The sequence below is a fragment of the Halohasta salina genome, from assembly GCF_024178165.1.
GTDB classification, from domain to species: domain Archaea; phylum Halobacteriota; class Halobacteria; order Halobacteriales; family Haloferacaceae; genus Halohasta; species Halohasta salina.
On the sequence record NZ_JAMZIE010000002.1, the window covers coordinates 279642 to 334102 of the forward strand.

Genomic DNA, 54461 nt, shown 5'->3' on the forward strand with positions numbered 1-54461 from the left:
TCGCCGTGGTTCACCAACACCGTCGACCCCTCGTACGCACCCAAAAACTCACGCAGCCCGTCGTGATCGGCGTGCGCCGAGAAGTCGAACAGATCGGCCTTCGCCGACACCGGATAGATGCCGCCGTTGAGTTCGCAGCGTCCCGTCTCCAGTAGCTCCCTGCCGGGCGTCCCCTCGACCTGATACCCCGTCAACGAGATCCGGTTGATGGGATCGGTCCGGATCTCGGGGATGTAGGTCATCGCCGGCCCACCGGAGAGCATCCCGCTGGTCGTAACGATCACCGTGTTCTGGTCGGCGATCCGCTTGCGCTGGCCGTCCCGGCCCGTCACCTCCCGCGCGTGCCGGGCGGCCCGACCCAGTGCGTCGCCGTCCCGCAGGAACTCGGGGTACTGCCGGCACATCGACAGCACTTCGGTCCCCATTCCGTCGACGTAACACTCCAGATCGTGGGCCTCACACACCAGCAGCAACTCCTGTGTCCGCCCGATGGCAAAAGCCGGGACGACGACCGTGCCGCCCTCCCACATCGTCGTGCGGGCGGTCTCCGCGAACCGCGATTCGACCGCGTCGCGGTCGTCGTGACGCACGTCGGCGTACGTCGACTCACAGATCACCACATCGGCGTCGGGTCGCGCAGTAGTACCATTTAAAAGGCGCGTGTCGTCGGTGTGGAAGTCAGCGGTGTAGAGCAGCCGCGTCTCGCCGTCGTCGACCAACACGTGCGCCGAGCCGGGGATGTGGCCCGCGTTGTAGAAGGTGATCTCGTGGCCCGCCGCCTCGAAGGACTCGCGGTAGCCGTGGCGGTGGTCGACCTCGCCCATGCGGGCGACGTGCGTTTCAGTAAACGGACACTGCATCGTCCCGCCATGGAGTTTGAGCGTATCTCGCGCCAGAATCCGGGCGAGTTCGGCCGTGGGTGGGGTCCAGTGGATCTCGGGTCGACTCGATCCGGAAAGGAGGGCGGGAACCGCGCCGACGTGGTCGAGGTGGCCGTGGGAGACGACGACCGCCTCGGGGTCGGGGTCGCCGACGGGGTACTGTGGCGGGGTCGCAGTGAGGATCCCGTAATCGAGCAGGAGGCGGTCGTTGACGAGGATCGCACTCCGACCGACTTCGCCTGCGCCGCCGAGAAACTGCACGTCCATTACCGGATGGTAGCCGCCGTGGACGTTTTCATCCATCGGTTCGGCACAGTGGCGTGGTCGACAGCATGTGCTCCCGCGACGGATCGCGGAACGGGGCGGTCGCCGCTACGTGTTCACACCCGGATCGTCGTTTCTGAGGAAGCGCACTGAGAACCGTTCGTAGCCGCCGTAGGCGACGTCGAGTGCGCCCATCCACCAGTTCCACCGCTCGATGAGTTCGGCGTCATCGGGGGCGTCCTGTAGATGGCCGACGACCTCGTCGACCGTGAGTTCGTGGCCGCGATCCGTAACGGCCTGCCCGGAGTCGACGAGGTCCCGGGCCTGTCTGGCGACGACGCGGAGTTCGGCCTCGCTGCCACCGAACTCCTGCTTGAGGGCGTGTTTGAGGCGAGTCGTGTCCACACCTACGGGTCAGTGTTCAGCGGATAAGACGCTCACGGATTCGTGGTACGGTATCACAACACAATTCAGTCGGTACCGCGACACCAGCGGGCGGGCATCCAGCAGCTACGTCTCGGGTTCGGTCGGTTCGACACCGGCCAGCCGCATCGCGTTGCCGGTGACGCCGAGGCTCATCCCCATGTCACCGACGACGATCGCCATCAGCACCGAGACGTAGCCCAGCGGCGCACCCACCGCCAGCAGGAGTTTCACGCCGAGACTCGACCAGATGTTCTGCCGGATGACGCCGCTGGCCGTGGTCGACAACTCGTAGAGATACGGCAGCCGCGTGAGGTCGTCGGCCATCAGCGCGATGTCCGCGGTCTCGAGGGCGGCGTCGGTCCCCGCGGCACCCATGGCGATGCCGACCGAAGCGGTCGCCAGCGCCGGGGCGTCGTTGATCCCGTCGCCGACCATCGCCACGCCGCCGTCGTGTGCTTCCCGGAGTTCCTGAACTGCGTCGACTTTTTGTTCGGGGAGGAGGTCGGCCCGCACCTCGTCGACGCCGACCTGCTCGCCGATCGCCCGTGCGGTCCGCTCGTTGTCGCCGGTCAGCATGACGACGCGCTCGATACCCGCGGATTTGAGACGGTCGACGGCCCACGCCGCCTCGGGTCGGACGGTGTCGGCGATGGCGATCACGCCCTCCAGTTCGTCTTCGGTGCCGACGAGGACGACCGTCTTCCCCTCCTGCTGGAGTCGAGGGATGGTGTTCGAGACGAGGTCGACGTAGCTGCCGTGTTCGCAATCGGCCACCTCGTCTTGTAGGCGTGTTTCGTCCGCGAGGCCGGCCGCAGTGCCGCCGTCGGTCTCCAGATGCGCGTGTTCGAGGTCGAAGCCGAGATCCGCGAACAGCCCGGGCTTGCCGGCGTAGTGGGTGACGCCGTCGAGTTCGGCGCGAACGCCTTCGCCCGTGATCGCCTCGAAGTTCGTGATCTCCCGCTGGTTGCTGTCGGCGTCCTGCTCGTCGGCGTAGCCGACGATCGCATTCGCAATCGGGTGTTCGCTCCTCCGTTCGAGGGCTCCGGCACAACCCAGCACGTCGGCCTCGCTGTTGCCGTTGAGCGCGATCACGTCGGTCACGCCGAGATCGCCCGTGGTGAGCGTCCCCGTCTTGTCGACCGCGACGGCATCGATCTCGCCCATCGCTTCGAGATGGGTCCCGCCCTTGATCAGCACGCCGTTGCGCGCCGCACTCGTCAGCCCGGAGACGACCGAGACCGGCGTCGAGATGACGAACGCACAGGGACAGGCGACCACGAGCAGCGTCAGCCCGCGGACGAACCACTGGGTGAACGGGCCGCCGAACACCAGCGGCGGGATCGCCATCGTCGACAGCGCGGCGACGACGACGATCGGCGTGTAGACCGCCGCGAAGCGGTCGACGAACTGTTCGGTGTCGGTCTGCTTGCCCTCGGCGGCCTCGACGAGTTCGATCACCCGCGCGATGGTCGACTCGTCGGCCGCGGCGGTCGTCTCGATCTCCAGATAGCCGGCCTCGGTCAGACTGCCCGCGTACACCTCGTCGCCCGGTCCCTTGTCGGCGGGGACGCTCTCGCCAGTGATCGGGGACTCGTCGAGGGCGCTGTCGCCCTCACGAATGATCCCGTCGACCGGAACTTTCTCGCCCGGCCGGACGACGACCCGGTCGCCGACCGCGACCTCCTCGGCGGGAACGACACGTTCCTCGCCGTCGTCGAGGACGGTCGCAGTTTCGGGCGACAGTTCCATCAGTTCCCGCAGCGAGCCGCGGGCTCGGTCCATCGAGTAGCGTTCGAGCAGCTCGGCGATGCTGAACAGCACCGCGAGCGTCGCCGCCTCGAACGGGAGGTCGACCGCCAGCGCGCCGAGGATGCCGCCGGTCATCAGCAGATCGATATCGAGGCTCCAGTTCCGGATCGAGTAGTAGCCGTTCCGGACGATCTCGGTGCCAGCGACGACCGCCGCCGCGACGTAGGCCAACCAGTCGACCGTGAATTCGATTCCGAGAGCGGTCCCGAACGTCGTGTTGGCTCCGGGGACGACCCACTCGAAGCCGACGCCGACCAGCATCAGGACTGCGCCGAGGCCGGTTCGGATCGCCCGGCTGCTCGTCCAGACCGCCGCAGGGTCGTGTGGCGTCTCGTCGTCCTCGATATCGTAGCCCGCAGCCTCGACCCGGTCGCGGATCGACTCGGGGGTCGTCGCGTCGGGATCGTAGCCGACAATGAGGGTTCCGGAGGTCGGTCGCGGATCGATCTCCGCGACGTCGAGTTTCGAGACGCTGGATTCGACCTTGTTGGCACACGACGAACAATCCATCGACGGCACCGACAGCGAGAGCGTTTCGGCCGCGTCGCTCGCTGCCGACACGCCGCCGGAACCGTGGTTCTCATCGGTCGGTGTCGACGCCTCACAACAGTCGTCCCCACAGCAGGCGTCGGTGTCGTCCGCAGTCATTAGGCGGACCTAACTGCCGGACAGTTATTAATCCAACTGCTAAATAGCGGGTTGAGTTAATAGAAAAGTTGGCTATGCTCGCCACGGGGTTAATAAAAACACGGCTGATCGGCCGACCGCATGCTTTTGGCCGGTCGTATCCTATGGTTGGTATGACAAACTGGCGAGCGGTCGGTATCGGCTTCCTCGTGATCGTGATCGCGGGCATCTTGGCGACCGGTCTGCCCGTCGTCGGCCACATCGGCGCGGGCATCATCGGGGGACTGGCGGCGGGCTATCTCGCGGGCGGCGGTCTGCTGAACGGGGCGTGGCACGGCCTGCTGGCGGGGTCGGTCGCTGGTATCGTGCTCACGGTCGGCTTTGCGGTCGTCGCTGGACTTCTCGGACTGGTGGGTGGACCCCTCGGCAGCGCGCTCGGCTTTGGTGGCGTACTCGTCGGTGGAGTGGTCGTGACGTTCATTTTCGCCGTCGACAGCGCGCTGGCCGGAGCACTCGGCGCAGTCTTCTCGTAGCTACAGCCCGAGCCCGCAGGCGTACTCCAAGGTCCCGAATCCCTGCCCCATCGTTTCGCTGTTTATCGGCTTCCCCTCGACAACGCCGGTTAAATCGTCTATCCGGAACAGGTACTCGTTGTAGCTCCAGTGGCTCTCGGTGAGCCCGCCCAGTATTGAGCGGTCGATGTAGTTGCGAGCGTGGCCGTAGCTGGTCGCCGTGAACGCGACGTGGTTCCCGTTGCCATCGCTCACTTCGACCTCGAAGTGTGGGTGTGGGCCGCCGTCGAACACCGGTTCGATGGTCGCCGAGTCGAACTCGACGATCCGGTCGCCCGTCGACGACTCCCACAAGGCCGACTGCCGAATCGGTATCGTCGACCGCTCTACTCGCTTCGAGTCGAAAAAGCGATAGCCACGGCGCAGCACCTGCGGCCCCAAGAATGGAATAAAAGCCGAAAAGGCAGTACCGTCGGGAAAAAAGGCCCAGATCCACTTCCACGGGAACAGCGGAAGGTTGAGACAGACGCGCTGGAAGTAGCAGATCCCCGAAAGCTGCTCGGGGCCGTCGGGGAGGTCGAACTCGCCCTCGAACCACATTCGCCGCCACGCGACCAGATCCATGCCGCCGACCGGGGTGTGGGTATCCATCGCCTGCACCGGCGAGTCGACGCGGTTCTCCAGATCGCCCCATGCCTCGAACTTCGCCTCGCCTTTTTCGCCGGCGAAGTGGGCCTCCAATCCGAGCGGTCGGTCGGTCGACGCCCTGATCTCCCCGCCCCGCTCGCCGTTCTCACCATCGGTCCATGCCGAAATCTCCCCGTCTGAGAGCCGCGCGGTAGCCGGTTGATTAACCAGCCGGTCGTGGACCGCCTCGTCGTCGCCGTACCAGCCGACCGAGATCGCACTGAACTCGTCGACGCTCCCCTCGACCGGGCGGTCGAGATCGAGCCCCTGCATCGGAATGTCGTTGACGCGAATGTCGTCGCCTGCCCGCGAGGCGATCGAAAACATCAGCTGTTCGGGGCCGTACCCCGCCTCACTCTCGGGGAACAGGATGAACCACCACCACGAGGAGGAGGTTCGGTTCTGTCGGTCGGGATACTGCGTCCAGATGCGGTCGACCACGCGTCGGTGGTCGGCCAGCGAGCGCTCCGCGACGTCCTCGCTCATTACCTGCCACTCAAAGCGGGCGGTGATAGCTCTGTTCGTTCCCGGCGACAGTCTGTGAGAAAACAATCAGCGGTCGAGGTACTCCTGCTGGATGTCGACGATCTCCGCGGAGTCCTCGCAGTCGGCATAGCGCCGGAGCGGTTCGTCGTTGAGTTCGAGGAACGTCTCGCCCCACGTGAATTTCGAGAGGATGTCTTCGGCCTGCTCGCGCTCGCCGAAGATACAGCAGGCGGCGGCGAGGGCTTCGACCGTCGTGAGTTCCATCGGTCGACCGAAGTTGACGGGATTGGCGGCGACGAGGTACGGCAGCGCGCGGTGCTCGCCAGCCATCGAGAACCGGGCCTCGCCCGCCGACTCCCACGAGCAGTCGAGGGCGACGAGCGCGCCGTCGCTGGCAACCGAACGGTCGGCCGGGGAGAGGGCCTGCTCGGCGTGAGGGTTGAGGACGACGCCGTAGGGTGTGCCGCGGTGGCTGCGGTGGAGTTCGGCACGGTCGAACTTGGCGAGCTTTCGGGCCGTACACTTCTGGGGGTCGTCGTCGCCCTCGTACCGGATGTGCAGGTCCACAGTAGCCAGATGTCCGTCTGCAATCGCTAAAAACGGCGCGTTTGGGATCGGTCCGTCCGTGTCGGGTCGGGAGAAGCCTCTTTGTCGACCCACCCCACCCACCGGTATGGATCAGTCGACGCTCGTCTCGGAGTACTACCGGTGTCTCGACGACGAGTACGAAACCCTGCGGTCGATCCTCCACCCCGAGTTCGTCCAACAACGCCCCGACCGCAGCTTCGAGGGCCGCGCGGCGTTCGTCGAGTTCATGCGAACCGGTCGGCCCCAGACCGACACCACCCATCGCGTCGACACGCTCCTCGAATCGGCCGACGGCCTCGCGGCCTACGGTCGACTGTTCGATGCCGAGGGTGACGAACTGTTCGAGTTTATCGACGTGTTCCGGTTCGACGGCGGGGAGATCCGCGCGGTCGACACGTTCTCGTGACCGGATTGTTCTTGTCTCGTGACGGACCATTCTTGGGACGCGTCCGCCCGGAACGTTATACTGTCGCAGCATAACAACTCGACAATGGACGGCCATCCGGCGCTGTACAGTCCGACGGGTTATGGGATCCACGACGGCGAGGCCGTCGTTCGGACGCCGCACGCGGTGAAGACGCTTCAGGGCGACCACGTCGAACCCGTCATCGAGTTGCTGGCGGCGATGGATGGCGAGACGGCGGCGAGCGATCTGATCGAACGGGTCCCAGCGGCGACTGCGGCGGACGTCGACCTGCTGTACGAACACGGACTCGCGTACAACGCCGACGCGATTCCCACCGGACTGGACGACGCCTGTACCGGATTACTTGAACCGGCTCTGACCGCCATCCCACCCGAAAACCACCACGCAGTCCCGGACCGGCTCGGTTCCAAATCCGTGGCCATCTACGGGCATCGGGACTCGGTTTTGCCGGTCGTCGACCGACTCCGGACGGCCGGCGTCTCGGTGACCACAGACTCGACGGACGAGCCGGACGTGGTTCTTTTGTCCGAACGACTCGAACGTAGCGAAGCGTGGGCTGAGGCCAACGAGCAGTGGGCGGCCTCGGAGTCGACACTGGTCAAGACGCGGCTGACGGCGACGGGCTGGCGGCTCGGACCGGTACTCACGCCGACCGCACCGGCCTGTCTGAACTGCGTCTACAGCCGGGTCGACGCCAACAAAGCCGGCGGACAACTCTTCACCGAGGCTGTCGCCGGCGACCCACCGTATGCGCGGGCCTACGCCGACACCGTCACCGAACTGTTGTTCCGGACGCTGCTGGGCCAAGTGCCGCGATACCTCGACGAACAGTTCGTCGTCTACGACCACGACGACCAGACGACGAAAACACCGCGGGTGTTCGCGCTCCCGCACTGTGAGGTGTGCAATGTCTGAGGTCGACGGGATCACCATCACGGACACGAGCGGCCATGCCGAGGGCGACAGGGCAGAGACGGAGACGGACCTCGCACGGCTCCGGCGGATTGCGGACCCGACGACGGGGATCATTACGGGCGTCCGACGAGTGCCGGTGCCGCCGGACGAGCCGACAATCGAGAGCTACGTCGTCGAGCGGGCGGATTTCGAACCGCTCACTGACGGGACGGCGATGCCACACGAGGAGGGTGGCTGTGGCTTCAGCCGCGAGGTGGCGCTGGTCGCCACCTACGGAGAGGCCATCGAACGCTACTGTGGCTGTCTCTACCGCCAAGACGCGTTCCGGACAGCCTCGTATGTCGACCTCTCGAAGGCGGTCAGGGAGTCAGCTCCCAAGTCGGCTGTCGACCCGACGGATATCGTGAGCTTCTCGGCACAGCAGCGGGCATCGATGGCCGGGAGCGCCAGCCTTTGTGGGACCGACGACGAACTGTCTTGGACCGTCGGTGAGGACCTCGATTCGGGAGCCGACACCTACGTCCCGGCCCAGTTGGTCTATCTCTCGTATCCGACGAGCGCGGAGCCGTTCGTTCGGAACCCGATCTCGACCGGCTTGGCGGCGGGTCCCTCGCGGCCGATGGCGATCCGCAACGGGCTCTGTGAACTGGTCGAACGCGACGCGTTCATGATCTGGTATCTGAACGAAACCGAACTCCCGATCGTCGACCTCGATACGGCTCCGCCGCGGCTCCGGCGGCTGGCCAACCGCGTGACGGCACAGGGACTCGAACTTACCGTCCTCGACGCCACCACGGATCTCGGGGTGCCGGTCGCCATTGCCATCCTGGTCGACCGATCGGGCGGGCCAGCAGTTACCGTGGCTGCCGCGGCCGATCCGGCTGCAGCCGCCGCAATAGAGGGTGCTCTCGAAGAGGCGATCCAGACCCGGCTGTGGGGGATCCACAACATCGATAGCATGGGCCGGTCTCCCGAGGAGCTCACACCCGACGAGATCACCTCCTTCGAGGACCGGGGACTGTTCTGGTCGGTCCAAGAGCGGATCGCTGACCTCGACTTTTGGATCGAGAGCAGCCGGTCGACGACGGTCGGCGAGTTCGAGGCTGCCGATCTGGGGGCGACGGACCTCGTCGAGCAGGTCATCGCAGCGGGCTACGACTGCTACGCGGTCGACGTAACGACCCGTGATATCGCGGCTCTCGGGTTCACGGTCCAGCGGGTGATCGCCCTGCGGCTCCAGCCGCTGTATCTTCTGGAACGGCTGCGCTACTTCGGCGGCGAGCGACTCTATCGGACGCCGGTCGAAATGGGGTATCGGGACACGCAACCGACCGCGGAATCACTCAACACGGTTCCACACCCCTTCCCATGACGATGCCGGAAAACATACCGCTCGACAGTGACGATCTGGACTACCTCTACGAACTCTACCACAAGAACCTCGCGCCACTGGTCGCCGAGTCCGCCCTCGAACCGACGGCGTCGACGCCCCATCACGCATCCGAGCCGGTGTCGAAAACGTACCAGCGAGCCGAGACCGTTCCGCTCGCCGAGACCGCCGAGTCGACGTTCCTGTCGCGGCTCCGGCAACGGGCGTCGTACACCGACGCCACCGAGCGGCGGCCGATTACCGACACGGAGTTGGCGACGCTGCTGGCGTATTCGTACGGCGAGATCCGCGAGACAGAGGGTGGCGAGCCGCGGCGGCCGGTGGCCTCAGGGGGTGCGTGCTACCCGCTCGAGCTGTATCCCGTCGTGGTCGATTCCCTCGACGTCGAGGCTGGTATGTATCATTTCAACGCTCAGGATGGCACCCTCGAACGGCTCGCAGCCGGCGACTATTCCGAGTGGCTAGGTACGTCCTGGACGTGGCTCACCGACACCGACGCCGTCTCGGCGGTGGTTGTCATCACCGCGGCCCCGGAGCGGGCCGCCGCCAAGTACGACGAACTGGGGTACCTGTTCGCCGGGATCGAGACCGGGGCCGTGATCCAAAACCTACAACTCGTGGCGACGGAGTTGGGGATCGGGAGCCGCCCGCACAACGGTCTGGACTACCGGGCGGTCCGCCGGAAACTGCGGCTGCGAAGCGACGAATACCTCATGTCGTCGGTCGTATTCGCTGGGTCGACTCCGGGCGGACGTGAGTGATTCCGGCGGAACTGAGAAGGTGGTATCGGGCCGTACTGGGGTCGAGCGCGCCGGGGATGTCTGGTTTATTATATCCGTACCAGCAACACGAACGACAGCACCGTGACTCACGAACAATGATATCACGCCACAACCGTTTTAGCTGCACGTGACGAAAGTTCAGAACACAAACAATGTCACGGGGTATCAAGATTCTGGACGGGATCTCGAAATGGATCCGTGAGTCGATCGGCCCGGAAGCCGAAAACCGGGGGCAAGGCGAGGCCAGCGAGGACGACCAGACGAACGACGAGGAAGCCGAAGACGACGGATACGACTCGCCAGTCTGCTGTTCGGCCGCGAGCAACACCGACCTCACAGTGCTCAGCGAGTGAGTACTAGCTGTTCCGACTGATCCGGTCGTAGCGTCACCCGTCGCGAGCAGTACGTTTGATCAGGTCCGCGAGCCGGTCGTAGAAGCCCTCTTCGTACTTCGTTGCGGCATCCACTGTCGGCCGGGCGTTGGTCTCGTTGACCACGAGTCGGTCGTCCGTTTCGAGCAGGTCGACACCCAAATACGAAATCCCAAGTACATCTGCCACCCGCTCGGCAAGCCGTCGATGTTCGGCCGGGAGGTCCACCCCCGTGGCTTCCGCGCCGCGGTGGACGTTGTGTTTCCACCGGCCTTCACCCAGTGATTCGGGCAGTCGACGCTCGACCGCGCCGACGTACTCGCCGTCGACGACCATCACCCGGTAGTCACGGGCGTCGGGCAGGTACTCCTGAATCAGATAGGATTTGTCGCCGGTCGCCCGGTAGTCGTGGACGAGGTTCAGGTAGTCGACGATCCCAAGCAAGCTGTCTACGTCGCCGGCTTTCGCCACGCCGACCCCGCGGGTCGCGGAGTTCGGTTTGACGACCACCGGAAACGAGAGGTCGGCGACGGCGTCGGTGACGACCGACTCGTCGACCGGGTTCGAGAGCATGACCGTCTCGGGAACCGGTAGATCGGCCTCGCTGAGGGCGGCGATCACCCCACCCTTGTTGCGGGAGGTCAGCACCGCCTCGCGGTCGTTGACCCACGGGAGGTCGTGGATGGCGTCGACCGCAGTGCCCTCCATGAGTCGACCTGGAAAGACGAACCCCACATCGAAGGCGGCGGTGGGGTCGACGGGGTCGCGGTCGGTCAGTCGAATGGATCGCTCTTTGGCTTGCAGGTGGTCGACGTCGATCCCGCGGTCGGCAAGTGGCTCGCGGAGTCGGTCGAAGGTTTCTGCAGTCGTCGACAATGCGAGCCGGAGCATACGCTCTCGGTTGGGGGGAGACAGCAAAAGCGGTGATGGTTCAGTCTACGAGACGAGCAGCTTCTCGCCGCGCTCGACGACGATGCGGCACGGCGGCGAGATCTTGTTGTAGGCCCGTCGGAAGGCTTCCTTGACGACGGGAGCCTGCTCAGCGGTACAGTAGGCGGTGAAGATCGGCTCGTTCGCGCCGACTCGGGCGGCGGTGCCGACGATCTTCCCGAAGGACTGCCGCATCCCGTCTGAGACACGGTCGGCGCCCGCACCGGTCGCCTGCTTGTTCTCCCGGATGACTTGGTGGGGGAACTTCCGGAGCTGCATCTTGTAGTTGCCCTCGCCGAGGGTCTTCAGCAGGTGGCGGTTCGCCGAGAGCCGCGAGGACTCCAGCGAGCCGTGGCGGAGTTGGACGGCCTCCTCCGAGACGAGGCTGATTTTGACCGGGTAGTCGTCGGGGTCGGCCTGCAGGTCGCCCATGTCGTGTTGGGCGATCTTCGAGCCGGGGATGCCGGTGATGTACTCACGTCGTGTGTACGAGGGCTTGTCGATATCCCTGTACATCGAAGCAGGTTTCTCTCCCATGGTTACTTGTCGAGTCGAACGCCACTGGCCCGAATAAAGCCTTCGATGGCATCCGGCGAATTCGCCGGGTGTGAGGCAGTCTCACGGACGAACGCGCCGCTCAGGTCACCAGATAGTAGGGGTCGGCTTCCAGTTTCGGTTCGAGGGCCTCCCGCATCTCGCGGGCGTTGAACGCGAAGAGCCGCAGGCCGTTGCGATTGTAGCGGTCGAGGACGCCGGCGTCGACCAGATCGTCGGCGATCTTGGCGCGGTTCCACGTCACCGGCCGCCGGTAGTGGTGGGTGCGCTGGCTGACCTCCTCGTGGTCGGTCTCGTCGTAGTAGATCACGCCCTCGTAGTCGACCGGGTCGACGTAGGGGACGTCGGCGATATACTCGATGTAGTGGAGCTGGGAGGCGACGAGCCAGTCGGTGCCGATGTTGAGATACTGGACGTCGTCGTCGTCGAGCGCGCCGAAACAGCCGTCGGGGGACCAAGTGTCGTGGTGGTCACAGTCCGGAAAACGGCGGGGGCCGCGGACCAACACCGAGTTGGTCGCGTCGTCGGTTCGGTAGTCGGCGACCGACTGGAACAGCTTGGCGAAGGTACCGAAGCGGGGCGTCGAGTACTGTTTGTGGTAGACTCGGCCGTCGTCCTTGCGGAACGAGGGCGTGAACCCGGGCGTGATGATCGTCTCGAAGCGGCGGTCGAGTTCCTCGATCACGAACTCGAATGGGTCGCCGTCGACGGCGGCGTTGACGTCGCGCAGCCCGACGTGAACGAAGACGGTGTCGTCAGTGTATCGGTCGAGGAGTGCCGCCAGCGCCGCTTCGTCGACCGGGCCGGCCGCCCCCGAGCGGAGTCGGCGGCGGAGGACCATCGACGCGCGGGCACCGAGCGTTCGAAGGTGGTGGTAGCGCGTGGCGGCACGGTCGGCCGCCGACTGGGAGCCGGACATACGGTAGTCGACACGTGACGCGAGAGGCTCCAATAGCCCTTGTGCCCAACTACATACCGGCCGCTGTCAGTCGTAGGGGTAGCGGTGGGTCGCCCCGCAGTCACAGCGGACGACCACCCGGCCGTCGTCGACACGGACGCGGGCGTTGCGACCGGGGCGAAGCGCGACATCGCACCGAGAACAGGTGAATCGTTTGAACCGCCGGGGGAGGCCACACCGGTCCCGCTCGGCGATCCGGCGGGCCAGCCGGACGTACTCCCGCGAGCGGTCGTACTCGCCGCCGGCGGCCGCCGCCATAGCAAGCTCGAACAGTTCGTCGATGCGCTCCTCGGCGATCCCCATCACTTCATGGGGTGTGTGGCGGTCTGTTAGGTGTTCCGGACCGCGGCTAGTCGTCTTCGAGGGCGTCGGCGATCCGCCGAAGCTCGCGGTTGGCGTCCCTGACCTCGTCTCTGAGCTGGCGGACCTCACGGACCAGTTCCTCGTTGCCGCCGGACTCCTCGCCGGGACCGGCCGGACCGCCGGGGCCACCACCCATGCCGGGGCCGCCACCGCCGCCCACCATCCCGCCCATCATCTGGGCGAAGGGGTTGCCGCCGCCACCCATGCCGGGGCCGCCGCCGCCCATCATCTCTTCGGGGCTCGGGGCACCCTCACCGCCCTCTTCGCGTTCTTTCTGGCGCTTCTCGCGGATCTCTTCGACCCGCTCGCGGAACGATTTTTCCTCGTCGTCCGCTCCGTTCTCGCCCTCGTCGCCGTCGGCTGATGACTCGTCGTCAGTCATAGCCATCGGTTCGACCGGCGGACTGAAAACGGTTGTTCATCCGAGCTCGTCGACACCGGCGGCCTAGGGGGTGTTATCAGCACGGATAATTGCGACCGTAGGTTATTTTGTCACGCTACCGATCCAAGGGTATGAGCCAGTCAGGCGACCACACCGATCTTCCTTCTGAGCAGTTCCAGCTGGCCGAGCAGTTCAGCGAGCTCGGCGAGACAGCGGCCAAAGTCGAACTCCAAGAACGAACCAAGGAGCTGACGGCGATCCGGCGAGCCACCGAACTGTTTACCGATGCCGATCGGACGATCGACCAGTTGATCGACACCTACGTCGACGAGCTTCCCCAGTGGTTCCAGTATCCAAGTGTCACCGAGGCCCAGATCGCAGTCGGCGATCGGATCGCCGAATCGCCGGGGTTCGAGCGGACCGGGGAGTCGTTGACCCACGAGGCGACCACCGATCAGGGGACGCGGATCGTGATCGACGTCGTCTACACCGAGGAGCGACCGCCGGCCGACGACGGGCCGTGGCTCACCGAGGAACACGATATGGTCGAGACGGTGCTGGGGTTCATCACCAACGCCGTGGGCCAGCAGGAACACCAACAGCGGCTCGAAGAAGAGCTCCAACAGCAGCGGGTCGTCGCCGACGACGTCGACGCCGGCGTCCAGGACATCAAGCGAACCGTCCAGGACATGACCGCTAGCACGAACGAGATCAGCGATCACGCGCACAACTCCGCGGACTCGATGGGCGAGGTCGCCCAAGAGATCGCCGACATGTCGGCGACCGTCGAGGAGATCGCCTCGACGGCCGAGGAGGTCGCCGCAACCAGCGCTAACGCCGAGGAACTCGCCGACGAGGGTCGTGCGGCCGCCACCGAGGCCATCGACGTGATGGAACGGGTCGACGAGTCGACACAGACCGTCTCGGCGGACGTCGGCACGCTGCAGGATCGGATCGACGAGATCGACGAGATCGTCGAGGTGATCAACGATATCGCCGACCAGACGAACATCCTCGCGCTCAACGCCTCGATCGAGGCCGCCCGCGCCGGCGAGGCCGGCTCTGGCTTCGCCGTGGTCGCCGACGAGGTCAAATCGCTGGCCGGCGAATCACAGGAACACGCCACGGAGATCGAGAAGATGATCGAAGAGATCAAATCCGACGCCGACGACACCGTCGCCAGCCTCGAAGAGACGACCAAGGAAGTCGACGAGGGGATCGAGAAGGTCGAAAACGCGATGGATACCCTTCAGGACATCGCCCAAGCGGTCCAAGAGGCCTCTCAGGGGATCCAAGAGGTGTCGAGTGCGACCGACGATCAGGCCGTCTCGACCGAGGAGGTCGCCAGCATGGTGAACGAACTCGTCGAGGAGACCGAGACCGTCGCCAGCGAGATCCAGGAGATCGCCGCCGCAAACGAGGAGCAGGCCCAGAAGGTCGAAGACATCAGCCAGAGCGTCCAACAACTGAACTAAAAGGAACCGAGACTCGACTGGAGTTCCCGCTGTTGTCGACCCTCCGTCACCTCGTAGCCGACCAACGCCCGCAGGTCGACCGCGTAGGTCGACCCGCCGCGGTCGATCACCAACAGCCGTCCCTTCGTTCCCCGCACCGTCCCGGTCGCCAGCGTCTCGTCGACCGGCTGGCTGTCGAGATCGAGCCCGTAGTCGAAATCGAAGGTTTCGATCGGCTCGAACTCGTCACAGAGGGCCGCCCACGCCGCGCCGTCGACCGACCGACCAAGCCCGGCCAACTTGGTCGGCACGCGCACCCGGTCGGGGATCTCGTCGGCGATCTCGGCTTCGAGCCGGCGGGCGATCCGGCCGTCGTCGACGGTCCGGATGTGGGCGGCCCGATCCGCGCCCTGCTCGCGGAGTCGCGTTGTCAGCCGCCACTCCTTGGTGACGCCGACTTTGAACCGGTCGGGGGCGAAGGCCGCGAGGTAGACCGCGTGGTCGTCGAAACAGTCCATCTCGTCTTTGAGACACGTCCCGGTACACCGGGCACAGACCCACGTATGCTGGTGGTCCGGGCAGTAGGGCGCTTTCGGGTTCTCGCAGGCGATGTGGCGCTCGTCGTGGACCGCGCCCGCGCAGTGTCGCTGCCCGAGGGTGTATTCGAGTTCGGTCCCGGGTTCGAGATCGCGGTAGCGCAGGCCGTCGCCGTCGCTCAGCAACAGCCCGCCGTCGGCAGCGTCGTAGCCCACGATCTGCACGGTCGACCTACAGGGCCGCCGGATAAATCCGTGTTCATCCCGGAGAGGTCGGCGACTCCACTTGCTTTGCGGCTCCAACGGTGTCGACTACCCGGCCGAACGACGGTCGTCGACTGCCGCCCCCGACAGGTCTATCAGACTGGATTGCGACCCTCAGGGAAATGACGCAATCGACGTTTCTGGATCTCGTCCAGCAGTCGCTGTCGGCCGAGACGGCCGCCGAGTTCGAACGTCGGGTCGACGACCAGTCGGCTCGGCTGCGTGAGGCGATCAGTGCAGGCGACCTCGATTCCCCCGACTTCGGCGTTGGCATGGAGTTGGAGGTCTATGCGGTCGACGACGAGGCGACCCTCACCCGCCTCCCCAAATCGGTGTTCGAGGCCGACTGTGAGAAGGAACTCGGCCTGCACAACGCCGAACTCAACACCTCGCCGGATCCCCTGACCGCCGCGGGTATCGAAGCCCAAGCCGACAAGCTCCGAGCCAGCGTCGAGTCGACGCGGGCAGCCGCACGCGACGCGGGCTGCGAGATCGTCCTCGATGCGATGTGGTCGGTGCCGCCGGCCGAGGGGACCGCCGCCTATTTCGGCGATGTCGACCGCGAGAACGGCGTGCTCGTGGCGAACAACATGGCTCACTCGCCGCGGTACAGCGCCATCGACACCGCAATCCTCGACGAGTGCGACGGCAGCGTCTCGCTGTCGGTACCGGGCGCCGAGGTATCGGTCCCAACCATCCTCGTCGAATCGCTCACCAGTTCGATCCAGCCGCATCTCCAGCTCCCCGACACCGAGACGTTCCCCGACGCGTACAACGCCGCGATCGCCACCCTCGGGCCGGTGCTCGCGCTGTCGACCAACTCGCCGCTGCTGCCGGTCGACTGTTACGACGTCGACGACCCGGAGACGCTCCTCGACGACACTCACCACGAACTCCGGATCGACGCCTTCGAGGAGCCGATCAACGGCGCGTGGGAGAAGGTCCGGTTCCCCGACAAACTCGACGAACCCACCGACGTCGTCGACCTGCTGGTCGCGGATCCGACAGTTGCCCCGTTCCTCCGGGAGTGGCTGGTCGAGGAGCCGCGGGAGACGTTCGCCGACGAGTTCTGGGAGCTCGACCACAAGCGCGGGACCTACTGGCGGTGGCTACGAGCAGTGACCGGCGGCCAGCCGGTGGGCGACGGTGACGACCGATCGATCCGCATCGAGTACCGCCCGATCCCGACCCAGCCGACCGTCGACGACATCGTCGGCCTCCAGTGTCTCGTGACCGGGCTCGTTCGGGGGCTCCTGGCGGCCGACCACCCCGTCAAAAACCTCGACGGAGCGGCCGCCGAGGCGGCATTTTACAACGCCGTTCGGGACGGGGTCGACGCCGAGTTGCGGTGGCTTACCGTCGACGGCGAGGAAACGACCGACTCGTCGGTCATCTATGCGGAGCTCTTCGAGTACGCCCGCCGCGGCCTCCGCGAGCAGGGGGTGGGCGAGGAGACGATCAGCCGCTATCTCGACCCGATCGAGGCACGGTGGGACCGGCGATACACCCCGAGTCAGTGGAAACTCGACTGGGTTCGGGCAGCCCTCGACGACGGGCAGCCGTTTGCCGAGGCCGTCCGTGAGATGCAGCAGGCCTACATCGAGCAGTCCTCGACGGGGACGCCGTTCGCCGAGTGGGATGCGCCCGTAGGTCGGCACCGGTAGTCGGCGGCTACTGTAGGATAGTCGGTGAGTAACGAGGTGTTTAGACGTCGACCGGCGGCGTCTCGAAGGCTCCCTCGTCGGCCTCCCGATCGTAGGATTCGATCGCCGCGCGGACGAGCTGGAAGACGCCCTCTTTGTTCCACCGAGCGGTGTTGATCTGCAGGTCGTAGAACTCCCGGTCGTCGACGTCGATATCGTAGTACGATTGGTAGCGGCCGGCCTCGCTGACCTCCCGGACCCGCATCTCGGCCTCGGTTTCGGCTCGGCCGTCGATCCGGTCGAGTCGGACGGCTTCCGGAGCGTCGAGCCAGAGCCGCAAGTCGGCATGCTCGCCGGCAAGCCAGCCTGCAAGCCGTGATTCGAGGATGAACGGTTTCTCCGCCGCCCCCCACTTTTCGGCGATCGACTGGAGGCGATCGTCGAGCGCGCGGTCGATCGAGTCGCTGGTGTCGGCTTCAGCGATCTGCTGGTTGAGGCTGATATCGTTTTCCTCGGCGAGCTCCCGGAAGATATCGCCGCCGGAGACGTACGGACAGTCCATCGCCGCCGACAGCCGGTTACAGAGCGTCGTCGCCCCACAGCCCGGCGGCCCCGAAACCGTGATCAGGAGGTCGGTATCGATCTTCGTCTCGGCGACATCGCTCGCCGTCAGGCGTGTATCATTATTGGTCATGTGGGTTGACTCTCACCTTCGCAGGAATACCTGTTATGCCCATCGGTTCCGGCGACCGAGCGCGCTCGACCCGGAGGCGATCTTTTATATACGGGCGTGCTACGGCCGTCCGTGTGCACACTCGTGTTCGTCTGGCAGGCCTTGCCCGACGCGCCGGTCGTCGCCGCCGCCAACCGTGACGAAGCGCTGGGTCGACCGTCGGATCCGCCCGGTCGGTTCCGTGAGGAGCCGGCCGCCATCGCCCCACGGGACGGCACCGCCGGCGGAACGTGGATCGGCTACAACGAGGCGGGGGTGTTCGTCGGCGTCACCAACCGCTGGGTCGACCGCGAGGGCGACCGTTCGCGGGGCCGGCTCGTCGCCGACTGCCTCGGCTGTGCGTCGACCGATGAGGCCGTCGCCCACGTCCGCGAGGCCGTCACCCCACATCGGTATGCGGGGTTTAACCTCGTCGTTGCCGACGCCGACCGCGCGGTGTGTCTCGAATGGGACGGCACACTCTCGGTGAATGACTTCGAGCCCGGGATTCACGTCGTCGTCAACGTCGGCGTGGACGACGCGTTCTTCGTGCCCGATGCACGTCCCGAAGCCGGCCGCGAGCAGGCGATCAACGCGCGAGCGCTCCGCGCGGCGCTCGATCCCCACCCGGAGGAGACGGCCGTCGACTGGCTTGACCGGGCGGGTGCGGCGCTAGGCGACCACGAGTACGACGTCTGTATCCACGGCAACGGGTTCGGCACGCGGTCGGCGTCGCTGATCAGCCTCGAATCCGGTACCGAGGAGGCGGTGGGCCGCTACTGGTTCGCCGACGGCCCGCCCTGCCGGACCGACTTCGAGCGGGTCGACGCCGGCCTGTAGCCACAATCGCGGCTGCGTCGATTCCTCATTCGAGGGGCCCTTAGACGGCGTCGGCGTGATCACTGTCGGCTCGGAACTCGTCCCCCGGTTCGGTCTCCCACCGACCACGACGGGCGCGTTTCCTAAACTGTTAAACGACTTGCGACCGGACTACGACCATATGAGCGCCGCCGAGATCGAAGACAGTCTCTCCGACGACGAGTATCGTGGGCTGGAACTCATCCGGGAAACGGGTGGGATTCATCAGAGCGACTTCTGGAAGGAACTCGATGTCTCCTCCCGGAAGGGGAGTCGAATCGCGGAGGCGCTGGTCGACTCCGGACTGATCAAACGTGAAGACACCGTCTACAACGGCCACAACACCTACTATCTCGAACCCGCCGCCCGCGACCTCGACTTCCGGCTCTTGATGGCTGGCGACATGCTCTCGCCGTTCATCGGCGAGGAGGAAGTCGACCCCCGAAGCGACTCCTTTTCGCAGTGGCTGATGAATCTGGCCTACGAGGACCACTAACCGGCTCTCGGCTCCGCGGCGACAGACCGGCTTCTCCAGTCGACTCCGACCGATCGCAGATTGGTATTCGGCAACTAACAAAAGGGGTTTCCGACCGTCTGTGAACCGACGACAGCTACTCGTCGGTGTCGGCGGCCTCGACGTCGCCGATCAGCGCGTCGACGTCGACCCGCTCGGTCAGGAGATCGGCCATCGTCTCGACGGTCCGTCGGTCACGCGTGCGGCCGCTGCGGACGACCGACTCGGCGCGTTCGACGGCGGTGAGCGTGTCGGTGTTGATCTGGAGCACCGGCGTGTTGGCCTCGGCGGCCCGGCCCAAAATTGCGGGCGAGGGTCGGTGGCCGCCGGTGAGGATCAGACATTTGACGCCGCTGGCTTCCAGCGCGGCGGTGTGGATGTCCGAGCGGTCGCCGCCGGTGATGACCGCCGCATCCCGTGCCCGCCGGAAGTAGCGCAGCGCCTCGTCGCCACCCATCGCGCCGACGAGGAACCGCTCGACGACCGCATCGGTGTCGACATCGGTCAGGGTGTCGGCGCCGAGTTCGTCGGCGAGGTCGGCAATGCTGACTCCTGCGAGGTCGGTCTCCTGTGGCACCGCGCCGAAGACCTCGATCCCCTTGCTTTCGAGGAACGGGATCACGTCGCTGTTGAGCTCCTCGAAGGCGGTATCGGCGATCCGGTTGAAGACGATCCCGGCAAGGTCCTCACCGAGGTCGTCGACTGCCGCCAGAATGCCGTCGATGTCGGCCGGCTGGGTGTAGTCGGCGACCAGCAGGACATCGGCGTCGAGGAGTCCGGCGATATCGCTGTCGGTGAGGCCGACGATCCCGCCGGTGGTGAGCGAGCCGCCGCCCTCGACGACCATCAGATCCCGACCCTCGGCGAGCCCGTCGAACTGGGTGCGGATCTGCTCGCGGAGTTCGGTGGGGTCCTCGCGGCCGCGCATCGCACCGTCGATGAACGTCGGCGAGTAGACGACGGGTTCGAGTTCGTGCATCTCGGCGTCGAGATCCAGCAGTTCGCGGGCGAGCATGGGGTCCTCGTCGAGCGTCTTGCCGACGTTGCTCTGCAGGCGGGTCCCCTTGGGTTTCATGTAGCCGACCGACTGTCCCCGCTCGTGGGCGATAGTCGCCAGTGCGAGGGAGATCGCGGTCTTGCCGGTGCTTTCTTCGGTTGCGGTGATGAGTAGCGTGTTCATAGTTCTTCAGGGTCGACGGTGAGTCTGATATCGACGGCGTCGACGCCGTCGGGCGTTGCCACCAGCGGGTTGATGTCGAACTCCATGATCGCCGGGAAGTCAGCGACCAGCTGCGAGAGTCGCTGGATCGTCTCGACGATCCCGTCGATGTCGGCCGGATCACGGCCCCGTGCGCCACGTAGGAGCGGCGCCGTCTTGATTTCTTCCGTCATCTCGCGGGCTTCGGTCTCCGAGACCGGCGCGACGCGGAAGGTCGTGTCTTCGAGCACCTCCACGAAGATCCCGCCGAGCCCGAACATCATCAGCGGGCCGAACTGCGGATCGCGGTTCATCCCGACGATGGTCTCGGTGCCGGCGTCGAGATCCGACATCTCCTGTACTTGGACGCCGAGCAGGTTCGCGTCGGGCTGATAGTTCCGCGCTCGGGTGATCAGGTCCTCGAAGGCGTCCTCGACCTCGTCGTCGCTCACCCCGACTTTGACGCCGCCGATGTCCGACTTGTGGAGGATGTCTGGGGAGACGATTTTCATGACCACGTCGCCCTCGATCCGTTCGGCCACTTCCCGAGCGTCTTCGGGCGAGTCGACGATCTCGCTGTCGGGCATCGGAATCCCGTAGGCCTCCAGCAGACCCATGGCCTCGACGCCCAGCCGGTTGTCCGGCCGGTCTTCGACGCGTTCGAGGATCTCGCGGGCCGCCTCGCGGTCGACATCGAAGTCGGCGGGCGCGTCGTACTCGCGGCGCTGGATCTGGCGGTACTCCCACAACGAATCGAGGGCGTCGATCGCTCGGGAGGGATCGAAGTAGTTCGGGATCCCCGCATCCGAGAGGAGTTCCGCCGACTCGTCGACGCTCTCGCCGCCCATGAAGCAGGCTGCCACGGGTTTGCCGTGTTTCTCCCGCATCTTGACGGTCTCCTCGGCCAACTGCTCGTAGTCGAGGACTGCCGTGGGACAGGACAGCACCATCGCCGAGCCGACGTTGTCGTCGGCCAAGGCGATATCCAGCGCCTCGCTGAACCGGTCGACGTCGGCGTCGCCGACGATGTCGACCGGGTTGTAGATGTTGCCCTCCGGCGGGAGTTGTTCGGAGAACGTATCGAGAGTCTCCTGCTCGAAGGAGGCCATCTCCAGATCGGCGTCGCCGACCGCGTCGGTCGACATCACGCCCGGCCCCCCGGCGTTGGTGATCACGGCCACCTCGTTGCTGTCGGGGACGGGCTGGTTGGCCAGCATCTGGGCGGCGTCGAACAGTTCCTGGACCGATTCGGCCCGGAGAACCCCCGCCTGATCGAGGCCGGCCTCGTAGGCCTGCTCGGAGCCCGCGATCGTTCCGGTATGCGAGGAGGCGGCCTGTGCGCCGGCGTCGGTGCGCCCGGATTTGACAAGCACGATCGGCGTATCTTGGGTGACCTCGCGGGCGGTATCGATGAAGTCACGCCCGCTGGAGATCCCCTCCAGATAGCCGATGATCACGTCGGTGTCGTCGTCGTCACCCCAGTGGTCGACGAAGTCGGTCTCGTCGAGGACGGCCTTGTTGCCCAGCGAGGCGACGTCCTTGAAGCCCATCCCCTCGTCGTTGGCCCAGTCGAGAACGGCCGTGATGAACGCTCCCGACTGGCTCATGAACGACATCGAGCCCGGTTCGGCGTTCTCCGGCCCGAAGGAGGCGTTCATCCCGTTGGACGTCGACATGATGCCGAGGCTGTTGGGGCCGACGAGATCCATGTCGTACTCCGCGGCGATCTCTTTGAGTTCCTGCTCCCGGCTCGCACCGTCGCTGCCGGTCTCGCCGAAGCCCGCGGTGATGACCACGACGTTCGTCACCCCGGCCTCGCCGGCCTCTTCGAGGGCCGGCAAAACGATCTTCGGCGGAACGACGATCACCGCCATGTCCGCGTCGGCCTCGCCGACCCCGTCGACACAGGGGAGATCCAAGACCTCATCGTAGTTGGGGTTGACCGGGATAATCGTCCCATCGTAATCCGCGATCAGATTACTGGTGACGGCCCGCCCGATCGACCCCTCACGTGCGGTCGCACCGACGACGGCGATGCGCTCGGGCGCGAATAGCTCGGTTAGGGTTCCCATCATCTTGGAGTTTCGACTCACCGTTCTTAAAGACGGTGTCCCACGATTCACACGCCGTGTGACACGTTAGATCCATCTACATTATTTGTGAAAATTGAGGATGGAGGCCCGCTGTTCGTATTTTATTGCGTGTGTATTATATACACAATATTGTGAAACAGTCGACCGTGCAGCCGACCCTCGCGCGCGGGAGTTTCACGAAAACAAATCCGTTTCGATTCCGCTGTGACGCCGCCCATCGGTCAACTCCGGCCTCTTATTTCGTTGGTCTTTCGGCCGTCAAAGCGGTGTCGAACGCGTTGCGGATGGACCGGTCGTATGAGATGCGGCCGGTCCTCGATGACCTCGGTGCGGCTGCGATAATAACTGAAACAGTATAGTTAGGCCATATTAATAAGAAAAACATAGGAGATAATAATATTTTTATTGGTCGGACTGTTGGAGCGAGTATGAACCCGACACGGCGGCGCGTACTCCGGAGTGGTGCTGGCGCACTGGCACTCGGCGGACTGGCTGGCTGTCTCGACGAGACAGCGGGCGGTCCGACCGGTTTCGACTCGGCGTATGCGGCGTTTTTCGCCCTCGCCGACTGGTCGCAGGCGGTCGCCGGCGACGCGGCGACCGTCGAGAACCCGGTCGACTTCGGCCAGTTAGGCCACGGCTGGGAACCCGACGGCGATCTGCCGCGGGAGGTGGCCTCGACCGACGCCTTCGTCTACCTCGATACGCCGGAGTTCTCGTGGGCCCAAGACCTCGCGTCGACGCTCGAAGCCGACTACGAGGGCGTCGCAGCGATCGACGCCCTCGATGGCCTCGAATCGCGGATGATCGACAGCAGCCACGGCCACGGCCACGGCGACGAACACGCCGAAGACGCTGACGCCCACGACGGTGAGGACGAACACCACGACGAAACCGAAGACGGACATCACAACGAAACCGAAGACGGACATCACAACGAAACCGGAGACGAACACCACGACGAGCACGCCGACGAGACCGCGAGCGAGGTCGACCGCGGCCAATTCGATCCCCACGTCTGGGTCGACCCGGTGCTCGCACAGGAGATGGTCGACACCATCGCCGCGGGGTTCGCCGAGATCGACCCCGAGAACGGCGAGAGCTACGAGACCAACGCGGCCGCCTACAACGACCGACTGGCCGACCTCGATTCACAGCTCCAGGCGCTCGCCGACGACGCCGAGCGGTCGACGGTCGTACTGGCGACCCACTCCTCGTTCGCCTACGTCGAAGCCCGGTACGACTTTGAGATCCACACGGTCGCCGGGATCTCGCCGGACGCCGAGCCGGATTCCTCGGAGATCGCCGGGACGGTCGATCTCGTCGACGAAAGCGGGATCGACGTGATCCTCTACGACCGCTTCGAGTCCGACCGGCTGGCCGAGACCATCGTCGAAAACAGCGGCGCGACCGAGACGATGGCTGTCACCGCCGGAGCCGGCACCCTCCGGGAGTGGGCCGACGACGGACTTGATTTCGTCGACCAGATGGAGCAGATCACCATCCCGGCGTTCCGCCGCGCGCTCGGTGCGGAATAAAAATGAAAGCACTAAACACGCCCCTCGTCCACTCACCACTGAACAGCCAGTGAATCCGGTTATTAGTCTCGATTCGGTGACGTTCGCCTACGGCGAGACCCCCGCCGTCAGCGACATCACTCTCGATGTCGACGCCGGGGAGTTCCTCGGCCTCATCGGCCCCAACGGCTCCGGCAAGACGACGCTGCTGCATCTCATGTTGGGCCTCCACGAACCGGACAGCGGGCGCGTCGAACTGTTCGGCGAGCCCGTCGACGAGTTCGACGACGGCCACCGGATCGGCTACGTCTCCCAACAGTCGACCAGCCAGTCGGGGTCGATGCCCGTCACCGTCCGCGAGAACGTCACCATGGGTCGGTTCGCCCACGTCGGCCACTCGCGGCTGTCAGCCGACGATTACCGGACCGTCGACGACGCCCTCGAAACGGTCGGCATTGCCGATCTCGCCGACCGACGCATGAGCGCCCTCTCGGGCGGCCAGCGCCAGCGGGCCTACATCGCCCGGGCGCTCGCTTCGGAGGCCGACCTGCTGGCACTCGACGAGCCCACGGTCGGCGTCGACGCCGAATCCCGCGACGCCTTCTATCAGCTCCTCGACGATCTCAACGCCGACGGAATCACGATCATCCTGATCGAACACGACATCGGCGTCGTCACCGACCGCGCCAGTCGCATCGCCTGTATCAACACCGAACTGTTCCACCACGGCGACACCGAGTCCTTCGTCGACAGCGAGGCGCTCACCGAAGCCTACGGCGTCTCGGGTCGCGTGGTTCACCACGATCACTGATGAGCACCGACACCGAACCCACCGACAGCACCGCCCCCACCGCCACAGACGGCACTCCCTCGGGGCCGCTGGGTCGACTCCGAACCAGCGGAACGACCCGCGAAACCGTCGAACTCGCCGCCCTCGGCGTTATCGGGCTGCTGGCGGTCGTCATGCTCGGCTTCATCGCCCTCTACTGGCTCCGGGAGCTGCCGTACGCCGCCACCGCCTACGAGCAGTTCCGGATCGGCGGTCGACTGCTGGATCTCTATCTCGGGACGAACGTGTTCAAACACCCCTTCATGTGGCAGTCGCTGTCGACGGGCGTCCTGATCGGCATCGTCGCCCCGCTGGTCGGGTCGTTTCTCGTCCACCGCGAGATGGCACTCATCGGCGAGACACTCGCGCATGCGGCCTTCGCGGGCGTCGCGGTGAGCCTCCTGTTTAACGCGGTGACGGGCTGGGACGGCTCGCTGCTGTTCGGCGCGCTCATCGTAGGCGTGATCGGCGCGCTGGGCGTCCAGTGGCTCGCCGACCGGACCGACACCTACGGCGACGTACCGATCGCCATCATGCTCAGCGGGAGTTTCGCGCTGGGGACGCTCATCATCAGCTACGGCCGCGGCCTCACCGGGATCAGCATCGAGGGCTACCTCTTTGGGAGTCTCGCTGTCGTGACCGTCGACGGCGCGCGTATGATGGCGATCCTGAGCGTTCTCGTCGTCGGCGGCGTACTGTTCAACTACAAACAGCTACTCTTCATTACCTTCGACGAGCAGGCCGCCCGCGTCGCCCAACTGCCGGTCAACAGCTACAACACGCTGTTGGTCGTGATGACTGCCGTGGTGGTCGTTGGCGCGATGCAGGTACTGGGGATCATTCTGGTCGCCGCGATGCTCGTGGTGCCGGTGGCGGCGGCCTCCCAGATCGCCGTCTCCTTCCGGGAGACGATGTACCTCTCGGTCATCTTCGGGCAGGTGGCGATCCTCGTCGGGTTCGCCGTCTCGATCGCGATGAGTCTCCCGTCGGGTGGCTCGATCGTAATGGCGGCGATCGGGCTCTATCTCGGCTCGATCGCGCTCTCGAAAAAGGGTGTGACTGCGCTGTCGACGCACTGAGTCGGTGGTGCGGGTCGGTCGTTAGTGGCTGTGGCCCATCGCTTCGGACAGCGGCATGCCGAAGCGGTCCTCGAACAGCTCTTCCATCGTCTCGTTGATCTCAACCAGATCCGAGGGCGTCTCGCCCTGCGAGTGGTGGACCATCGCGTGGGCGTGCTGGGCGAGCGCCTGCACCACGATGTCGCTGATTACCTGTGTCGGCTCCTCGCCCTGTTCGGCGAGGGTGTCGACCAAGCCCGCAGGCAGTTCGACGTCGTCGGTGTCGCCGCTCGGTCCCTCGATGGTGTAGGTTTCGGTGTCGACCATACCTGCAGGTCGCGGCACAGCCATAAGTGGCTGTGGAATTCCGTCTCCCGATCTCCGTGAAGGTATAAGAGCCACCCGTCCGAACCCGTGAGCGTGGATACGATTGTCGTCAGCACGGTGATCTACGAGGACCCCGAGACGGTCTACGACGTGCTGCTGGATTTCCCCCGGTATGCGAAGTATTCGGAGTACCTCACCGGCGTCGACACGCTCCGGGGCGACGGCGGCGTCGGCACCCAGTACGCCCTGAACTTCGCGTGGTGGAAACTCACCTACACGGCCCACTCGGAGGTCGTCGACACCGAGTCCCCCGAGAAGATCGACTGGCGGGTGATCAAGGACCTCTCGGCCAACGGCCACTGGCGGGTCGAGGAACGCGAGGACCTCCCGGCCGGGGCCCCCGACGACGCCACCGTTGCCTGTGACGTCTCGCTGCGGATCGATTTCGACCCGGATTCGGCCGACGGCAGCGCGGTGAACCTCCCGACGCTGGTCTCGTGGGGCTGGGTGCTGAAGAAGGTGATTCCGCTGATCAAAGACGAGGCCGAGCGCGTCGTTCAGCGCGCCGTGGCCGACGTCGAGGGTCGACGCCGGCAGAACGTCGAGTTTTCCGTCCAGGTCGACTCCGAATACCTCTGAGTCGATTGGGGATGCGAAACGATATACCGGGCGCCAAGCAATGCGCTCGTATGAGAGGGAGTGTCTCGTGAGGGTCCTCATCGTCGGTGCGGGGCAGGTCGGCGAGTCGATCGCGTCGGATCTGGCCGCCAGCCACGACGTAACCGTCGTCGACCAGCGGGAGGATCGCGCCGAGGAACTCGCGTTTGCCTACGATGTCCTAACGGTCGCGGGCGACGGCACCGAGACGAGCGTGCTCGAAGAGGCTGGGATCACCGAGGCCGACATGGTGATCGCCAGCACCGACGACGACGAGACCAACATCGTCGTCTGTTCGACCGCCGCCGCCCTCGGCGAGGCGTTCACCATCGCCCGGATCAAGCAGAACAAGTACCTCCACACCTGGGAGCGTTCCGAACGGGCCTTCGGCGTCGACTACATGGTCTGTACGAACCTGCTGACCGCCCAGTCGATCGTCCGGGTGGTCGGTCTGCCCGCCGCGGTGGATGTCGACCCCTTCGCCGGCGGCCGGGTTCAGATGGCCGAGTTCGAGATCAGCGATCAGTGTCCGGTCGTCGACCAGACCATCGCGGAGGCCGACCGTTACGACTCGCTGACCTTTGCGGCGCTGCTCCGGAACGGCGACGTGATCGTCCCCGACGGGTCGACGGTCATCGAGGCCGGCGACCGGGTAGTCGTCATCGGGAGCCCCCAGAGCGTCCACAACTTCGCCGATTCGCTGGCCCCGAACCACTCGACGGGCAGCGACGAGGAGGTCGCCATCATCGGCGGCAGCGAGATCGGCTACCACGTCGCCCGCCTGTTGGGCGACCGCGGGTTCCGCCCGCGGCTGATCGAACAGGACCCCGATCGGGCCCGGGAACTCGCCGAGGAACTCCCGAAGTCGACGGTCCTCGAATCGGACGCCACCGACATCGAGTTCCTCGAACGCGAACACATCGGCGACGCCGACATCGTCGTCGCCGCCCTCGAAAGCGACGAAAAGAACCTGCTGGTCTCGCTGCTCGCCCAGCGGCTCGGGGCCGACCGCACCGTCGCCATCATCGATACCCCCTCCTACGTCGAACTGTTCGAGACCGTCGGCATCGACGTGGCGATCAACCCACGGGTGGTCGTCGCCGAGGAGATTACTCGACTGACCCAATCCGGCAAGGCCGAGAACGTCGCGCTCATCGAGACCGACAAGGCCGAGGTCATCGAGATCGAGGTGAACGCCGACAGCATCCTGGCCGACCGGCCGATCCGCGAGTCGACCGCCGACCTCCCCGCCGGGGTCGTCATCGGCGCGATCACGCGGAAACGCGAGTTCGTGAGGCCGCGGGGCGATACGGAGATCCGCCCCGGCGATCACGTCGTGCTGTTCGTCGACGCCGAGGCCATCGAGAAGACGACCGCAAAACTCTGACCGCTTCGATAGCTACTCCTCGACCGCGCTGGCGGCTCGGATGATCGTCTCCTCGCCGAACTTCGGACCGATGAGCTGGAGGCCGACCGGCAGCCCGTCGACGTCGCCGGCCGGCACCGAGATCGCGGGCAGGTTGGCGAGGTTAACCGGCACCGTATTCGCGTCCATCAGGTAGAGCTGCAGGGGATCGTCCAGACTCTCGCCGAGTGCCGGCGGCGTGACCGGCATGGTGGGTGAGGCCAGCACGTCGACCTCCTCGAAGGCCTCGTCGAAGTCCTGTTTGACCCATGCACGGGCGTCCTGTGCCTTCTTGTAGTATTTGTCGTGGTAGCCCGCCGAGAGGGCGTAGGTCCCCAGCAGGATGCGGCGTTTGACCTCGGGACCGAAGCCCTCCTCGCGGACGGCGGCGAAGCTGTCGTTCCAGTTGCCCTCGCGGTCGCCCTCGGGACCGTAGCGGACGCCGTCGAACCGCGCGAGGTTCGAGGAGGCCTCCGACATGGCGATCACGTAGTAGGCCTGCACCGCGTGTTCCAGCGAATCCAGCGAGACCTCCGTGATCTCTGCGCCCTGTGATTCGAGTTCGTCCAGCGACGCCTCGAAGGTCTCGACGACGTCGTCGTCGGCTCCCTCGATGAGATCGGTGATAACGCCGATGGAGAGGCCGTCGACGTCGCCGTCGGCGGCCGCGGCGTACTCGGAGTCGGCGGCCCGATCGTGAGTCGTCGCGTCGTGGTCGTCGGGGCCCGCGATCACGTCGAGCAGGAGCGCGGCGTCCTCGACCGTGGTTGCGAGCGGGCCGACCTGTTCCAGACTGTTGGCGTAGGCGACGATCCCGTACCGCGAGACGAGTCCGTAGGTGGGTTTGATGCCGACGACGCCACAGAACGCCGCGGGGTTCCGAACCGAGCCACCGGTGTCGCTGCCAAGGGCGAGATCGGCGTCGCCGGCGGCGACCGCCGCCGCCGAGCCACCGGAGGAGCCGCCGGGGACGTGGCCCGGCGCGGCGGGGTTCTCGGTGGGGCCGAACGCCGAGGTCTCGGTGGTGCCGCCCATGGCGAACTCGTCCATGTTGGCCTTGCCGACGATGGTGGCTCCCGCATCGAGCACGCGGTCGACCACGGTCGCGTTGTACGGTGGGACGTAGTCGGCGAGCATCGCCGACCCGCAGGTCGTCCGGACGCCCTCGGTCGACATGTTGTCCTTGATGGCGATCGTGCGGTCGGCCAGCGGCCCCGCGTCGTCGCCCGCGACTGTCGACTCGGTGACGAAGACGTTGTGATCGCTCATGAGACGCTCGGCCCCTTGAAGTAGCCGTCCTCGGTCTCCGGGGCGTTCTGGAGGGCTTCCTCCTGTGAGAGTCCCTCGTGGACCTCGTCGTCACGCATCACGTTGACGAGTTCGGGCTCGGAGTCGACTTCGGGCACCTCGTCGAGCGCCTCGAAGTAGTCCAGAATGTCGGCGAACTGCTCGGTGAACTCGTCGACTTCCGTGTCGGCGAGATCCACGCGGGCGAGCCCGGCGACGTGGCGTACGTCCTCGGGGTCGACAGGCGAATCGCTCATATCTACCCCGAACCGCGGCCGGTGAGTAAGGGTTTCGATCCACCCATCGAAGGCCCGCCATCGCTGCCGACCGACTACGGACGGACCCCCACGTCGACCCCGATTGCGGGTGCAACAACAGTCAAGTGGGTACTGCCATACCCACACGTAAAACCGCCCGCAGTAACCGGGGGGTATTGTTAATGGTTTTCACCCCGACGCCGTATTGCTATTTTCGCAGTTTTTGGCCGAGATATTATGGGATACAATTAAGTAATTCCAGTTCTTGAATACTGATGGAGATCAGCCCGTGAGAGAGACGTATCTGTCCCACGCTCCATACAAATCATGACTGATAACGTCCGTACGTTTACCGACGAGCACACCCGACAGCGCGACCGGTCGACCGAGGCGTCGACTGACTCCGAGGAGACGGTTCGCTGTCCGGAATGCGGGGGGAACCTCACCACCGACACCGAACGCGGTGAGACGGTGTGTGCAGACTGTGGGCTCGTCGTCGAGGAGGACGAGATAGATCACGGTCCCGAGTGGCGCGCCTTCGACAGCGCCGAGAAGGACCAAAAGTCCCGTGTCGGCGCGCCGACGACGAAAATGATGCACGACAAGGGGCTGAGTACGAACATCGGCTGGCAGGACCGGGATGCCTACGGCAAATCGCTCTCGTCGCGGCAACGCCAGAAGATGCAGCGGCTGCGCACGTGGAACGAGCGGTTCCGCACCCGGGACAGCAAGGAGCGCAACCTCAAACAGGCCCTCGGCGAGATCGACCGGATGGCCTCGGCGTTGGGACTGCCGGACAACGTCCGGGAGACCGCCTCGGTCATCTATCGCCGGGCACTGAGCGAAGACCTCCTGCCGGGTCGGTCGATCGAGGGGGTATCGACCGCCTCGCTGTACGCCGCGGCACGGCAGGCCGGCACCCCGCGGAGCCTCGACGAGCTGACGGGTATCTCGCGGGTCGACAAAGACGAGATCGCCCGCACCTACCGGTATATCGCCCGCGAGCTCTCCCTCGAAATCAAGCCCGCGGATCCCGAACAGTACGTCCCGCGGTTCGCCTCGGATCTCGATCTGAGCGACGAGGCCGAACGCCGAGCCCGCGAGCTGCTGGGGACCGCCAAGGCACAAGGCGTCCACAGCGGCAAATCGCCGGTGGGGCTGGCCGCGGCGGCCATCTACGCCGCCTCGCTGTTGACCAACCAGAAGGTGACCCAGAGCCAGGTCAGCGAGGTCGCCAACATCTCCGAGGTCACGATCCGCAACCGCTACCACGAACTGCTCGAAGCCGACCAGCAGACCCAGTCGGTCGCCTGACGCGGGTTTCGTTTCTGTTAGCCCGTCGACCCGTCCGATACGGCGAAGCTAATCCCGAACCCGTCGAGGGGTGGCTCCGGGGCTTCCCGCTCTGAGAACTCCGCTTCGAGGAAGCCGACCTGCACGAAGACGTCCTGTTCCAGTCGTTCGGTTAGCTCGTCGTCGAACCGCTGAGCGAGATCCGGCGGCGTCGGGAAATCACGCGGGATCCCGACCAGTACGTTTACCTTTGGTTCGTTGCCGAGCAGTACGTCGACCGGTTCGTAGTCGACCGTGACATCGACCAACTCGACACCCTCGATGTCGGCCTCGTCGAAGGCCGCCTGCAGTTCGGCCTGTGTCTGCTGTTCGAACGTCTGGGTGTGGTAAGTCGCGACGGTCACTGTGGCAAGCACCAGCGACAACACCGCGATGCCAGTCGCGACGACCACGATGCGGGAGGCGACCGCCCGCCTGATCGACTCGCCCTCGATAGTGTCGGCTGGTCGGAACCCCGCAGCGTAGAACAGCACGAGCGCCGAGAGGTTGATCGCCAAGAGGTTAACAGCCACAAGCACGCCTGCGGCGATGGCCGCGCCTACCACGCCGAAGGCGATGCCGAGTCCAGCGGTCGCGGCCGGCGGTATCAGTGCGACCGCAATGGCGACACCGACCAGCGTCGACCCCGAGCCGCGCATGATGCTGATCGCGCCTGCCAACCCCGAACCGAGGGCGAGAAACAGCGACAGGAAGTTCGGACTCGTTCGCTCGGTGATCTGAGGGATCGAGAGAATGTCGAGGGCCGGCGGAATTAGCACCGTCTGCTGGAGCAGCCAGCCCATGATCGCCGCCGTCAGGATCGCAGCAAGTAGTCCCGTGATCTGCAGTCGCACGCCACGCGATCGCATCGGCTGGTCGGCGAGGACCGCCCCGACGCTGGCGGAGATGGCCGGCCCCATTAACGGGGCGACCACCATCGCGCCGATGATCGTCGCCGCCGAATCCAGCAAGAGGCCGGTCGTGGCGATGATTGTACTCAACACGAGAAACGCGAAGAACGTCGAGTTTGCCGGGGCGAGTTCCTCGGCCCGTGTGGTCAGCTCCTCCCGGGAAATTCGGAGCCCCGGGAAGCGGTCGACCAGCGCCGCGAGCCGCTGGGAGACGACCGTCTCGGTCGGCAGGACGATCGTGTAGACGTCCTCGCGGATGCCTGCCTCGCGAAGTCGGTCGAGGATCGGCTCGACGCCGCTCGCTGGGACGGGAAACTGGACCATCGCCTCGAAATCGCCGCGGCCGACCTCCTCGAACAGCGCATAGTCGACGCCCTGCTCGTCGAGCGATTCGAGGACGCGCGCTCGTGTTCCCTCCGGGACGAGTAGTTGAACGAGACGCATACGAACGGTACGTCGACAGTCGGTATAACGTGGCTATGCTCCCGATCCGGACGATTCATTCCATCCGGAGCCACCGGTTGGCCCGGGTGACTACAGGCGATACTGACCGAGAAACACGGCATCCCGTTTTTACTATCCATCTGTGCTTGCACGCAGCTATGGATGTCAACTTCGATGGACCGTCCGGAACGATCCGGATCGTCGCCGCGCTACTGGTGGGGCTCGGCACGATGGGCTACGGTGCCTACAGTTACACGGCCCAATCGTCGGCACTGGCGTCGCCGGAGACGGTCGATGCGACCATCGAGTCGACATCGGTCGAGACCATAGACAAGCGGCACGGCACGGCGTATGCGCCCCAGGCGAGCTTCGAGTACAGCTACCAGGGGGACTCCTACACGTCTTCGAACGTGTATCCGGGGCCGCTCTCGAAGGATTTCGGCAGCAAAGCCGACGCTATGGCGCAACTTGACGGCTACGAGACCGGCGATACCGTCACCGCCTACATCCCGTCGGACAGTCCCGGCAACGCGTTTCTCAAACACGAGCGTAGCAACAAGCCGTTGTTCGTGATCGGCTTCGGTGGGATCCTCACAGTTGGCACACTGCTCTCCGTGTTCCGTAGTTAGGTCAGCGTCGTCCAGTGCTCGTCACGTCTGTCGGTCGTCGCGGTCGGATCCGTCGTCACCGAGTTCGGGTGCGTCGGCGTGGGTGGAGACGGTATCACTCTCGTTGGTGTCGGGCTCTCGTGGTCTACCATCACCGTCTCGCGGATCGCCCGCGGCTGTTCTCTCGGGAGATTCTCGGACGACCATCTCGACGAGGAGTTTCGTCACGCCGAGGACGATCGGGCCGACAAAGAGGCCGACGAAGCCAAAGAGGGCGATCCCGCCGAAGATGCCGAGGATTGTCAACACGGGGCTGAGTTGCGCGCCGCGTCGCATCACCATCGGCCGGAGAACGTTGTCGACCGTGCTGATGACGACCGCACCGAAGACGGCCAGCGCGACGGCGGCCACGGGTCGACCGACGACGAGGAAGTAGACCGACGCCGGAAGCCAGATGATCGAGGCCCCGACCAGCGGCAGCAGGGCCGCGACGAACGTCACGACCGTCCAGAAGACGACGTTCTGGAGTCCGACCAACACGAACGCGATCCCGAGCAGCACCGCCTGTACGCCGGCGACGGCCACCGTCCCGACCAGCGAGTTGTAGAGCAACAGGCTGGTCTCGTCGATCAGATCCTCCCTGATCTCGGGGTCCAGCGGCAGCACGGTACGGAGCCACGCCGCCGCCCGATCACCGTCTTTCAGCAGATAGTAGACGACGAAGAACATGACGGTGATCCCGATGAACAGTTCGGGAAGCCCGCCGACGATGCTGAAGACGTTGCCGACGACGCCGCGCGCGCCTGACGAGATCGCCCCGGACAGCGTCTCCTGAAGGTCCATAACGTTGATCTGGATACCGAAGCGGTCGGCGATCAGATCGTCGACCCGAAAGACGACCTCGGGGTCGAACCCGGTGATGAGTCGGCGCGTCTGGGCGGCGGCGACGCCCAGCACCACGAGTACCGGGAGCACGATCGCAAACAACCCGATGGTGATCGAAATCCCCGCCGAGAGGCTCGACGGCAGTCGACGCGAGAGCCGACGATCCAGCGGCGCGAGCACGTAGGCGAGGATCACCGCGACGAGAATCCAGTTGAGAAACGGGAGAACGATCAGCGCCGAGACCGCGCCGGCGAGCAGGCCAATGACGAGCAGAAACCGCCAGGAACGTGTCGCGTCAGTGCTCATGGACACGCAATCGAGTCGGAGCCGGAAGGTGACCATTGGCGTCCGTGTCGACTGTCACCCAGCGGAACAAAAGGGAACGACGGCAGCCTACGCCCGCGTGCCGACCGATTCGGTGAGTTCCCGGCGGTCTTTCAACCACGAGCCAAGTGCGCCCCCGAGCGCACCGGGGACGGCGTGGAACGCGAGCATGAGGACGCCGAAGCCGAGGACGCCGAGCGAGAGGACCACACCACCGAACAGCAGGGTCGTGACCGTAGCGACCGCGAGCACGACGAGCGAGCCGAAGACGGTCGCAAGCCCGCCGTGGATCGCACCCGAACCGATCTTGCCGCCGACCACGTATCCAGCTGCGAGGCCACCGAGAATCCAGATCACACCCCAGTAGCTGACCACGGTGGTGGCCGTCGACCCCGTGTACAGGAGGCCGCTGATGACCCCGAGGGCGAGCGTTACAACGAAACCGCTGAGGACGGCCGACCAGTTAATCTTCATAATCAATTGTTACTATGCTGGCTGCGGTATTAACTGTCGTTTCACGGTCGACGGAGTATCCCGCTGGCCGGACTCGGTCCAGCAGTCGTGACCGACGCCCGGACCGTGTCGTCGACGAACTCAAACCGTACGATCCCCAACTTCTGGAGACGAATCTGTCGACCGACAATGAAGAAAAACTCCGCGAGGAGTTCGCTGCCGACGGACTGCGTGCCTAATCGCGTCGACAAACAGGTTTGAATACCGACCCGTCGTTCTCCGCCGTATGGAGACGACCCGGCATTTCACGTCGACCGTTTATATCGTCAACGACGGAGCCACCGCGCTCCACCACCACGACCGCCTCGGTATTCGGATTCCACCGGGGGGCCACGTCGACCGCGACGAACTCCCCCACGAGGCCGGCATCCGCGAAGTGCGGGAAGAAACCGGGCTCGAACCGCGTCTCCTGCGGGAGACCGCGGCCATCGACGCCCCGGCCGGCGAGGTGCTGCCGCAGCCCGCTCACATGATGCTGTACGATATCAACGTCCATCCCGACGGGACGGTGGGCCACCAGCACATCGATCACGTCTACTTTGCGGCCGTCGACAGTCGCGGGGTCGACCCCGACGACGGCGAGGCCGGCGCGGAGGTCTGGGAGTGGTACACCCCCGCGGAGCTACGGGCCAGCGAGATCGATTCGGATACGGTCGACATCGGCTGTGAGGCGATCGCGGCGGTCGGCGATCACGACGGCTGGTGAGGAACAGGGGCCGCCTGTCGACTCGTCAGTTGACAACGGTGCCGGCGTCCGGGGCCGGCGGCGCGCGCAGGTACCGCACGACGGCGGCGACGAGCCCGACCCCGAACGCGGCCACCATACTCGAGACGACACCGACGCCGGCGACGCCGAGGGCGACGACGGCCACGAGGAAGCCGACGCCGAAGCCGGCAACCGAACCCGCGAGGCGGCGTCGACGGCTCGGGACGCCGTCACCCAGCCCGTAGGAGACGGCCGCCGCGACCAGTGCCCCGGCCACGATGCCCGCGGGCAGGCCGACGAACAGTGAGAACTCGATCCACGCGCCGACGAGTTCGGTCACGGTCACGCCCACCACGAGGAAGGCGGCGATACCGGCTGCAAACGCGTATCCGAGTGTTTTGAGTGTCATTGCGTCTCGATAGAGAGTACGACCTGTGAGGATATATACACCGCACCCATTTATTACGCCGTTAGAACAGCTACAGATTACTCACAGAGCGACCGGATGTACTGGCCGACGTGGTCGTCCATCCGGCGTTTGTAGCCGGCCTGCCGGGCCAGTCGGTCGAGTTCGCGGCTGACGTAGCTGCCGTACTGGACGGCCTTTTTGTCCGTCGACGCCACGCCCTCGGGCAGCACGTCTTTCCGCCGCGCAAATCGCCGCAGGGCGATTTTGCGCTCCTCAGCGGTCGCCAACAGTTCGCCGGGCAGCCGGAGCGCGGCGTCGACCACCCGATCCTGCAGGAAGGGGGTCACCGGGTCGACGCCGACGGCCTGCAGGCCACAGACGTCGCGTTCGAGTTGGGCGGGTAGCGAATCGATGGTCTCGCTGACCGCAGTACGGACGGTGTCGGCCGCGACGCGGTGGTCCTCTGCGGGGTCGACCACCTTCGAATACCCACCAAAGAGTTCGTCCGCACCCTGTCCGAGCGCCAGTCGGTCGTAGCCGTCCTCGTGGACACGCTCAGCGACGAGCAGCAGCGGCAGTGCGATCGAAACGTCCATCGGATTAGTCCGGTCGATGGCCGCAGCAACGCGCGGGACGGCCTCCCGAAGCGTCTCGTGATCGAGTTCGATGACGATGAGGTCGTCGCTGCGACCCATCGCGGCCGCTGCCTCGCGGGCGGCGGCGATGTCGTGGCTCCCCTCGAAGCCGATTACGTACAAGGGCGCAGTAGGGAGTCCGGCAGCGACGAGCGCGGAGTCGACGCCCCCCGAGAAGGCGACCGCAGTATCGCCCGGCCGACCGTCCGTATCGAGTCCCAACGCGCCGGTGAGCGCGTCGTCGACCGCCCGTTGGGCCGGTTCGGGCTCGTCGACCGCCGGCTCGGGGAGCGCGAGCCGCTGGCTGTCGCCGGCGGCGGTCCGCACGGTTCCCGGCGGGACGGCCACCGGCTCGTCAAGGTCACTGGGGGCGAACGCCCACGCGCCCGCCGCGGTCGGATCGTCGGCGTCGGCCTCGGTGTAGACGGGCTGTCGACCCAGCACGTCGCGGACGACACGGCCGTCGACCACGCCGCCGAACCCGCCCATGTCGGTCGGGCCGCGGCCGCTCGCGCCGGGAAGGGGGTCGGCAGCGTCGAACGCGCTTCGAACCACCGACGGGCTCGCGCCACGGAGCGGCTCTGTCATTCAAACAACTCCGCGATCGCCCGCTGCACGCGTCGTTTCGCGCCGCCACCGAACTGCCGGAGGCTGACGGTCCATGGCGTCCGCTGGCCGATGACACTGGTGCGGCCGTGGCGGATCGCTTCGAGGATCGCCTCGGGAGTACGGTCGTCCGCGCCGACCTCGGTGATCGCCTGGCCGACCAACTCGGAAATGTGAGCGTCGCTCCCAGCAGTCATCGGCAGCCCGTGTTCGATGGCGAACCGCTCGGCCTGTCGGTTCGACCGCCCTGTAAAGAGTCGGGAGTTGTACACTTCGATGGCGTCGGCGCTCGCCAACTGGTCGCCGGTGACGTGCGGGGCGACGCCGTGGCGGGACTTCTGGAAGGGGTGTGGAATCACGGCGATCCCACCCTGTTCGTGGATGCGTTCGAGCGTCTCGTCGTAGGAGAGGCCGGGCGGTATCAGTTCCTCGATGCCGAAGGCGAGAATGTGGCCCGCGGCGCTGGAGACCTCCATCCCGACGATGCCGATCAGGCCGTGATCGGCCGCCTGCTCGGCCGCGGCGATCGAGGCGTCGATCTCGTCGTGGTCGGTGACCGCCAGCGCGTCGAGTCCCACGGCTGCCGCCTGTTCCAACAGCAACTCGACCGGATCGCGGCCGTCGTGGGAGAGCGCCGAATGGGAGTGGAGCTCAACCGTTAACACGGTCGACTACAGTGAGAGGTCACTAATAAAGCCACTCAGTCGTGGGCGGGGTCGGGCTCCTTGCGGAAGCTCGGGACGATCGTCAGCACCGTCACCAGCGCCGCGAGCACGACCGCACCGCCGTAGATGACCGGCAGTGGATCGCCCGCGGCAATGCCGTGTTGGATCTCGGATGCGATGAGGACTGCGCCGATAACTGCGAGGGCGATTCCTGCCCCGCCCCATTTGATGTACTCGTTCATAGCCGACTGTATGCGGGGTGTGTTCAAAAGAGCTATCGGATTCCAACCGGCGCTCGCCGCTCCAGAGGCGACAGTCGGTCACATGGAAAGAGATTAAGCCGGCGCTTTTGAAGGGTCACTCGAATGAGTCTCCCGGAGTCAGACCACCAGCTCATCGTCGACGAGCTCGGCCGCGAGCCGACGGCCGCCGAGTCGACGCTGTTCGAAAACCTCTGGAGCGAGCACTGCGCGTACCGATCATCCCGGCCACTCCTCGGGGCGTTCGACAGCGAGGGCCAGCAGGTCGTCATCGGCCCCGGCGACGACGCCGCGGTCGTCGCCGTCCCCGAACCCGACGCCGCCAACACGCCTGTCGACGACCGCGAGGCCGGCGACTACTCGGATACCTACATCACCCTCGGCATCGAGAGCCACAACCACCCCAGCTACGTCGACCCCTACGACGGCGCGGCCACCGGCGTCGGCGGCATCGTCCGAGATACGATGTCGATGGGTGCCTACCCGATCGCGTTGGCCGACAGTCTCTATTTCGGTTCGTTCGACCGCGAACACACCCAGTATCTCTTCGAGGGCGTCGTCGAGGGGATCTCCGATTACGGCAACTCCATCGGCGTCCCCACCGTCACGGGGAGCGTCGACTTCCACGCCGACTACGTCGGCAACCCGCTGGTCAACGTCGCCTGTATGGGCCTCACGAACGAGGAGCGACTCGTCACCGCCGAAGCCCAGACGGCCGGCAACAAGCTCGTGCTTGTCGGCAACGGCACCGGCCGCGACGGGCTCGGCGGGGCCTCCTTCGCCAGCGAGGATCTGGCCGAGGACGCCGAAACCGAAGATCGGCCAGCCGTGCAGGTCGGCGACCCCTACACCGAGAAACTGCTGATCGAGGCCAACGAGACGCTGGTCGACGAGAACCTGATCAAATCGGCCCGCGACCTCGGCGCGGCCGGGCTCGGCGGCGCATCGTCCGAACTCGTCGCCAAGGGCGGTTTCGGCGCCGAGATCGACCTCGACAGGGTCCACCAGCACGAACCGAACATGAACGCCCTCGAGATCCTGCTCGCTGAATCCCAAGAGCGGATGTGTTACGAGGTCGCCCCGGAGGACGTCGACCGCGTCGCCGAGATCGCCGAACGGTTCGACCTCGGTTGTTCGGTGATCGGCGAGGTCCGCGAGGGCAACTACGTCTGTACGTTCGACGGCGAGATCGTCGTCGACGTCGACCCGGAATTCCTCGCGGAGGGCGCGCCGATGAACGACCTCAATGCGGTCGAGCCGACCGAAGCCGAGCGGGATCTGCCGGTCGTCGACCTCGAGGAGGCGATCGAGGCGGTCGTCTCGAGTCCGAACACGGCCTCCAAACGCTGGGTCTACCGACAGTACGACCACGAGGTCGGCGTCCGCACGGCGCTCAAACCGGGTGACGACGCCGCAATCATGGCGATCCGGGAGACCAGCGGCGACGCCGACGACACGACCGGTGGAGGCACCGGACTGGCGTTCTCGTCGGGTGCCAACCCCAACTGGACCACGGCTGCCCCCTACGAGGGCGCGCAGGCAGTCGCCCTCGAAAACGCGACCAACATCGCGGCCAAGGGCGCGCTGCCGCTGACCGCGGTCGACTGTCTCAACGGCGGCAACCCCGAGAAACCCGACGTCTACGGCGGCTTCAAAGCCATCGTCGACGGACTCGCGGAGATGTGCGCTGACCTGTCGACGCCGGTCGTCGGCGGCAACGTCTCGCTGTACAACGACTCGGAGACGGGACCGATCCCGCCGACGCCGACGCTGGCGATGGTCGGCTCGAAGGCCGGCTACGACGCCCCGCCGGCGGCCCTCTCCGGCGAGGGCGAACTGCTGGTCGTCGGGCAGGCGGGCGACGCGCTGGGCGGCTCGGAGTTCCTCGCACAGGTCGGTGGCAGCGACGCCTTCCCCGCGCTTCCCGACAACCCCAGCGAGATCGTCGAGACGATCGCGGCGGTCGCCAACCGGGAGTCGACGCTCGCCACTCACGACGTGAGCCACGGCGGACTGGCGGTGACGCTGGCCGAACTCGTTACCGACGAGGCGGGCGCCGACGTGGCGGTCGACGGCGTCGTCGACCTCTTCGACGAGACGCCCGGCCGGGTCGTCGTCGAGACGACCGATCCCGATGCGGTCCGGGCGGCCTTCGACGGCGTCGCACCGGTCGAATCGCTCGGCGAGTCGACCGACGACGGCACGCTGTCGCTGTCGATCGCCGGCGAGACCGTCAGCTACGACGCCGCGACGATCCGGGCGTTCCGGGACGTCATCGCGTCGACGTTCGACTAGTCGGGCTGTTGGAGTCGGTCTCGAACAGTCGTCGTCGACCGACAGGTCGACCGAGGATACAATCACTCCCGTAGGAGAAACGTCATCTGCAACCACGTCGATACGGCACCGATCGGGGTGTGATCGTCGGCGAAACGGCGGCAGCGGCTGACGAGCGTGCGGGACACTGGGACCGAAGCGAGCGGCTACCGGTCGGAGAGTGCGTAGACGGTGCCGTCGATACTGCCAACGTAGAGCGTGCCGTCGACCACCACCGGCGACGAAAGGGACGAATCCCCTGTCTCGAAGCGCCACCGTTCGGTGCCGTCGCTTGCAGCCAGCGCGTAGACGACCCCGTCTTTGCCACCGACGAACACTGTGTCATCGATCACTGCGGGCGACGAGACAACGGTATCTCCCGTCTCGAAGGACCACCGTTCGGTGCCATCACGGAGAGCCAGCGCGTAGACGCTCCGGTCGCTGCCGGCGTAGACCGTGTCGTCGTCGACCGCCGGCGGTGCCGAGCCGAAGGCTCCCCAAAATCCGTCCGTCTCGAAGACCCACTGTTCGGTGCCATCGCGGAGAGCCAGCGCGTAGACCATCTGATCACGTCTGAGGTAAACCATGTCGTCGGCCACTGCTGGCGTTGTACCTTCGGCCTGCTGCGTCTCGAACGTCCAGCGTTCAGTGCCATCGTCGATGGCGATCGCATTCACGGTGTTCCCGCTTCCGATATAGAGTGTGTCGTCGACGACTGCTGGCGATCCACCCACGAAGAGTTTCCCGACGGTCCACTGCTCGGAGCCGTCAGCGGCGTCCAACGCGTAGAGCGACCCGTCGCCGCTGCCGCTGTACACGGTTCCACCAACGACCGCCGGAGATGACTGGACGAAGCTGTCGGTCTCGAAGGCCCACTGTTCGGTGCCGTCGCTCGCAGCCACGGCGTAGATGTGCTGGTCGACACTCCCGAAGTAGACGGTGTCATCGAACACTGCCGGCGACGATCCGATCCCACCGCCCGTCTCGAAGCTCCACCGTTCGGTGCCATCAGTCGCTACCGCGTAGAGATTCCCATCGCTGCTCCCGAAGTAGACGGTATCGTCGACCACCGCAAGCGATCGTCCGATCCCCCCACCCGCCTCGAATCGCCACTGTTCGGTACCCGAGTCGGTTGGGCCGCTTCCGTTCCGCGGTCCTCCCGTCCGGGAAGGATTGTACTGAAACGTCGACACGCCGGGGGCTTCCGTCCCGCCGACGGGTTGACTATCGGCACCAGTCCCGTCGTCGGAACCGACACATCCGGCGAGACCGGCCGCGCCTACCCCAACGATCCGGAGGGCTCTGCGCCGCGACACGGGGGAATCCATGAGTATGCTGACCATCTGATAGGAATAAATCCGGCGGACCGTTGGTTACGGCGTGCGCCCGCTCGTCGGCTTGGAGAACTGAGCCGTCGACATGGTCGTCCCGTCCAATCCACGATAACGATGTCTCTCGGGTGCTCGCACAGTGGAGCGCTGCCGTGTCGGTATCCTACGTCGACACGCCGTTGCTCCACCTACTCTGACGCGACAGCCACTGAAAGCAGTATTGATTGGCGGCTCCGCTAACTGACAGCGTATCGCTGGAAACGGTAGGCTTTTAGGGAGTCCTAAAGAACAGTAGCCTCAACGAATGGGAGTCGGCACCCGGTGGGGAGTCGCGGGCGTGGCTGTCACCGGTGTCGAACCGGACGGGGTTGGGGAACGCTATGTCGAAACGTAACACACTCACTCAGTCGGTCGAACAGCAGTCGGCGGAGCCTGCCGTCGAGCGGCGGACCGAGACGGAGTCGACGGTCGAGGACCCGATCCTCCAGCTCGACGGCGTGAGCAAGGCGTTCGATCAGGAGACCGCCGTCAAGGACCTCTCGGTGGCCGTCGAGCGCGGCGAACTCCTGACGCTGCTGGGGCCGTCGGGCTGCGGGAAGACGACGACCCTGCGGATGATCGCGGGGCTCGAAACCCCGACCGACGGCGAGATCCGCATCGAGGACGAGCCCGTCGCCGACGGCGACCACGCCACCGCCCCCGAGAGCCGCGACGTGGGGATCGTCTTTCAGGACTTCGCGCTGTTTCCCCACCTGACGGTCAGAGAAAACATCGCCTTCGGGCTGACCGATTGGGACGACGGCGACGTCGAGGCACGAGTCGACGAACTGCTCGAACTCGTGGATATGCCGGACTACGGCGACAACTCCCCCGACCAGCTCTCCGGCGGGCAGAAACAGCGGGTCGCACTGGCCCGGTCGCTCGCGCCCGAGCCCGCCGTCCTGCTGTTGGACGAGCCGTTTTCGAACCTCGATGTCCGGCTGCGGGTCGAGATGCGCGAAGAGGTCCGATCGATCCTCAAGGAGGCCGGCGTCACCGCCATCTCCGTCACCCACGACCAGGAGGAGGCGCTGTCGATCTCCGACCGCGTGGCGGTGATGAACGACGGCCGACTCGAACAGCTCGACCGGCCCGAACGGATCTTCGAGCAGCCCACCTCGCGGTTCGTCGCCTCCTTCCTCGGGCGGGCGAGCTTCCTGACCTCCTACGTCCACGACGGGACGCTGACCACCGGCCTCGGCCGGTTCGATGCCGCAACGCTCGACGGCTACACCACCGAGTACGAGGGGATCGCCGTCGACGTCCTCGTCCGGCCCGACGACCTCCGGGCGGGTCGGGCGGCCGACGAACAGACCGACGGCGAGGTCACCTCCCGGCAGTACGTCGGCCCCTCGTTCATCTACCGGGTCGACCTCGACAGCGGCGATACGGTCCACTGTCTGCACAACCACGTCGAGGATTTCGAACTCGGCGAGCGCGTCGCGGTCGACCTCGTCGCCGACCACCCGCTGGCGTGGTACCCACGGGAGGGGGCCGACGCCGAGGGCTGTTCGGTTGACGGCGAGGGCGGCTTCTGTTCGTTCACCGACTCGCTGTAGTAGCAGGGCCGGTCGGCGGCGGCCGTATCGCTCCGGTGGATGCCTGCCTCACCCGTTAGCTGACGACTACCGCGTCGACTGCTTCCACGTTTTCAAGTCGATGATCTCGCCGTCGATCTCCTCGGGGGGGGCCTCGCTGGCGACCCACTGGTACATCGGCGCGATGTCGTCCGGGTCGCGGGCCTTTTCAATACCTGTGAGCTCCGTCGCCACGAGGCCGGGGTCGACGACGCAGACCGAGCTATCGAGGTCGGCCGCGAAGCCGCGTGCCAGCCCCTCGACGGCGGCCTTCGAGACGGCGTAGGCACCCATGCCGGGTTTGGCCTCGCGGGCGACGCTCCCCGAGGGGATCAGCACGCGGGCCGAGGGAGCGAGATACGGGGCGGCCCGTTTGACCGTCGTGAACACGCCGTGGACGTTGGTTTCCATCGTGTCGCGGTAGACGCTGTCGGACTCCTCGTCCAGCGGCATCTCGCCGGGCGTGCCGTGGTTGACCGCCGCGTTAGCGACCAACACGTCGATCTCGCCGCCGCGGTCGACGGCGTGGTCGATCAACTCCTCGATGTCGCCGGCGTCCCGCACGTCGGCCCGCAGGCCCGAGACCCGCTCGGAGTCGGTCGACTCGTTGAGCCGGTCGACCGTCCGGTAGACGTCGGCGTGGTTTCGACCACAGATCACGACCGCCGCGCCGTCGGCGGCGAACGCCTCAGCGACCGCCCGCCCGATGCCACGGGTGCCGCCGGTGATGACGACTGTCTTGCCTTCCATGGGTCGACATCGGCCGGCTTGACCCTAAAGCTACGCCGTGTTGGTGGGGGTCGAAGTCCGTTCCTTTTTACGTATGTCCGTCCTATTTGACGTATAAATGGCCACCGTCTCGAACGACGACACCAGCGGACACGGCGGCAACGAGGGACGATACGACGGCGACCTCTCGGCGGTCGACGGCGAGGACATCGTCGTAATCGGCAGCGGGTTCGGCGGCTTGTCTTCGGCCTGCTATCTCGCCGACGCAGGGGCGAACGTGACGGTCGTCGAGAAAAACGAGCAGTTGGGTGGCCGCGCGAGCCGGCTCGAACGCGACGGCTTCGTCTTCGACATGGGGCCGTCGTGGTATCTGATGCCCGACGTCTTCGAGCGGTTCTTCGGCCACTTCGGCAAGCGACCCGAGGAGTACTACAGCCTCTCGCGGCTCGATCCGCACTACCGGATCTTCTTCAAGGACGGCGATCAGGTCGACCTCCTGCCGGACGTCGAGGCCAACAAGGACCTGTTCGAGAGCTACGAGCCCGGCGCGGGCGACGCCTTGGAGCGGTATCTCGACAAGTCCGAGTACACCTACAACGTCGGGATGGAACACTTCGTCTACGAGGACCGCCCCCGGCTCCGGGACTACATGGACCTCGACGTGCTGCGCTACTCGTGGGGACTCTCCCTGCTCGGCAAGATGCAGGGCCACGTTGAGAACTACTTCGACCACCCGAAACTCCAGCAGATCATGCAGTACACCCTCGTCTTCCTCGGCGGGGCCCCCACGAACACGCCCGCGCTCTACAACCTGATGAGCCACGTCGACTTCAACATGGGCGTCTACTACCCCGACGGCGGGATGGGCGCGGTGGTCGACGGGATCGTCGAGATGGCCGAGGAGTTGGGTGTCGAGTTCGTCACTGACCAGCCAGTCGACGAAATTGCGGGCCGCAAGGGAGCCTTCGCGGTTCGCACCGAAGGCGGCGAGGAGTATCTGGCCGACCGGGTCGTCTCGAACGCCGACTACGCCCACACCGAACAGGAACTCCTACCGCCCGAAAAGCGACAGTACAGCGCCGACTACTGGGACTCCCGAACCTACGCGCCCTCGGCGTTTCTGCTCTACTTGGGTGTCGAGGGTGACGTCGACGAACTGGCCCACCACACCCTCGTGCTCCCCACCGACTGGAGCGACCACTTCGAGACCATCTTCGACGATCCGGCGTGGCCAGAGGACCCGGCCTACTACCTCTGTGTCCCCTCGGAGACCGACGACTCGGTCGCGCCGGAGGACCACAGCAACCTCTTTGCGCTCGTCCCGATCGCGGCCGGACTCGACGACACCCCTGAGTTACGCGAGACCTTCCGCGATCTCGTGCTCGACGATATCGCCGACAACACGGGCGTCGACCTCCGCGACCGGATCGTCGTCGAGGAGACGTTCTGCGTCGACGATTTCACCGACCGCTACAACTCGATGCAGGGCACCGCGCTGGGCATGGCCCACACCCTCAAACAGACCTCGCTGTTCCGTCCATCGCGGAAGTCGGATAAAGTAGACGGCCTCTACTTCACCGGCTCCTACACCACTCCCGGTATCGGTGTCCCGATGTGTCTGATTAGTGGCCAACTAACTGCCGACGCCGTCGCGGAGTGATGTCGACCGTGACCGACGGCTCCGACAGCAACGGGCTGGTCGACCGACTCACCTACCTGCTGGTGCTGTCCAGACCGCGGTTCTGGTTCTACCTCGCGGGGCCGATCGTGGTCGGCGTTGCGGTGGGTGCCAGCACGGTCGACGAACTGTTTCTCCCGACCAACTTCGCCCTCTTCGGCTACTTCCTGCTCCCGGCGAACGTCCTCTTGTATGGGGTCAACGACATCTTCGACGCCGAGGTCGACACCGAGAACCCGAAGAAGGACGACAGGGAGGTCCGCTGGCAGGGCGACCGACTGGTGACGGCGGCGGTGATTCTCTGCGGGGTCCTCGGGGTCGGAGCGGCCGGCCTGACGCCACCGGCGGCGTGGCCGTGGCTCGCCGGCTTTCTCTTCTTGGCCGTTGAGTACAGCGCCCCGCCGCTCCGCTTCAAGACGACGCCGTTTCTGGACTCGATCTCGAACGGCCTCTACATTCTACCCGGGATCGCGGCCTACGTCGTGGTCGCTGGCACACAGCCGCCGCTGCTGGCGGTCGCCGGGGCGTGGCTCTGGACGATGGGGATGCACACCTTCTCGGCGATCCCGGATATCGAGCCGGATCGCGCCGCCGGGATTCGGACGACAGCGACCGCCCTCGGCGAGCGCCGAACGTACGGCTACGTCGCCGCCTGCTGGCTCGCAGCGGCGCTTGCCTTCGGGGTGGTCGACTTCCGACTCGGCGCGTTACTCGCCGTCTACCCCGCCTTCGTCGCGTGGGTCGCCGGCTCGTCGGTCGCGGTAGGGAGAGCCTACTGGTGGTTCCCGGCGCTCAACACCGCCGTCGGCACGCTGATCACTCTCGGTGCGCTCTGGGAGATCGTCCCCCTCTGGGAGGTCCTGCCGTGAGCGAGTCGGTCGCCGACGGGGAGACGCCTTCCGAGCCACGAATCCGTGAGGCAGAGGGACTGTCAGCCGTCCTCTCGGGGCTGCCGCGAACCCGCCGGGAGACCGAGGCGTGGCTGGATGCCTTCGTCGACGGCAACCGGTTCACCATCGCGGTCTTCTTCCCACTGATCGGCGCGATCATGCTACTGGGGAGTGCCGAAGGCTGGTCGTTCATCCCCGCTCCGCTCCGGTTCAACGCGCCGCTGATCCTCTTTGGTACAGTGGTGATGGCCGCCCCGCTGCTCGTCGGCGTGCTTCCGGCGATCGACCGACGGGCGATGGGTGGGGTCGGCTTACTGGTAGGCTACACCTACCTGATCGAGTACGTCGGGGTGTCGACCGGCTGGCCATACGGGGAGTTCGCCTACGGGATCAGCCTCGGGCCGATGGTCGGCGAGATTCCGGCAGCACTGCCCGTCTTCTTCCTGCCGATCGTGCTCAACACCTACGTCCTCTCGTTGCTGTTGCTCGGCGAGCGGCGGGACTCGCGGTGGCTCCGTCTGGGGGTCGTTATTCCAGCGGTCGTGGCGATGGACGTAGTGCTCGATCCGGCCGCCGTCTCGCTGGGATTCTGGGCCTACCTCGACGGCGGCGTCTTCTACGGTGTGCCGGTGTCGAACTACGCGGGCTGGGTGCTGAGCGCGGCCGTTTCGGTCGGCGTTCTCGACTGGACACTCAACCGTGGCGTCCTCGAAACCCGATTGGCCGAGTGTGGATTCCTGCTGGACGATCTGGTCAGTTTCGTGATCCTCTGGGGAGTGATCAACGCGTGGTTCGGCAACTGGGTGCCGGTTGGCGTCGCCGCGCTGTTCGGCGTGGCGATCCTGCGGGCCAAACGGTTCGATTCGGGGCTGTTGCGACCCTCGTCGGGGGTCTACATCCCCCGTATCGACCACCGGTAGTCGGTGCCTACTGTCGTTCGAGACGGACGAAACGGGAAACGTAATGAGCACCGGTCCCTATCGAAACGTATGGAAACCGCCGACGCCGACGAGCCGCCGGGTCGACCCTGCCCGCTCTGTGGGGCGTCGATGACCCATCGTCACTGCAAGTACGTCTGTCCGACCCACGGTGTGGTGTACGACTGTTCGGATACCTTCTACTGACGGTTCCGCGATGTCGCCAAATATCAGTTACAATCACTCTGTGTACGAACTGTTATGTTGATTGCGTCCGTATGTCAGCGTATATGCTGTGCCGCCGGAACCGGCCGACGAGACGACCGATGGCTCCCGGAGAGCTATGGTAAAAGACAGACAGATCGCTCGGAGCAAGGCGATCCAACAGCGGACCGGCAAAACCTTCCATCTCGCCACGCGGTTGTTGCCCCAGCGGATGCGCGAGGCGACCTACGTGTTGTACGCCTTCTTCCGTGTCGCCGACGAGGTGGTCGACGACCCCGGCGACCGGACGCCAGCCGAACAGCGCGCCGAACTCGAAGCGATTCGTGCGGCCGCCCTCGGCGAACGTGAGACCGACGACCCGGTGTTGGCAGCGTTCGCCGAACTGCGTGAGACCTACGAGATCGACCCCGCCGACGTCGACGTCTTCATTGACGCGATGATCTCGGATATCGACACCGACCGCTACGAAACCTACGCCGAGCTCGAAGCCTACATGGACGGCTCGGCCTCCGCCGTCGGGCGGATGATGACTGCGGTCATGGATCCCGACGACCCCGAGCGGGCGCTGCCACACGCCACGGCCCTCGGCGAAGCCTTCCAACTGACGAACTTTATTCGGGACGTCCGCGAAGACATCGTCGAGCGGGACCGGATCTATCTCCCGCAGTCGACCCTCGAACGCCACGGCGTCACCGACGACCAACTCATGGCCTTCGAGATGGACGCCAGCGTCCGGGCTGTCGTTCAGGACGAACTCGCCCGCGCCGAACGCCTCTACGAGGAGGGTGTCGCCGGCATCAAATACCTCCCCGAGGACTGCCAACTGGCGGTGCTGCTGGCGGCGGTCCTCTATGCGGACCACCATCGACTCATCCGTAACCGGGAGTACGACGTCCTCTCGGAGACCCCCCAGCTCACGACCGCCCGCAAACTCGCACTGCTGGCCCGGACCCGCTGGCAGTGGGTCTGGAACAAGGACCCCGAGGCCGTCTTCCGCAACATCACCGAGGGGAAGGGCCGCGGCGGAATGTTCACCCGCGGTGCGGAACTGGTCGACCGGCTGCCGGTCCGATAGCCGGTCGACCGGACGGGATCGACCACGACACCGCGAAACGAGTGTTCGTATCACATGCGTGAGTCGACACCACGACCGGTTTGGTTCCTCTAGTGTTTCGGATACGAACGGACCAATAGCCGATGATATTCAGGTAATTGTTACTAGTCTTCCATCGGATTTATGAACGGTCCGCCCCAAACGGCTTCCATGTCATCGATTGAGCTCACACCAAGCCAAAAAACGATCTTGACAGCGCTCACCAATCTCCACCGCGAGACCGAGGACGCTGTCAAAGGCGAGGACATCGCCGACGAAGTAGACCGCAACCCCGGCACCATCCGCAACCAGATGCAGAGCCTCAAAGCCCTCCAGCTCGTCGAAGGGGTCCCCGGCCCGAAGGGCGGCTATAAGCCAACCGCCGACGCCTACGAAGCCCTCGACGTCGACCAGATGGACGAGCCGGCGACGGTACCGCTGACCCACGAGGGCGACACCGTCGAGACCGCCAACGTCGAGAGCATCGACCTCTCGAGCGTCCACCACCCGGAACTCTGCCGCGCGGAGATCCACCTGCAGGGGTCGGTACGTGACTTCCACGAGGGCGACGAGGTTATCGTCGGGCCGACGCCGCTGTCGAAACTCCAGATTACGGGCACCCTCGACGCCAAAGACGACACCAACAACATCCTCATTCTGCAGATCGACGAGATGGTCGCGCCGGCCGAAGAACCGGCTCACTGATCCGTCGATCGGTCGTTTCGTCCCCGCTCGGTACGACAGCGACAGTTTCCTGTTTCGTGGCCCAGTCGCCTCTCGTTTCCCGGTCGCCTCTCGTTCAATCGGTGGGAGTCGACCGTCGGGCTCGATCCCGGCGTCGCGTCGTTATCTGTGGACGGTTTTGTTGTTGCTGACCCGCCTCACATGTCGCTCCAGCAACTCGCGGCGCGTTTGACCGTCGTGACGTCCGAGATCCAGCGACAGGCGATCGCCTTTTTGAGCGTTCTGGCGGCCGGTCCACCGAAGGTGTTGATCGGGATGCCCATGACGTCGTGGGCGACCGCGTCGTGGCCGACCGAGATGACGGTGCCTTTGTCCTTGTACTTCCACGATTTCAGCGGCGCCCCGCGGACTGCACGGGCGAGATTCTCGCCGGCGACCTCGGCGGCGGTCCAGGCTGCCTGGGCGGTCGGCGGCGCGTTGTCGTCGCTACCCTGGTCGACGAGGGCAGCATCGCCGATGGCGAAGACGCGCTCGTCGCTGGTCTGGAAGTCCGACTCCGCGAAGACGCGGTTCGACCGGTCGTCCTTATCGAGGTCGGTGTCGGCGACCTCTTCGTGGCCGGTGATGCCGCCGGTCCAGACGAGGACGTCGTACTCCATGGCGGTGTCCTCGCCGAGATAGACCTGCTCGTCGTCGACTTCCGAGATGAAATCGCCGGTGAGGATCTCGACGTCCCGGTCCAGCAGGCGTTTTTTGAGCGCGCCCTGAACCTCCGGATCGTTGCCGGGGAAGATCTCGTCGAGCCCCTCGATGAGTGTGATATCCAGCGGCGAGCGGGTGTCGTCGCGGTAGCCAGCGATCTCGCCGGCGACCTGAATGCCCGACAGCCCCGCCCCGCCGACGAGCACGTTGGCGGGATCGCTCTGGGTGGCCTCCTCGCCGGCGGTCCGGATCGCCTCGTGGATCTCGCGGGCGTCGTCGAGGCTCTTCATCGTCAGCGAGTGCTCTTCGAGGCCGTCGATGCCGAAGAAGGCGGTCGAACTCCCGACCCCGAGCAGCAGGTAGTCGTACTCGACGTCCTCGCCGTCCTGCAGTTCGAGCCGTCGCTCGTCGGTGTCGACGCCGGTAACGCGGTCCCGAATGAAGTTCGTCGTCGGGGCCTTGATGTCGTCTACGGGGATAGCGACTTTCGATTCGGCCTGTGGGTTGCGGATCACGCGGTGGGTCTCGTGGAGCACGAGGTGGTAGTCCTGCTCCGAGATCCAGGTGAGTTCGGCCTCCCCGGCATCGATCTCGTCTTCGAACGATTTGACCGTGCCGGCACCGGCGTAGCCAGCACCAACGACGACGACATGATCTGTCATGTGTCTCTCTCCGGTGGCATCGGATAAATCGGCTTTGAAACAGTGGTCCAGAACACGCGTCGACAGGCTGACCCGAACTCCCCGATTTGACCGTCAGTGAGCCCCAAAACGACCGATTTGCTCAATCGAGGTCCAAGCCAGCATGCCACGTACTCACACCCGCCTCGCGTTTCCGCTCGTCCATCCGCGCCAGCAGGTCGACCGCGAGGCTCGCGGTCTCGGCGGCCCGCCGGTCGCCCTCGGTGCGGAACTCACCCGTCTGGCGGTTGGCGTAGACCGCACAGACCGCCCCTGCCCGGAGGCCGTAGATCGATGCCAGCGTCAGGATGGTCGCGGCCTCCATCTCGATGTTGGTGACGTTGGCGTTCCGTAAGCTGTCGACCAACTCGTCGCTACCGGGGGCCTCGTAGCCGTCGAAGCCGGGTCGACCCTGTCCGGCGTAGAACCCGTCGGCGCTCATCGTCAGTCCGACGTGGTAGTCGTAGCCTAACCGCTCGGCGGCAGCGACCAGCGCCGAGACGACCTCGTGGCTGGCCACCGCCGGGTAGTCCGTGCGGATGTACTCCTTGCTGGTGCCCTCCTGTCGGACCGCCCCCGAGGTGATGACCAGATCGCCGACCGACACCTCGGGTTGGATCGCCCCACAGGAGCCGACCCGGATGAGCGTCTCCGCGCCAGCCCGGGCGAGTTCCTCGACCGCGATCGCCGTTGAGGGACCCCCGATCCCGGTCGAGGTCGCCGAGATCGGTGTTCCCTCGTAGCGACCGGTCGACGTCCGGTACTCCCGGTGGCTGGCGACCGTGGTCGCGTCGTCCCACAGTTCGGTGATGGTCCCGATACGCTCGGGGTTGCCCGGCAGCAGTACGCTGTCGGCCATGTCGTCGCCGGTGACTTCGAGGTGGTACTGGCGGTCGGCGTTGGGATCTTCGCTATTACCTGGGACCTCCGTGTCGGTCTCGGCCTCGGTCGGGGCCGATTCGTCGACGTCCGAGGGGTGGGTCATCGGTCGACCCCCTCGCGCCGTTCGCTCGCCGCGTCGAGCGTTTCCCCCGAGATCGTCGTCGGCAGCAGTTCGCCCAGCGTGTAGGTGTCGACCGCGTCGCCGCGGTCGCAGACGATTTCGAGATCGTCGCCGGCGAACTCCGCGAGCGTCTGTCGACACATCCCACAGGGGGTGACCCCATCGCGGGCCGCCGAAGCGACGGCCAGCCGTTCGAACGCAGTGTGGCCGGTCTTGACGGCTTCGGCGACGGCGACTTCCTCGGCGTGGAGGCTGTTGGAGTAGTTGGCGTTCTCGATGTTACAGCCGACGAAGACGCTGCCGTCGGCGGTTCGCAGCGCCGCACCCACGGGGTACTCGGAGTAGGGGACGTGGGCCGCCGCCAGCGCCTCGCGGGCCCGGTCGATCAGTCGGTCGGTCATACCGGAAGCGTGGTACGAGATGTATATAAATACCGGCGCGAACGACAGGTTTCTACACCGCCACCGATTTATATGTGGTATGGGAGACGAATCGACCCCCGGTGTCTCCGGACGGGGACGGCGAATTCTGCTCGGACTCGGTGCGGGTGGGGTCCTCTTGGGCGGCGTACTGGGATTCTTCGTCGGTGCCAACGGCGGCGAGGCACTGACCGAGGTGACGCCGTTTGGGGTCCTGACCGTTCCAATCTCGCCGGCGGCGATGACACTCTACGGTATGATCGTCGTCGGGGTTGCGATCGGGCTGCTCTACGGGGCGGTGTCGCTGGCCTCGCGGTTCGACACCAACGCGCGGTGAGAGGTAGGACGGTTTTTGAGTCTCCGCCCCGTAGGGCCGGTATGGAAACGCCGACCGGAGACCCCGATCCGGACGAGCAGTCGACCGAGGGACCCAGCCGCGAGGAACTCCTCGACGACGATGTGCTCGACTCGGGACGGAAACGGAAACGGGCGGCGCTCTACTCGCTGCCGTTCTTGCTGCTCGGCCTCGGCAACGTGGCGTTGATCCTCGGCTGGGGGCTGGAGCCGCTGTGGGCCTTCCTACTGCTGCCGCCGATCCTGTTCTGTACCGTGTTGACCTACATCGTCTTCAGTACGGACTTCCTCGACGGCCGGGCCGGGGTGGAGTAAGTCAGCCGCCGGTGGCCGGTCGTCGACGCCACCATCGGTGGACGCGGTGGGAGAACGTGGTTGCGACGACGAACACGACGAGCCAGAACGTCATCGCAATGGCTGTGACGAGGTACTCCGACTGGGTGATCGGTCCATGGGCGTCGCGTGGAACGACCATCAACGATCCCCACATGAGCCAGAACGGCAGCGTCAGGATTGCCCAGATCGCCGTCGACATACCTAACACCCCGACGATGCCCCACCGAGTACTATCGAACACGGCGAACAGATGCCGAAGGCCGGCCCGTACCTGATACCGAGCCGGCGGAACGATGTCCTCGGCCAACTGGTAGGCCTTCCGCTGCTCACCGTACGACTGCAGTATCCCCTCCTCGGTCAACGCCGTCAGATAGTTTCTGATCTGTCCCTGTCCGACACCCAACTCATCGCCGAGTTCGGATTCGACTTCCGTGACATCGAACCGCTTTGCGGGCCGCTGCTGAAACCAGTTGACAACGGGCAGCTTCTTCTCGTCGGAGGTTCCGTCGACCGGATAGTCGTCGATCACATCATCCATGTGGCGCACGGCAAATCACCGGACTCCGACCGATTTTGTGTAGTTGAAATCCGGGTTGAGATACGTGGAATCGATTTCGGTTGTGAATCGTCGTGGGCTACTATTGTGGAGACGCCCGATGAACGAACTGCAATGTGGAAGCATTGTAACTCACAGGTCAGAAGCAGGTGACACAAGGATTGTGGTTCCCACAATCGATCACGTATCGAGGACCTGTAACGACCGCTGATTACGTCGGTCCCCGCTGACGCGACAGCGCCGACATATCGCTTGCCCCCCTCCACCCCTCGATACGGTTTCTCGACGGCCGGCGATCACTGTCCGGTATCGTATTTATACGTGGCCGTCTCCGGATCGATACCGAAATCCTCGGGCGTCTCCGGATTCTCGTCGGTATCGGCGTCGGCGGCAGCGGTTTTGAACGCCTCCCGGAGCCGGGGTGGCATCTCGAAGGCCTCGACGTCGATCGCCAGCGGGACGACGGCGTCGTCGACCGCCTCGCGTTTGCGCTCCAGTCGGGCGAGCAACTGCTCCGGCAGCGTCTCGGCGTCGACCTGCTCGAAGCCGAACTGGGTGAGGTAGTCGGGCTGGTCGGTCAACACGGAGACCGTTTCGAATGCTTGGTCGCCGGCCTCGGCGACCAGCCGCTCGACGACGTGTGCGCCGACGCCCTGCCCGCGCCACGGCTCGACC

At 65.5% G+C, this 54461-nt stretch carries 59 protein-coding genes (2 of these 59 cut by a window edge); 28 read left to right on the forward strand and 31 right to left on the reverse strand.

Annotated features, from left to right (window positions below):
* From NKJ34_RS05425 to NKJ34_RS05435, 3 genes are all read right to left on the reverse strand, one after another.
* Positions 1 to 1148, reverse strand: partial view of an MBL fold metallo-hydrolase gene (locus NKJ34_RS05425; RefSeq protein ID WP_253737591.1) — the 5' portion only. It extends 85 nt beyond the left edge of the window; 1148 of the gene's 1233 nt are visible here — the first part of the coding sequence; its start codon is at positions 1146 to 1148; its stop codon lies off the left edge, out of view.
* A gap of 105 nt (positions 1149 to 1253) precedes the next feature.
* Positions 1254 to 1550 carry a WNWW family protein gene (locus tag NKJ34_RS05430; protein WP_253737260.1) on the reverse strand — a complete coding sequence of 99 codons (297 nt, stop codon included), beginning with the start codon at positions 1548 to 1550 and terminating at the stop codon, positions 1254 to 1256.
* 105 nt (positions 1551 to 1655) lie between these two features.
* Positions 1656 to 4028 (reverse strand): heavy metal translocating P-type ATPase, encoded by a 2373-nt coding sequence (locus NKJ34_RS05435; protein WP_256488591.1) that lies wholly within the window; start codon positions 4026 to 4028, stop codon positions 1656 to 1658.
* Between the two features lie 152 nt (positions 4029 to 4180).
* On the opposite strand from NKJ34_RS05435, the gene NKJ34_RS05440 reads away from it, so the two are divergent.
* A complete protein-coding gene (locus tag NKJ34_RS05440; protein WP_253737261.1) occupies positions 4181 to 4540 on the forward strand; it encodes a DUF5518 domain-containing protein in 360 nt (119 codons plus the stop codon).
* Here NKJ34_RS05440 and NKJ34_RS05445 read toward each other — a convergent pair whose 3' ends face one another.
* Together NKJ34_RS05445 and NKJ34_RS05450 are read right to left on the reverse strand one after the other, a co-directional pair.
* Positions 4541 to 5692, reverse strand: coding sequence for a hypothetical protein (locus tag NKJ34_RS05445; RefSeq protein WP_253737262.1), 1152 nt, complete (start codon positions 5690 to 5692; stop codon positions 4541 to 4543).
* 66 nt (positions 5693 to 5758) lie between these two features.
* A complete protein-coding gene (locus NKJ34_RS05450; RefSeq protein ID WP_253737263.1) occupies positions 5759 to 6259 on the reverse strand; it encodes a DUF367 family protein in 501 nt (166 codons plus the stop codon).
* 106 nt (positions 6260 to 6365) lie between these two features.
* Here NKJ34_RS05450 and NKJ34_RS05455 point away from each other — a divergent pair, with 106 nt between their 5' ends.
* From NKJ34_RS05455 to NKJ34_RS05475, 5 genes are all read left to right on the forward strand, one after another.
* Positions 6366 to 6686, forward strand: coding sequence for a nuclear transport factor 2 family protein (locus NKJ34_RS05455; RefSeq protein WP_253737264.1), 321 nt, complete (start codon positions 6366 to 6368; stop codon positions 6684 to 6686).
* A gap of 84 nt (positions 6687 to 6770) precedes the next feature.
* Positions 6771 to 7622, forward strand: a complete 852-nt coding sequence (locus tag NKJ34_RS05460; RefSeq protein WP_253737265.1) for a hypothetical protein — start codon at positions 6771 to 6773, stop codon at positions 7620 to 7622.
* Positions 7615 to 8994 (forward strand): YcaO-like family protein, encoded by a 1380-nt coding sequence (locus tag NKJ34_RS05465; protein WP_253737266.1) that lies wholly within the window; start codon positions 7615 to 7617, stop codon positions 8992 to 8994. The genes NKJ34_RS05460 and NKJ34_RS05465 overlap by 8 nt, the downstream gene beginning before the upstream one ends.
* Complete coding sequence (locus NKJ34_RS05470) at positions 8991 to 9773, forward strand: SagB family peptide dehydrogenase (RefSeq protein ID WP_253737267.1); 783 nt, start codon at positions 8991 to 8993, stop codon at positions 9771 to 9773. Before NKJ34_RS05465 ends, NKJ34_RS05470 begins: the two co-directional genes overlap by 4 nt.
* A 173-nt stretch (positions 9774 to 9946) precedes the next feature.
* Positions 9947 to 10147 carry a hypothetical protein gene (locus NKJ34_RS05475; protein WP_253737268.1) on the forward strand — a complete coding sequence of 67 codons (201 nt, stop codon included), beginning with the start codon at positions 9947 to 9949 and terminating at the stop codon, positions 10145 to 10147.
* 33 nt (positions 10148 to 10180) lie between these two features.
* On the opposite strand, the gene NKJ34_RS05480 is transcribed toward NKJ34_RS05475, so the two are convergent.
* The 5 genes from NKJ34_RS05480 to NKJ34_RS05500 all read right to left on the reverse strand — a co-directional run bounded on the left by NKJ34_RS05480 (position 10181) and on the right by NKJ34_RS05500 (position 13353).
* Positions 10181 to 11056 (reverse strand): ATP-grasp domain-containing protein, encoded by an 876-nt coding sequence (locus tag NKJ34_RS05480; RefSeq protein ID WP_253737269.1) that lies wholly within the window; start codon positions 11054 to 11056, stop codon positions 10181 to 10183.
* A 45-nt stretch (positions 11057 to 11101) separates the two neighbouring features.
* Complete coding sequence (locus tag NKJ34_RS05485) at positions 11102 to 11632, reverse strand: 50S ribosomal protein L16 (protein ID WP_253737270.1); 531 nt, start codon at positions 11630 to 11632, stop codon at positions 11102 to 11104.
* Between the two features lie 100 nt (positions 11633 to 11732).
* Complete coding sequence (locus NKJ34_RS05490) at positions 11733 to 12569, reverse strand: AAC(3) family N-acetyltransferase (protein WP_253737271.1); 837 nt, start codon at positions 12567 to 12569, stop codon at positions 11733 to 11735.
* Positions 12570 to 12635: 66 nt separating this feature from the next.
* Positions 12636 to 12911, reverse strand: a complete 276-nt coding sequence (locus NKJ34_RS05495) for a ribonuclease P protein component 4 (RefSeq protein ID WP_253737272.1) — start codon at positions 12909 to 12911, stop codon at positions 12636 to 12638.
* Positions 12912 to 12957: 46 nt separating this feature from the next.
* Positions 12958 to 13353 carry a hypothetical protein gene (locus tag NKJ34_RS05500; RefSeq protein WP_253737273.1) on the reverse strand — a complete coding sequence of 132 codons (396 nt, stop codon included), beginning with the start codon at positions 13351 to 13353 and terminating at the stop codon, positions 12958 to 12960.
* A 131-nt stretch (positions 13354 to 13484) separates the two neighbouring features.
* Here NKJ34_RS05500 and NKJ34_RS05505 point away from each other — a divergent pair, with 131 nt between their 5' ends.
* Positions 13485 to 14828 carry a methyl-accepting chemotaxis protein gene (locus NKJ34_RS05505; RefSeq protein ID WP_253737274.1) on the forward strand — a complete coding sequence of 448 codons (1344 nt, stop codon included), beginning with the start codon at positions 13485 to 13487 and terminating at the stop codon, positions 14826 to 14828.
* Here NKJ34_RS05505 and NKJ34_RS05510 read toward each other — a convergent pair.
* Positions 14825 to 15568, reverse strand: a complete 744-nt coding sequence (locus NKJ34_RS05510; protein ID WP_253737275.1) for a DUF2797 domain-containing protein — start codon at positions 15566 to 15568, stop codon at positions 14825 to 14827. The genes NKJ34_RS05505 and NKJ34_RS05510 overlap by 4 nt on opposite strands.
* Before the next feature lie 161 nt (positions 15569 to 15729).
* On the opposite strand from NKJ34_RS05510, the gene NKJ34_RS05515 reads away from it, so the two are divergent.
* Complete coding sequence (locus NKJ34_RS05515) at positions 15730 to 17271, forward strand: glutamate-cysteine ligase family protein (RefSeq protein WP_253737276.1); 1542 nt, start codon at positions 15730 to 15732, stop codon at positions 17269 to 17271.
* Positions 17272 to 17311: 40 nt separating this feature from the next.
* Here the strand turns inward: NKJ34_RS05515 and cmk are convergent, their stop codons facing one another.
* The gene (gene cmk / locus NKJ34_RS05520; protein WP_253737277.1) at positions 17312 to 17944 is read right to left on the reverse strand and encodes a (d)CMP kinase; all 633 of its coding nucleotides are present in this window, start codon (positions 17942 to 17944) and stop codon (positions 17312 to 17314) included.
* A 111-nt stretch (positions 17945 to 18055) separates the two neighbouring features.
* Here cmk and NKJ34_RS05525 point away from each other — a divergent pair, with 111 nt between their 5' ends.
* Positions 18056 to 18802: an NRDE family protein gene (locus NKJ34_RS05525; RefSeq protein ID WP_253737278.1), complete on the forward strand. Its 747-nt coding sequence runs from the start codon at positions 18056 to 18058 to the stop codon at positions 18800 to 18802.
* Positions 18803 to 18962: 160 nt separating this feature from the next.
* On the forward strand, positions 18963 to 19316 hold the full coding sequence (locus tag NKJ34_RS05530) for a helix-turn-helix transcriptional regulator (protein ID WP_253737279.1): 354 nt from the start codon (positions 18963 to 18965) through the stop codon (positions 19314 to 19316).
* A 115-nt stretch (positions 19317 to 19431) separates the two neighbouring features.
* Here the strand turns inward: NKJ34_RS05530 and NKJ34_RS05535 are convergent, their stop codons facing one another.
* Both NKJ34_RS05535 and NKJ34_RS05540 read right to left on the reverse strand, forming a co-directional pair.
* Complete coding sequence (locus tag NKJ34_RS05535; protein ID WP_253737280.1) at positions 19432 to 20514, reverse strand: phosphotransacetylase family protein; 1083 nt, start codon at positions 20512 to 20514, stop codon at positions 19432 to 19434.
* A complete protein-coding gene (locus NKJ34_RS05540) occupies positions 20511 to 22604 on the reverse strand; it encodes an acetate--CoA ligase family protein (RefSeq protein WP_253737593.1) in 2094 nt (697 codons plus the stop codon). The genes NKJ34_RS05535 and NKJ34_RS05540 overlap by 4 nt, the downstream gene beginning before the upstream one ends.
* Positions 22605 to 23053: 449 nt before the next feature.
* Here NKJ34_RS05540 and NKJ34_RS05545 point away from each other — a divergent pair, with 449 nt between their 5' ends.
* Genes NKJ34_RS05545 through NKJ34_RS05555 form a run of 3 tightly spaced genes read left to right on the forward strand, consistent with a single transcriptional unit; the run spans position 23054 to position 26050 of the window.
* Entirely contained in the window at positions 23054 to 24163 is a 1110-nt protein-coding gene (locus NKJ34_RS05545) for a metal ABC transporter solute-binding protein, Zn/Mn family (RefSeq protein ID WP_253737281.1), read from the forward strand.
* A 49-nt stretch (positions 24164 to 24212) separates the two neighbouring features.
* Positions 24213 to 24953 carry a metal ABC transporter ATP-binding protein gene (locus NKJ34_RS05550; protein WP_253737282.1) on the forward strand — a complete coding sequence of 247 codons (741 nt, stop codon included), beginning with the start codon at positions 24213 to 24215 and terminating at the stop codon, positions 24951 to 24953.
* Entirely contained in the window at positions 24953 to 26050 is a 1098-nt protein-coding gene (locus tag NKJ34_RS05555; protein ID WP_253737283.1) for a metal ABC transporter permease, read from the forward strand. The genes NKJ34_RS05550 and NKJ34_RS05555 overlap by 1 nt, the downstream gene beginning before the upstream one ends.
* A 21-nt stretch (positions 26051 to 26071) precedes the next feature.
* Here NKJ34_RS05555 and NKJ34_RS05560 read toward each other — a convergent pair whose 3' ends face one another.
* Positions 26072 to 26356 carry a DUF7545 family protein gene (locus NKJ34_RS05560; RefSeq protein ID WP_253737284.1) on the reverse strand — a complete coding sequence of 95 codons (285 nt, stop codon included), beginning with the start codon at positions 26354 to 26356 and terminating at the stop codon, positions 26072 to 26074.
* A 93-nt stretch (positions 26357 to 26449) separates the two neighbouring features.
* Between NKJ34_RS05560 and NKJ34_RS05565 the strand changes: the two genes are divergently transcribed.
* Positions 26450 to 26995 carry a type II toxin-antitoxin system RatA family toxin gene (locus NKJ34_RS05565; protein ID WP_253737285.1) on the forward strand — a complete coding sequence of 182 codons (546 nt, stop codon included), beginning with the start codon at positions 26450 to 26452 and terminating at the stop codon, positions 26993 to 26995.
* A gap of 67 nt (positions 26996 to 27062) precedes the next feature.
* The gene (trkA, locus tag NKJ34_RS05570) at positions 27063 to 28400 is read left to right on the forward strand and encodes a Trk system potassium transporter TrkA (RefSeq protein ID WP_253737594.1); all 1338 of its coding nucleotides are present in this window, start codon (positions 27063 to 27065) and stop codon (positions 28398 to 28400) included.
* 12 nt (positions 28401 to 28412) lie between these two features.
* Here the strand turns inward: trkA and gatA are convergent, their stop codons facing one another.
* Together gatA and gatC are read right to left on the reverse strand one after the other, a co-directional pair.
* Complete coding sequence (gene gatA, locus NKJ34_RS05575; protein ID WP_253737286.1) at positions 28413 to 29687, reverse strand: Asp-tRNA(Asn)/Glu-tRNA(Gln) amidotransferase subunit GatA; 1275 nt, start codon at positions 29685 to 29687, stop codon at positions 28413 to 28415.
* Positions 29684 to 29962: an Asp-tRNA(Asn)/Glu-tRNA(Gln) amidotransferase subunit GatC gene (gatC, locus tag NKJ34_RS05580; protein WP_253737287.1), complete on the reverse strand. Its 279-nt coding sequence runs from the start codon at positions 29960 to 29962 to the stop codon at positions 29684 to 29686. The genes gatA and gatC overlap by 4 nt, the downstream gene beginning before the upstream one ends.
* Before the next feature lie 327 nt (positions 29963 to 30289).
* Here gatC and NKJ34_RS05585 point away from each other — a divergent pair, with 327 nt between their 5' ends.
* Positions 30290 to 31276 (forward strand): transcription initiation factor IIB, encoded by a 987-nt coding sequence (locus tag NKJ34_RS05585; protein WP_253737288.1) that lies wholly within the window; start codon positions 30290 to 30292, stop codon positions 31274 to 31276.
* 17 nt (positions 31277 to 31293) lie between these two features.
* Here NKJ34_RS05585 and NKJ34_RS05590 read toward each other — a convergent pair whose 3' ends face one another.
* On the reverse strand, positions 31294 to 32649 hold the full coding sequence (locus NKJ34_RS05590) for a TIGR00341 family protein (RefSeq protein ID WP_253737289.1): 1356 nt from the start codon (positions 32647 to 32649) through the stop codon (positions 31294 to 31296).
* Between the two features lie 158 nt (positions 32650 to 32807).
* Here NKJ34_RS05590 and NKJ34_RS05595 point away from each other — a divergent pair, with 158 nt between their 5' ends.
* A complete protein-coding gene (locus NKJ34_RS05595; RefSeq protein ID WP_253737290.1) occupies positions 32808 to 33278 on the forward strand; it encodes a DUF3592 domain-containing protein in 471 nt (156 codons plus the stop codon).
* 21 nt (positions 33279 to 33299) lie between these two features.
* Here the strand turns inward: NKJ34_RS05595 and NKJ34_RS05600 are convergent, their stop codons facing one another.
* On the reverse strand, positions 33300 to 34448 hold the full coding sequence (locus tag NKJ34_RS05600; protein WP_253737291.1) for an AI-2E family transporter: 1149 nt from the start codon (positions 34446 to 34448) through the stop codon (positions 33300 to 33302).
* A gap of 87 nt (positions 34449 to 34535) precedes the next feature.
* On the reverse strand, positions 34536 to 34940 hold the full coding sequence (locus NKJ34_RS05605; protein WP_253737292.1) for a DUF5518 domain-containing protein: 405 nt from the start codon (positions 34938 to 34940) through the stop codon (positions 34536 to 34538).
* Between the two features lie 265 nt (positions 34941 to 35205).
* On the opposite strand from NKJ34_RS05605, the gene NKJ34_RS05610 reads away from it, so the two are divergent.
* Entirely contained in the window at positions 35206 to 35685 is a 480-nt protein-coding gene (locus NKJ34_RS05610; protein WP_253737293.1) for an NUDIX hydrolase, read from the forward strand.
* Positions 35686 to 35710: 25 nt separating this feature from the next.
* Here the strand turns inward: NKJ34_RS05610 and NKJ34_RS05615 are convergent, their stop codons facing one another.
* The 4 genes from NKJ34_RS05615 to NKJ34_RS05630 all read right to left on the reverse strand — a co-directional run bounded on the left by NKJ34_RS05615 (position 35711) and on the right by NKJ34_RS05630 (position 38242).
* Positions 35711 to 36094, reverse strand: a complete 384-nt coding sequence (locus tag NKJ34_RS05615) for a DUF8147 domain-containing protein (RefSeq protein ID WP_253737294.1) — start codon at positions 36092 to 36094, stop codon at positions 35711 to 35713.
* Positions 36095 to 36171: 77 nt separating this feature from the next.
* Entirely contained in the window at positions 36172 to 37317 is a 1146-nt protein-coding gene (locus NKJ34_RS05620) for an asparagine synthase C-terminal domain-containing protein (RefSeq protein WP_253737295.1), read from the reverse strand.
* Positions 37314 to 38000, reverse strand: coding sequence for a PHP domain-containing protein (locus NKJ34_RS05625; protein WP_253737296.1), 687 nt, complete (start codon positions 37998 to 38000; stop codon positions 37314 to 37316). Before NKJ34_RS05625 ends, NKJ34_RS05620 begins: the two co-directional genes overlap by 4 nt.
* Positions 38001 to 38035: 35 nt before the next feature.
* Positions 38036 to 38242 carry a hypothetical protein gene (locus NKJ34_RS05630; RefSeq protein WP_253737297.1) on the reverse strand — a complete coding sequence of 69 codons (207 nt, stop codon included), beginning with the start codon at positions 38240 to 38242 and terminating at the stop codon, positions 38036 to 38038.
* Positions 38243 to 38365: 123 nt separating this feature from the next.
* Here NKJ34_RS05630 and purL point away from each other — a divergent pair, with 123 nt between their 5' ends.
* Positions 38366 to 40555, forward strand: a complete 2190-nt coding sequence (purL, locus tag NKJ34_RS05635; RefSeq protein ID WP_253737298.1) for a phosphoribosylformylglycinamidine synthase subunit PurL — start codon at positions 38366 to 38368, stop codon at positions 40553 to 40555.
* A 185-nt stretch (positions 40556 to 40740) separates the two neighbouring features.
* Here purL and NKJ34_RS05640 read toward each other — a convergent pair whose 3' ends face one another.
* Positions 40741 to 41901 carry an outer membrane protein assembly factor BamB family protein gene (locus NKJ34_RS05640; protein ID WP_253737299.1) on the reverse strand — a complete coding sequence of 387 codons (1161 nt, stop codon included), beginning with the start codon at positions 41899 to 41901 and terminating at the stop codon, positions 40741 to 40743.
* Positions 41902 to 42284: 383 nt separating this feature from the next.
* Between NKJ34_RS05640 and NKJ34_RS05645 the strand changes: the two genes are divergently transcribed.
* Positions 42285 to 43502: an ABC transporter ATP-binding protein gene (locus tag NKJ34_RS05645; protein ID WP_253737300.1), complete on the forward strand. Its 1218-nt coding sequence runs from the start codon at positions 42285 to 42287 to the stop codon at positions 43500 to 43502.
* Between the two features lie 66 nt (positions 43503 to 43568).
* On the opposite strand, the gene NKJ34_RS05650 is transcribed toward NKJ34_RS05645, so the two are convergent.
* Positions 43569 to 44270, reverse strand: coding sequence for an SDR family NAD(P)-dependent oxidoreductase (locus NKJ34_RS05650; protein WP_253737301.1), 702 nt, complete (start codon positions 44268 to 44270; stop codon positions 43569 to 43571).
* A 97-nt stretch (positions 44271 to 44367) separates the two neighbouring features.
* On the opposite strand from NKJ34_RS05650, the gene NKJ34_RS05655 reads away from it, so the two are divergent.
* The 6 genes from NKJ34_RS05655 to NKJ34_RS05675 all read left to right on the forward strand — a co-directional run bounded on the left by NKJ34_RS05655 (position 44368) and on the right by NKJ34_RS05675 (position 49757).
* Complete coding sequence (locus NKJ34_RS05655; RefSeq protein ID WP_253737302.1) at positions 44368 to 45909, forward strand: phytoene desaturase family protein; 1542 nt, start codon at positions 44368 to 44370, stop codon at positions 45907 to 45909.
* Complete coding sequence (locus NKJ34_RS05660; protein ID WP_253737303.1) at positions 45909 to 46796, forward strand: prenyltransferase; 888 nt, start codon at positions 45909 to 45911, stop codon at positions 46794 to 46796. The genes NKJ34_RS05655 and NKJ34_RS05660 overlap by 1 nt, the downstream gene beginning before the upstream one ends.
* Positions 46793 to 47737, forward strand: coding sequence for a bisanhydrobacterioruberin hydratase (gene cruF, locus NKJ34_RS05665; RefSeq protein ID WP_425491766.1), 945 nt, complete (start codon positions 46793 to 46795; stop codon positions 47735 to 47737). Before NKJ34_RS05660 ends, cruF begins: the two co-directional genes overlap by 4 nt.
* 69 nt (positions 47738 to 47806) lie before the next feature.
* Positions 47807 to 47941 carry an HVO_2523 family zinc finger protein gene (locus tag NKJ34_RS15745; RefSeq protein ID WP_256488593.1) on the forward strand — a complete coding sequence of 45 codons (135 nt, stop codon included), beginning with the start codon at positions 47807 to 47809 and terminating at the stop codon, positions 47939 to 47941.
* 136 nt (positions 47942 to 48077) lie between these two features.
* Positions 48078 to 49034: a phytoene/squalene synthase family protein gene (locus NKJ34_RS05670; protein ID WP_253737304.1), complete on the forward strand. Its 957-nt coding sequence runs from the start codon at positions 48078 to 48080 to the stop codon at positions 49032 to 49034.
* A 189-nt stretch (positions 49035 to 49223) separates the two neighbouring features.
* The gene (locus NKJ34_RS05675) at positions 49224 to 49757 is read left to right on the forward strand and encodes an Rrf2 family transcriptional regulator (protein WP_253737305.1); all 534 of its coding nucleotides are present in this window, start codon (positions 49224 to 49226) and stop codon (positions 49755 to 49757) included.
* A 176-nt stretch (positions 49758 to 49933) separates the two neighbouring features.
* Here NKJ34_RS05675 and NKJ34_RS05680 read toward each other — a convergent pair whose 3' ends face one another.
* From NKJ34_RS05680 to cdd, 3 genes are all read right to left on the reverse strand, one after another.
* Positions 49934 to 51100 carry an NAD(P)/FAD-dependent oxidoreductase gene (locus tag NKJ34_RS05680; protein WP_253737306.1) on the reverse strand — a complete coding sequence of 389 codons (1167 nt, stop codon included), beginning with the start codon at positions 51098 to 51100 and terminating at the stop codon, positions 49934 to 49936.
* Positions 51101 to 51221: 121 nt separating this feature from the next.
* Complete coding sequence (locus NKJ34_RS05685) at positions 51222 to 52103, reverse strand: nucleoside phosphorylase (protein WP_253737307.1); 882 nt, start codon at positions 52101 to 52103, stop codon at positions 51222 to 51224.
* A complete protein-coding gene (gene cdd / locus NKJ34_RS05690; RefSeq protein WP_253737309.1) occupies positions 52100 to 52522 on the reverse strand; it encodes a cytidine deaminase in 423 nt (140 codons plus the stop codon). The genes NKJ34_RS05685 and cdd overlap by 4 nt, the downstream gene beginning before the upstream one ends.
* 79 nt (positions 52523 to 52601) lie before the next feature.
* On the opposite strand from cdd, the gene NKJ34_RS05695 reads away from it, so the two are divergent.
* Positions 52602 to 52877: a DUF7520 family protein gene (locus NKJ34_RS05695; RefSeq protein ID WP_253737310.1), complete on the forward strand. Its 276-nt coding sequence runs from the start codon at positions 52602 to 52604 to the stop codon at positions 52875 to 52877.
* Positions 52878 to 52918: 41 nt separating this feature from the next.
* Positions 52919 to 53209, forward strand: coding sequence for a DUF8142 family protein (locus NKJ34_RS05700; RefSeq protein ID WP_253737311.1), 291 nt, complete (start codon positions 52919 to 52921; stop codon positions 53207 to 53209).
* A gap of 1 nt (position 53210) precedes the next feature.
* On the opposite strand, the gene NKJ34_RS05705 is transcribed toward NKJ34_RS05700, so the two are convergent.
* Positions 53211 to 53768, reverse strand: a complete 558-nt coding sequence (locus NKJ34_RS05705; protein ID WP_253737312.1) for a hypothetical protein — start codon at positions 53766 to 53768, stop codon at positions 53211 to 53213.
* Between the two features lie 314 nt (positions 53769 to 54082).
* Positions 54083 to 54461, reverse strand: partial view of a GNAT family N-acetyltransferase gene (locus tag NKJ34_RS05710; protein ID WP_253737313.1) — the 3' portion only. 200 nt of this gene lie beyond the right edge of the window; 379 of the gene's 579 nt are visible here — the last part of the coding sequence; the start codon falls outside the window, past its right edge; it ends in the stop codon at positions 54083 to 54085.

Bases quoted from the DNA above. Each gene is read 5' to 3' on its own strand.
- NKJ34_RS05615 (WP_253737294.1), bottom strand. From the start codon at position 36,094: ATGACACTCAAAACACTCGGATACGCGTTTGCAGCCGGTATCGCCGCC.
- NKJ34_RS05555 (WP_253737283.1), top strand. From the start codon at position 24,953: ATGAGCACCGACACCGAACCCACCGACAGCACCGCCCCCACCGCCACA.
- NKJ34_RS05460 (WP_253737265.1), top strand. From the start codon at position 6,771: ATGGACGGCCATCCGGCGCTGTACAGTCCGACGGGTTATGGGATCCAC.
- NKJ34_RS05670 (WP_253737304.1), top strand. From the start codon at position 48,078: ATGGTAAAAGACAGACAGATCGCTCGGAGCAAGGCGATCCAACAGCGG.
- NKJ34_RS05445 (WP_253737262.1), bottom strand. From the start codon at position 5,692: ATGAGCGAGGACGTCGCGGAGCGCTCGCTGGCCGACCACCGACGCGTG.
- NKJ34_RS05490 (WP_253737271.1), bottom strand. From the start codon at position 12,569: ATGTCCGGCTCCCAGTCGGCGGCCGACCGTGCCGCCACGCGCTACCAC.
- NKJ34_RS05600 (WP_253737291.1), bottom strand. From the start codon at position 34,448: ATGAGCACTGACGCGACACGTTCCTGGCGGTTTCTGCTCGTCATTGGC.
- NKJ34_RS05675 (WP_253737305.1), top strand. From the start codon at position 49,224: ATGTCATCGATTGAGCTCACACCAAGCCAAAAAACGATCTTGACAGCG.
- NKJ34_RS05545 (WP_253737281.1), top strand. From the start codon at position 23,054: ATGAACCCGACACGGCGGCGCGTACTCCGGAGTGGTGCTGGCGCACTG.
- NKJ34_RS05535 (WP_253737280.1), bottom strand. From the start codon at position 20,514: ATGAACACGCTACTCATCACCGCAACCGAAGAAAGCACCGGCAAGACC.
- NKJ34_RS05470 (WP_253737267.1), top strand. From the start codon at position 8,991: ATGACGATGCCGGAAAACATACCGCTCGACAGTGACGATCTGGACTAC.
- NKJ34_RS05495 (WP_253737272.1), bottom strand. From the start codon at position 12,911: ATGGGGATCGCCGAGGAGCGCATCGACGAACTGTTCGAGCTTGCTATG.
- NKJ34_RS05475 (WP_253737268.1), top strand. From the start codon at position 9,947: ATGTCACGGGGTATCAAGATTCTGGACGGGATCTCGAAATGGATCCGT.
- NKJ34_RS05505 (WP_253737274.1), top strand. From the start codon at position 13,485: ATGAGCCAGTCAGGCGACCACACCGATCTTCCTTCTGAGCAGTTCCAG.
- NKJ34_RS05515 (WP_253737276.1), top strand. From the start codon at position 15,730: ATGACGCAATCGACGTTTCTGGATCTCGTCCAGCAGTCGCTGTCGGCC.
- NKJ34_RS05660 (WP_253737303.1), top strand. From the start codon at position 45,909: ATGTCGACCGTGACCGACGGCTCCGACAGCAACGGGCTGGTCGACCGA.
- cmk (WP_253737277.1), bottom strand. From the start codon at position 17,944: ATGACCAATAATGATACACGCCTGACGGCGAGCGATGTCGCCGAGACG.
- cdd (WP_253737309.1), bottom strand. From the start codon at position 52,522: ATGACCGACCGACTGATCGACCGGGCCCGCGAGGCGCTGGCGGCGGCC.
- gatC (WP_253737287.1), bottom strand. From the start codon at position 29,962: ATGAGCGATTCGCCTGTCGACCCCGAGGACGTACGCCACGTCGCCGGG.
- NKJ34_RS05655 (WP_253737302.1), top strand. From the start codon at position 44,368: ATGGCCACCGTCTCGAACGACGACACCAGCGGACACGGCGGCAACGAG.
- NKJ34_RS05645 (WP_253737300.1), top strand. From the start codon at position 42,285: ATGTCGAAACGTAACACACTCACTCAGTCGGTCGAACAGCAGTCGGCG.
- NKJ34_RS05500 (WP_253737273.1), bottom strand. From the start codon at position 13,353: ATGACTGACGACGAGTCATCAGCCGACGGCGACGAGGGCGAGAACGGA.
- NKJ34_RS05595 (WP_253737290.1), top strand. From the start codon at position 32,808: ATGGATGTCAACTTCGATGGACCGTCCGGAACGATCCGGATCGTCGCC.
- purL (WP_253737298.1), top strand. From the start codon at position 38,366: ATGAGTCTCCCGGAGTCAGACCACCAGCTCATCGTCGACGAGCTCGGC.
- NKJ34_RS05485 (WP_253737270.1), bottom strand. From the start codon at position 11,632: ATGGGAGAGAAACCTGCTTCGATGTACAGGGATATCGACAAGCCCTCG.
- NKJ34_RS05540 (WP_253737593.1), bottom strand. From the start codon at position 22,604: ATGGGAACCCTAACCGAGCTATTCGCGCCCGAGCGCATCGCCGTCGTC.
- NKJ34_RS05530 (WP_253737279.1), top strand. From the start codon at position 18,963: ATGAGCGCCGCCGAGATCGAAGACAGTCTCTCCGACGACGAGTATCGT.
- NKJ34_RS05480 (WP_253737269.1), bottom strand. From the start codon at position 11,056: ATGCTCCGGCTCGCATTGTCGACGACTGCAGAAACCTTCGACCGACTC.
- NKJ34_RS05610 (WP_253737293.1), top strand. From the start codon at position 35,206: ATGGAGACGACCCGGCATTTCACGTCGACCGTTTATATCGTCAACGAC.
- NKJ34_RS05455 (WP_253737264.1), top strand. From the start codon at position 6,366: ATGGATCAGTCGACGCTCGTCTCGGAGTACTACCGGTGTCTCGACGAC.
- NKJ34_RS05605 (WP_253737292.1), bottom strand. From the start codon at position 34,940: ATGAAGATTAACTGGTCGGCCGTCCTCAGCGGTTTCGTTGTAACGCTC.
- NKJ34_RS05440 (WP_253737261.1), top strand. From the start codon at position 4,181: ATGACAAACTGGCGAGCGGTCGGTATCGGCTTCCTCGTGATCGTGATC.
- NKJ34_RS05705 (WP_253737312.1), bottom strand. From the start codon at position 53,768: ATGGATGATGTGATCGACGACTATCCGGTCGACGGAACCTCCGACGAG.
- NKJ34_RS05650 (WP_253737301.1), bottom strand. From the start codon at position 44,270: ATGGAAGGCAAGACAGTCGTCATCACCGGCGGCACCCGTGGCATCGGG.
- NKJ34_RS05695 (WP_253737310.1), top strand. From the start codon at position 52,602: ATGGGAGACGAATCGACCCCCGGTGTCTCCGGACGGGGACGGCGAATT.
- NKJ34_RS05435 (WP_256488591.1), bottom strand. From the start codon at position 4,028: ATGACTGCGGACGACACCGACGCCTGCTGTGGGGACGACTGTTGTGAG.
- NKJ34_RS05680 (WP_253737306.1), bottom strand. From the start codon at position 51,100: ATGACAGATCATGTCGTCGTCGTTGGTGCTGGCTACGCCGGTGCCGGC.
- NKJ34_RS05620 (WP_253737295.1), bottom strand. From the start codon at position 37,317: ATGACAGAGCCGCTCCGTGGCGCGAGCCCGTCGGTGGTTCGAAGCGCG.
- NKJ34_RS05560 (WP_253737284.1), bottom strand. From the start codon at position 26,356: ATGGTCGACACCGAAACCTACACCATCGAGGGACCGAGCGGCGACACC.
- NKJ34_RS05685 (WP_253737307.1), bottom strand. From the start codon at position 52,103: ATGACCCACCCCTCGGACGTCGACGAATCGGCCCCGACCGAGGCCGAG.
- NKJ34_RS05640 (WP_253737299.1), bottom strand. From the start codon at position 41,901: ATGGATTCCCCCGTGTCGCGGCGCAGAGCCCTCCGGATCGTTGGGGTA.
- NKJ34_RS05630 (WP_253737297.1), bottom strand. From the start codon at position 38,242: ATGAACGAGTACATCAAATGGGGCGGGGCAGGAATCGCCCTCGCAGTT.
- NKJ34_RS15745 (WP_256488593.1), top strand. From the start codon at position 47,807: ATGGAAACCGCCGACGCCGACGAGCCGCCGGGTCGACCCTGCCCGCTC.
- NKJ34_RS05590 (WP_253737289.1), bottom strand. From the start codon at position 32,649: ATGCGTCTCGTTCAACTACTCGTCCCGGAGGGAACACGAGCGCGCGTC.
- NKJ34_RS05465 (WP_253737266.1), top strand. From the start codon at position 7,615: ATGTCTGAGGTCGACGGGATCACCATCACGGACACGAGCGGCCATGCC.
- NKJ34_RS05585 (WP_253737288.1), top strand. From the start codon at position 30,290: ATGACTGATAACGTCCGTACGTTTACCGACGAGCACACCCGACAGCGC.
- NKJ34_RS05700 (WP_253737311.1), top strand. From the start codon at position 52,919: ATGGAAACGCCGACCGGAGACCCCGATCCGGACGAGCAGTCGACCGAG.
- gatA (WP_253737286.1), bottom strand. From the start codon at position 29,687: ATGAGCGATCACAACGTCTTCGTCACCGAGTCGACAGTCGCGGGCGAC.